The sequence below is a fragment of the Alteribacillus sp. HJP-4 genome (assembly GCF_042139015.1).
GTDB lineage: Bacteria > Bacillota > Bacilli > Bacillales > Marinococcaceae > JBHIKY01.
The window spans coordinates 172,841-229,333 of record NZ_JBHIKY010000003.1 but is presented as its reverse complement, the minus strand read 5'-3'; the positions used below and the strand labels follow the sequence as shown (position 1 = coordinate 229,333).

Here is a 56,493-nt window from a genome sequence, read left to right as displayed (position 1 = left end):
TGCGGCTAAAGTCGGAAGTGGGAAAAAAGAGGAGATTACCAGTCTTTACTTTCGTGGACTCCGCTATATGGCGCTGACGATCCTGCCGGTATCGATTTTTGTCATGCTGTATGCGGCAGACATTATCCGGGCAGTGTTTCAATACGGCAGTTTTGATGCACAATCCACTGCAATGGTATCTCCACTGCTGCAGATTTTAGTGATCGGGATGTTTTTTCACGCAGCGAATTTATACATCACCAGATTTTATTATGCTTATGAACGCACCTTTTTTCCCGTAGTGATGAGTTTGATTGCCGTACTCGGTATCAATGTTGGAATAAACTTTGCACTCGTCGAACGCTTCGGTGCAGAAGGACTCGCGTGGGGAACATCTATAAGCGCGGTCTGTAACTTTTGTATGCTCCTTGTTGGAAGTCATTTTATGTTAAACTTACAGAAGGATGGAAAAAATGACAAAGCATCAGGTCTTCCGAGACTCCTCCTGCTGCTCATTCTATTCGGCGCCGGCTTATTCAGCTTCCGCATGGTTTTTACCGTTGGAGGACCATACATATCCTTAGCGGCAGGGGGAACTGCCGCCTTGATTCTGATGCTCGTCTTAATGAAGTTCCTTCATATTGAAGAGATTGATGGATTCATAGAAAAAGTTAAAAAGAAGGTTGTGAAACAGTAATGAAGCTTGCCGTAGTTGGAACGGGCTATGTCGGCCTTGTCTCTGGAACATGCTTTGCGGAACTTGGAAATGATGTCATTTGTGTAGATAAATTAGAAGAAAAAGTGGAAAGACTTAATCGTTACGATATTCCGATTTATGAACCGGGACTTGAAGATCTGGTCAGAAAAAATAAAGAAGCAGGACGCCTTCGTTTTACAACAGATATTAAAGGTGCAGTCACTTCATCCGATATTATATTTATAGCCGTTGGTACTCCTGAAACACCAACCGGGGCGGCCGATTTGTCCTTCGTATATACCGTAGCGGAAGAAATCGGTGGAGCGCTCGACAGTACTTACAAAGTAATCGTCAACAAATCCACCGTCCCAGTCGGAACGGCAGAAGCGGTCGAAAGCATCGTGAAAAAACGACAGCCGGCTGCATCAATTGATGTGTGCTCCGTGCCGGAATTTCTGCGGGAGGGCTCGGCAGTAAAAGATACGTTTAATCCGGACCGCGTTGTAATCGGCACTTCTACAAAAAAGGCAGCCGATTTATTAACGCAGCTTCATCAAACACTAACGTCTAATATTGTCATCACTGACCCGCGCAGCTCGGAAATGATTAAATACGCCTCTAATGCGTTTTTGGCCACAAAGATCTCTTTTATTAACGAGATTGCCAATATTTGCGACCTTTACGATGCCGATGTCAACGCCGTGGCAAAAGGGATGGGGATGGACAACCGGATCGGTCCGAAGTTTTTACATGCCGGCATCGGCTATGGCGGTTCCTGCTTTCCTAAGGATGTAAAAGCCCTGAAATACTTAGCAGAGGAAAAAGGCTACAAAACAGACATGCTGCAGGCAGTAAATGATGTAAATGAAAAACAGAGCCGCAAAATGATAGATCACCTTGATCTTATTTACAACAATCAAATTAACGGTCTCACGATCGCGATACTCGGTCTCGCATTTAAACCGAACACGGATGATATGAGAGAAGCACCGTCGTTGAAAATCATTCACGAGCTCATCGGCCGCGGTGCAAAAATCCGTGCCTTTGATCCAATTTCCATGAATAACGCGAAAAGCTTGCTGCCGGATGATGTGTACTATGCAGGAAGCGCCGGTGAAGCTATAGAAGGAGCCGACGCTGCGTTCTTAGTAACAGAGTGGGATGAATGTAAAGAAATAGCACCGACCGATTACAAGAAAAAGATGAACCGGCCGGTTGTGCTTGACGGCAGAAACGCATTAGATGCCCAGGCCTTAAAGAATGAGGGCATTATCTATCACGGAATTGGTAGAAAATAAGAGAAGCAATGGGGGAGGAACAATTACATGAGCACGTATTGGAAGAAATTATTGCTGGGGGGCACGCTCCTGAGCGCTCTCGCTCTCATCGCAGCCGGTTGCTCCCAGGCTGCTGCCGATGATTCAGAAGAAGCAGCGAGTGCTGCCTGGACAGAAGAACAAATTAACGAGACAGAAGCGAAGGTGGCGGATGGGGAAGAAAGAGTAGATGATCTCGAAAAAGATATTGCTTCGATCAAGCGCGGCAATGTAAATATCCCTTCCGACCAGCTGTTTTCGGATGTGCCGGACACCCATGGAGCCTATGAAGAAATTCAATACTTAGCAGGCAGTGAAATTATTAGAGGGTACCCCGATGGCCGTTTCCAGCCGAATGTAAAAATTTCAAGAGGCCAGACGGCCAGAATGCTCGCGAACGCGTTGAAACTGGAAGCTCCGGATGGATATGAACTAAAAGTGGACGATGTAAGCACGAATAATGATTATTATGATGATTTTCGTGCCATGGAAGCAGAAGGGATCATGACGGGCAACAGTGGAAAAATGATGCCTAACTCAGAGCTGAAGCGTTCTCAGATGGCTGCTGTGCTGGTGCGTGCCTATGATTTACCAGAAGCATCGAAAGTACATACATTTACCGATATGAAATCTTCTGATTCTGGATTTGAAGAAATTAATATTATCGCCGATCTTGGGATTACTACAGAATCCGGCGAGGCATTTCGTCCAAATGAGACAACATCACGTGCTCAGTTCTCTCAGTTCCTCTCCCGCGCGCTGGACGATTATTTTATTCAGAAAAATAAATAAAGCATATTTTGTAAAGAGCGTCTCCGGGGGAGAGACGCTCTTTTTTTGCGGACGAGAAAAAAAGGGGGGCTGCTGTTTGGCGGGAAAGGTGAGCGCTGCGGTGGAAACGATGTTCGGAAGCGGGAAAGCGCATGCGACGGTTGAAAAAAGCGAGCAGCGGAAGAAAAGAAGTCGCACCCGGTGGAAATGAAGTTAGAAAAAGGGGAAATGGAGCCAGCTTAACGGGAAATGAAGCAGACAAACGGGAAACCGGCAGATGGAGCAGGAAAGCAGGCAGTCACGGTGGAAATAATAGCTTGCATGAGGCATAGCAAGCTGCTACGTGTACAGTTTCATCCTCCACTAAACTAAAAAAGTCCGGCTCAAAGGCCGGACTTCACTGCAGACATTACTGCTGGACAATTTGAATGCCTGTATAATAATGCTTCAATATTTCCTCATATGATTTTCCTTGATTGGCCATATTATAGGCACCCCACTGACTCATGCCGAGTCCGTGGCCCCAGCCTTTTCCGGTGAAGATAAAGGAGGAGGCGGCTGTGCTGATGTAATCGGTGCTTCCTCCGGCCTGACGAACAGCTAAGTTTTCGTAGTTAATTGTAGATTCTGAGCCATCCGGCTGCTTTAATTTCATCCCAAGTGCCTGATCATGAGTTTCTTCTGCGCCTCCGGCAGTTTTTACCTTCACGCTGCCGCCTTCTTTCTTCACATCAAACATGGTGCTTTTCAGAGTTTTACCGACGTTATTACGAATAGAGTCCGGTGAGGTTCCGTTGGGAACGATTCTTGTCTCACGTGCGCCGCTGCTTTTATTAACAGCAGATACTTCCAACTTTTGAACGCGGCCGGCATCACTTCTTTCAACGACTTTGACATCGACGACTATCCAGCTACTTTTAAATACAGCCTGTCCAAGCTGTTCTTTCGTAATATTCTCACTCCAGCTTGTGTTCGGGTTGGCACTGTGATTATCAAATGGATCCTCCACAGCCCGGGTGTATGGCAAGGCAGTGCTCCAGACGTTTTCACTATTTTCCGTGTATCCGCCCGAGCTTGCGTGATAATAAGCCGTAATCAATGAACCGTTATGCGTGGCAACTTTTCCTTTCGTCTCATCCACAGCCTGGTTACTGCGGGTATGTTCACCTGTTCGACCGGCATACACCTGGCTCTGTACGGTGTCATATAGAAAATTATTATTACTCATATTCACCTTGGCGTAGTTACGTGCAGCAACGGCCTGTGCTTTCAACGATTCCACAGGCCAGCCTGCAGAGATCTCCCGGGGGACGACGCCTTTTAAGTAGTCTTCCATGTTAAGAACATTATAAATTTCAGGGGCACTGCCGCCTGCCGGTTCAATTATGAGCGAGCCGCGGTATTGATTATTACTCGAAGTGGAGGCTCCTGCAGGAAACACTTTTGAAATGGTTAAGAAATTATTGGCAAAAGGACCGTTCTCCTGCAGGGAGTACCCTTCATCACTCGTGTATTTTTTGCTGCCGGAAACGACCGCAGTCACTTCATTGCTGTTATGTTCAAAGATAATATCATTGTCAATGTCAATCGTGTCGCCGGTATCAAGATCAATGAGTTCGTAGGACCCGGTTATTGTAACCGAGGGTTTTGCGGAAGGAACCAGCTTTACTGTCATTGGTTCCGTGTACAAATCCTGCGGCTCCGCAGCCTCAGCATGGTGGGAGAATAACAAGGGCAGCATGAAAAGAGCGCCTGCCATTTTTTTATACATAAAAGTTATGTCCTTTCCTTATGTAAAGATGAATTTAAAAGAAGGGTTAATTGCTGGACTGCTTTAATTCTTCTACTTCACTTTCAAGCTCAGTTATCCGGTCTTCGAGGCCTTCAATACGGTCATTTAAAGGATCAATTTGTTCAACGACCCAATCGACACTGGCAAGCACAGTTTCTGATTCTGCAATGGCTGGTGTAGAAATAACTGCAGCTAAGGCGATAATTGTACTGCCGACGCCGGCGAAAAACCATTTTTTCATAGAATGCTAGTCCTCCTTTTTATTTTGGAACAAATGAATGTTTCATGAAATTTAAAAATGGAAATATGTAGTGAAAAAAGTAATAATTATACTTCGGTCTATTATACCATCTTCTCGTGCGGTATAATAGATCTAAAGTTTCACAAATTAATTTCAAAAAAAGTGAAACCTTTCCATTAGCGCAATCGTCTAATAGGACAGTTGAAGAATTTTATAAAGAAATTTGTAAAATTTGTGAGAATAGGTACAACGCTTTACAACATGTGCTATAATTCGATAGTGGTTTCTATGAAACTATGAAAAGGAAAATATTGCGACAGCATTAACCATAAATAATATACGATTAATTCTAAAAAACACTAATAAAACATCAATGAAATGGAAACGGTAATCAAGGAGGGAAAAAATGATAACCTCACTGGCACTTATCACTTGTTTTTTATTATCGCTGTTCTTAACGCCGCTCATAAAAAAGCTGGCATTCCGTATAGGAGCAACAGATCAGCCTAATCACCGAAAAGTTCATAACGGAGCCATGGCAAGACTGGGCGGCTTATCCATTTATGCATCATTTTTAGCGGGGCTTCTTATTTTGCAGCCTGAAAGTTCATTCATGCCTTATATCGTAACTGCCGGTACGATAATTATCTTAACCGGCTTTCTCGATGATATGATTGAATTGTCGGCAAAATGGAAACTGCTTGGGCAGATAGCGGCCGCCGTCATTGTAATATTCGGCGGAGTGCAGGTCGAGTTTATCAACCTTCCTTTTGATGGTCGGCTTGAATTAGGATGGCTGAGTATTCCGATTACATTATTATGGATTATCGGTATTACAAATGCGATCAATCTGATTGATGGACTGGACGGACTCGCAGCAGGTGTATCATCAATTGTACTTGCAACGATTTCTGTATTGGCTATCATCCAGGGCGACATTTTTATTGTGGCGCTGGGGATTGCACTTCTCGGCGGAACATTAGGGTTTCTTGTTCATAACTTTAACCCGGCAAAGATTTTCATGGGAGATACCGGGGCACTTTTTCTCGGGTTTATGATCTCAGTCATATCTTTACTCGGATTTAAGAACGTAACAATATTTTCCCTTGTTGTTCCTGTAATTATTCTTGCAGTGCCAATTTCCGACACCTTTTTCGCGATTATCAGACGTGTCGTGAATAAGCAGCCACTGTCGGCTCCGGATAAATCCCATTTGCATCACTGCCTGCTCAGGCTTGGTTACAGCCATAAGCAGACTGTGCTGATCATTTATACTTTCAGCGCTTTCTTTGGACTATCGGCAGTTATTTTTACGATGTCTACGCTTTGGGTGTCGCTTTTCATCATGATGCTTCTCTTAATCGGGATAGAACTGGTAGCGGAAAGAATCGGCCTTGTCAGCAAGAAATACAGACCGATGATGAAACTGGTCCACCGCTTTGCCAACCCGCCGAAACGATCATAATAAAAAAGCTGTTTTCTGCTGGATACCCTGCAGAAGACAGCTTTTATTTATAATAAAACGGGAAATTTTCTGTGGATAAAATAATGTTAAAATTGAAAAAAAGGGGGTTTTGCTATGGGCTCAGCTTTGGAAATTGCAAGAGTTTTACTGCCAGTGATACTGGCGGGGGGTATTGCAGTATTTGTAGTTTTTAGAATGAAACAAAAATTTAAGAAAGGAACCCTGGGTAAGAAAGACTCCAGGATCGCTCAAAGTATATTAGACAGTTTAATACCTTTCGGAATGATAATTGGTTGTATTGCTGCTGTACTGATCAGTATATTTTTTCCAGTATCCTTACCATCCACCATTGGTTTGGGCGCTGGAATAGGCTTATTATTTGGATATTTTGCTTATGAAATTTACAGAAAAGAAGGCGGGAGCTATTCATAATCAACTGTATTCCGGGTCGTTGAGCTGAATATGAGAAATTAAAAAAAGGCCGCTGGAAGACCAGGGCCTTAATAAAGTTATTCTTCTGCATTTGCGCTGTCGTCACTGTTATCCGCAGTTTCTTCATCCATTTCTAAATGCTCATGCAGATTCGCAGCAATGTTTAAGCGGGATTGTTCTGCCGGCTGGTAATAATAAACGCCGCCAAGGTACGTATCTGAACCTTCAAGCTGCATTTGGTCAATATTATCAATAGAACCTGTGTAGCGGTGCAGTGAAATTAAATTACCGAACGTAAAGTTCATTTTCATATGCTTTTCTATACTTTGGAGCACATCATCGTAATTGCGGATGGACGAAATCGAAGCACTTCTGCGTATCAAAGCTTCTATAATTTCCTGCTGACGCTCGCCCCGTCCAAGATCACCGCGTGGATCCTGTTTCCTCATTCTTACAAATGCAAGAGCTTCTTCTCCATCCAGCATCTGCTCGCCTTCTTTTAAGGCAATTTGATCATGCTTGCCGGTGCTGTCCTGTTCCGTAAAATCAAACGGGACATTTACTTCGATTCCGTCAAGAGCATTTATTATTTCAATGAACGCATTAAAATTTAATTTTACATAATAATCTACAGGTACATCGAACATCTCTTCCACGGTTGAAACGGCAAGGTCGGTTCCGCCATATGCGTGGGAGTGTGTAATTTTATCTTCACCATGTCCAGGAATATTTACTAAAGTATCCCGCGGGATACTGACCATTTTTACGCTCTTATTATCTTTATTAAAGGTGGCGAGCACCATGGCATCGGTCCTGCCTTCGAGCGTTGAGTCGCGGTCATCCAGCCCCATGAAAAGCACTGAAAAATTATCCTGTTTCGGATCGACTGCTTCATCTCTAAGATCTGACTTTTTCCCTCGCTCAAGTGTTTCGTTTGTATCAGCTGCTACGTCACTGAGCTTCCAGGCGAAATAACCGGCAGCTCCGCCTAAGATGAGAAAAGAAAGTAATCCGATCACCATAAAAGCTCTAAATATACGGCGTGATCTTCTTCTGCGGCGCCGTACCCTCGTTTGAGGAATTTCATTTGCCATATTGCTGATCTCCTTAATATTCAAGTTTCTTGAAGTTCAAATCATTTTACATCACATGATTGTGAACGTAAATAACATTCTATTTCCATCCCCTTTTGTGTTAGACGCAGCTTGCTATCAAAAAGTTTCAAAAAAAGACAAGATTCCTGAAAATTATTATTTCCCCGGAAATAGTTCGAATCTTGTCGATAAAAAATAAAACAAGAAAAAAGGGGAAAATGGAATGACCACCGAATAATAAGTAAATGATTGTTGAAATTAAATATTTTTCTCTAAATAAGTTACACCATTATCCTGAAGAACAGCCTGACCATTAGTCATATTGGTGATCCAGTCTGTAAAAGACGTCCTATTTGCTTCCGGTACATACGTGAGTATACGAACATTATCTTCATATTTAATGTCTTTAATTAAATAAGCATTTTGCCGTAAATTATTTTCAAGCTTGCCAAGCCAGGTATAGTCTGCGGATATCTCCATTTCATGAACAAGCCGGCGTTCGACCATTCCAACGGCATTAATGCCCTCGGTTACAGCTGAACCATACGCCCGAATCAAACCGCCGGCACCAAGCTTGATGCCGCCGAAATAACGCGTTACCACGACCACGGTATCCTTCAGGCCGCGTTTTTTCAAGACTTCAAGCATCGGTACTCCGGCAGTGCCGCTCGGTTCTCCATCATCGTTAGCTTTCTGAATCAAATCCTGTTCTCCGATCAGGTAAGCAGAGCAATTATGATTAGCGTTCCAGTGCATTTTTTTGACAGAATCAATAAAATTTTGCGCTTCCTTTTCTGTTGTAACACGTTTGACATGTGTGATGAACCGGGACTTATTAATGACAATTTCGTTCGTGCCATAGGTTTTAATCGTGAAATAGGATTGCAGCATGACCACTAAACTCCTTCTCAGAATGTAATTATACTATAATAATATTGTAAAACTTGAAAAGTATCAGGCGTGGTATCCTGTAAGAGACGCAGAATTATTGCGTTTTTTTCAATAGATTGTGTAAATGTTTAACTATTACATTGATATCGGTGTGGGTAAATAAGAATATGATAAAATAATCATAACGAATCATGACAACCTGTCAAACAAACAGATTTAGAAGCGTGGTGACAATATTGTCGATTAAACCTACACTCGACGAAATTATCAATAAAATGCTGGGTACAGTCGAAAACAGTAAAGAACAAATTTTTGAGATAAGCGAGCAGGCTCGCGGGGAGTTTGAATCATTAGAACGCGAACTCCGGGAAATAAAGGATAAAGTCGGAAACGTTATTGATGAATCCGACAAAATGGAAGGGCATGCGCGTTATGCCAGAAACAGGCTTGCCGAGGTAAGTCGACATTTCGGCAGTTTCAGCAATACCGATGTACAAAAAGCGTACGAGCAGGCCAATGAACTTCAGGTCCAGCTAGTTGTGCTGCAGCAGGAGGAAAAACAACTGCGGAGCCGCCGCGACCAGATTGAACGAAGGCTCGTTCAACTCGAGGAAACGATCGACCGGGCAGAAGCGCTCGTCAGTCAGGTCTCAGTCGTCTACAATTTTCTGGCCGGCGATTTAAAGGAAGTCGGAGAGATGATGGAAGATGCCCGTGAAAAACAGCAGTTCGGGTTGAAAATTATCGAAGCGCAGGAAGAAGAACGCAAGCGGGTCGCCAGAGAAATTCATGACGGACCGGCACAGATGCTTGCGAACGTACTGCTCCGCTCTGAGCTTGTCGAACGAGTGCGGCAGGAAAAAGGCGTGGATGAAGCCATGAAGGAAATTAAGGACCTGCGCGTGATGATCCGCTCAAGCTTAGCTGAAGTAAGGCGCATTATATACGATCTGCGTCCCATGGCTCTTGATGATCTCGGTTTAATTCCGACATTAAATAAATATGTCAAGACGTTCGAGGAACACACCGGTATGTCCATCCGATTTACCAACATGGGAAAGGATCTGAGACTGCCGCAGAACCTTGAAGTCGCCTTATTCCGGCTGATACAGGAAGCGATTCAAAATGCATACAAGCATGCGTCACCCTCGCTGGTACAGGTGAAAATGGAAATGAAACAAAACCAGGTCTCTATCGTTATAAAGGATGACGGTAAAGGATTCGCCAGGGACGAAATCCGCGATAATTCCTTTGGTTTAATGGGGATGCGGGAAAGAATTAATGTGTTAAAGGGGAAGCTTTATATCGACTCCGCACCAAATAAGGGAACCGCGATTTACATTAAGGTCCCGGTCGATGATCGTCCTGAAAGAAATAAATAGAACAAAATATTAAACATCCTGCACGAACCAGGATGGAAAGGATGAGGAACATGAAGGAAAGATTACAGGAATCGATTAAGCTAGTACTAATAGATGACCATCAGCTTTTCCGGGAAGGCGTCAAACGCATCCTTGACATGGAGGATAAGTTTGATGTCGTTGCAGAAGGAGATGACGGCGAGGAAGCGCTGCGTCTTGTCGAAGAGAATGATCCGGATGTAGTTCTTATGGACATCAATATGCCCGGCGTGAACGGCGTTGAAGCAACAAGAACTCTTGTCGAGCATTACCCTGGAGTCAAGGTTTTGATCCTCTCCATTCATGATGATGAATCCTATGTGACCCACGTGCTGAAAACAGGTGCGGCGGGCTATCTATTAAAGGAAATGGATGCAGACGCGCTCATTGAAGCAGTGAAGGTGGTCGGCTCCGGCGGAGCATATATCCATCCGAAGGTAACGCACAATCTCATTAATGAGTACCGCCGTCTGGCAACCGGCGACGAAGCTGTCGACAGCAGTGCCGAAATCGGATACAAAGAGGTGGAATACAGAAAGCCTCTCCATATCCTGACACGACGCGAATGCGAGGTTCTTCAGCTTATGACAGATGGCTACAGCAACCGCATGATCGGTGAGAGCCTTTATATTAGTGAAAAAACAGTTAAAAACCATGTAAGTAATATTCTGCAGAAAATGAATGTAAATGACCGGACACAGGCAGTGGTAGAATCCATTAAAAAAGGCTGGGTCAAGGTAAGATAGCTTACAAAAACGGCTTTTCGCTTACGTGCGGAAGGCCGTTTTTTATAACTCTATAAATGCAGCAGGATCTCATGTAAGCGTGCCGGCACATGGATGGTAAACTTCTCCGAAGACGATATCTTGCTTTTTTAAAATGCCGTGATGAGTGCCGTCGTATTTCCAGGGAATTAAACGATTTAATTTCAATAATTGTCTTGCCGAAACGCCCCTGTCATTCTATGATGAATAAATAAGATGTGTTTATATGAAGAACGTTGATGAAGGAAGGGACCCGCTATGCCGAATATTGCGATCGTAACAGACAGCACCGCGTACCTGCCGCCGGAGCAAATAGAAACTTACGGCATCACCGTCGTTCCGTTGAGTGTTGTTTTTGAAGAAAGTGCATTTGAAGAAGAAATCGAGATGTCCACCGCCGATTTTTACGAAAAGATGAAGAAAGCTGACGAACACCCGACCACGTCTCAGCCATCTCCTGGAAAATTCCTCGCAACGTATGAACGATTAGCTGAAAATCATGATGCCATTATTTCCATTCATCTTTCCAGCGGTATCAGCGGCACGTATCAGACAGCGCTGGCTGTGGCTGAGGATATACATGGCGCGGAGGTGTATTGCTTTGATTCCGAAATCAGCTGTATGGTGCAGGGCTTTTACGTACTCGAAGCTGCCAGGCTTGCAATGGAGGAGGCGACAGTAGATGACATTCTCGATCGTCTCGAAGAAATGAAAAAAACGGTGCGAGCCTATTTTATGGTTGAAAATCTCAATCATCTCCACCGCGGCGGTCGTTTGAGCGGGGCACAGGCGATGGTTGGCAGCCTCCTGCAGATCAAGCCAGTGCTTCATTTTGAAAATAAACTAATTGTTCCATTCGAAAAAGTACGTACCGAAAAAAAAGCGGTGAACCGCATTCTTGAATTGTTTCATGAGGATGCCGGCAGCGGAGAAGCTGTGAAGGCCACTGTCATTCATGCCAACCGCCCGGAGAAAGCAGATAAGCTCCGTTCAGCTCTTATTGAAAAATACCCCCATGCAGAGGTAGATGTCAGCTATTTCGGCCCGGTTATCGGTACTCACCTGGGTGAGCGGAGTCTCGGCCTCGGCTGGTACAAGCCTTAAATCCCACTGATGTCCGGGAGCCGCCCCTCCCGGATCTTTAAAAGGAGATATGCCTATGCTGTACAACCTCGCTTTACCTTCCTCTCACGCACCACTGCGGTGTTTCCCCGCAGATCACCTCCCGCCAGGATGGCAGGTCGTCCACGGTCCTGCAAAAATCAGCTCCCTTCCAGAGCCCGGGCAGCAGCAGCCAGAACATCCACCTCCCGAGAAGCTGCTTTTGCATCCCCATTATTCTGAACTGCAGCACTTCCTCTCCGGCAGAGAACTTCTTCTTGAAGAAATCAACCTTGCTCCTTCTTTGTTAACACCATTTATTGAATCCGGTTTTGTAAAAATTCGGTCCGGGCTTGAACAGACCTTAAAGGGTTACGTATGCCGTCGATGCGGGGAAGATTCGCCACGCCGATTCGGAATTTTCCCTTGTGCCTGCTGTCAGACAAGCTGCACTTACTGCCGCAGCTGCCTGATGATGGGTAAAATCTCATCGTGTACGGCACTTTACAGCTGGAACGGGCCGTCTCCCCCACAGCCAATTTCTCACAATCTAGCCTGGGACGGAGTCTTTTCTGAAGGGCAAAAGCGGGCAGCGGATAAAATCAATTCAGCAATATCAAGGAAGGAAGAGCTTCTCATTTGGGCTGTATGCGGTGCCGGCAAGACAGAAATAGTGTTTCCTGCGGTGAGACAAGCCTTACAGGCAGGAAAGCGTATTCTGCTGGCGACGCCCCGCACCGATGTTGTACTCGAGCTTGTCCCGCGCTTTCAACTTGCTTTTCCAGACACATTAATTGCCGGGCTGTACGGCGGCAGTGAGGACCGCCACCGCTGTGCGCCGCTTACAATTGCCACCACCCACCAGACGATGAGATTCCGTGAAGCATTTGATGTCGTCATCATTGACGAGGTGGATGCGTTTCCTTATACTTACGACGCATCTCTTCAATATGCCGTGGAAAAAGCAAAAAAACATACCGCTGCTACTATCTATTTAACCGCCACACCAACAAAAGCCCTTAAAAGAAGAATCAGCCGCCGCAGCCTGCATGCTGTCAGGATTCCTAGGCGTTACCACGGCTATCCACTGCCGGTGCCGCGCTTTCAATGGACAGGGAAATGGAAAAAGCATTTAGAAAAAAAACGGCTTCCGGACCCGGTTCTTTCCTGGTGCCGCGAACGAATCGCAAGTAAGACCCCTGCGTTTCTCTTTGTGCCGTCGGTGCATGTGCTCGAGGAAGTCACAATCCTTCTCCAGAGCCTAGATGCTGCCGTGGAAGGCGTCCATGCAGAAGATGCGAACCGTCATGAAAAAGTCAATCGGTTTCGCGAAAAATCAACACCTCTGCTTGTGACGACAACCATTCTAGAAAGAGGGGTCACCATCCCGGGAGTGGATGTGGCAGTACTTGGAGCTGAAGCTGAGGTATTCGAAGAAAGCGCACTTGTTCAAATTGCCGGCCGTGCCGGCCGCAGCAAGGACGAGCCGGAGGGGGATGTCGTCTTTTTCCATTTCGGAAAAACTAATGCCATGGTGCATGCGCGTAATCACATCCTTGAAATGAACAGAGAGGGAGCTGAAACATGACCTTAATACTTCGACCAACACTAAGCCCCTCTGCAGAGCCGGCATGTCTTTATTGCGGAGCCGAGACAAATGAACCGTTAACGTGGGAGACGTTTTTAGCGCTCACGACCAAACAGGCACTGCTCTGTTCTTCCTGTCAAAGCAGATTTGTCCATATCTCGGGAGAAAGGTGCAGGGGGTGCTCACGGCCTCTGGCAGAGCTTTCGAAGGGGCTGGTGAAAGAATTCCGCTGCAGAGACTGTGACAGCTGGGAAAACCGCCACGAGACGCAGGGACTCCTTGAAAGAAATTTTTCTATTTACAGCTATAATGACATGATGAAAGACTTCATCGCCCGCTGGAAATACCGTGGAGATGCTGCAATGATCCTGGCATTTCGTGAGAAGCTCCGCACCGCTTTTCTTCACCAATTTGCTGGCTATATGCCAGTGCCGCTGCCGCTGCACCCGGAGCGGCTTCTGGAACGAAGCTTCAATCAATCAGCGCTGATCGCAGCACTAATAAGTCAGCCATTGACGATTACAGAACATATAAAGCGGCTGCCACGGCCACTGCCGGTTCAGGAGATTTTAGAAAGAACGGCACATGAACAAAAGCAAAGCAAAAAGTCGCGGGCTGAGCGGATTTCATTTAACGAACTGCCTTTTCGTATCCGGAAAAAGAAGGAAAGTTTATTGAAAAGTAAAGATATCGTGCTGATTGACGATATATATACCACAGGAACAACCGTGAGAAAAGCAGCAGCTGTATTGAAACAGGCCGGCGCAGGCCGCATCGCTTCGTTTACACTCGTAAGAGGTTAGAGCAACTGTGGATTTTATGCTGGTGGAAAGGAAAAGTTATGCAAAACTTAGAGAACTGTCCGCACTGCGGAGATTTATTTGTCAAATCATTACGCCCGGTCTGCAATCAATGCCATACGGACATGGAGAAAAAATTCGATGAAGTGTATCGTTTTATCCGTAAGCGTGAAAATCGGTCCGCATCAATGGCGGAAGTAGTGGAAGCAACTGATGTCACGGAAGAGGAAATTATTAGGTTTATAAAAGAAGGCAGACTGCGCCTGAATCAATTCCCGAACCTTGCATACCCTTGTGATTCCTGCGGAGCCTCCATCCGGGAGGGACGGCTCTGTTCAAGCTGTAAATCCTCCATCACGGGCGGGCTTCAGGCAGAAGCACGTGAAAAAGAGCGGAAGAAGCAGCAGGTGCAGGAGGAAAGAAAAAGGTATCAAACATATCATTCCATCAACGACCGCTTAAAATAAGCCTTAAGTATGTGTTAACGAACAGATAAACTATCCGATATAATAAATAACAAAGGAGTATAGCACTATTTTTATACAGAGAGACCGACTTTCTTAAGGAGGTGAACGGGATGAAAATCAATCCACTCGGCCCACTAAACAATCCATATCAAAAACAAGCAGATAAGCAGAGCGTAGAAAAATCCGGTTCTGCCCAGCAGGGACGGGATAAAGTAGAAATTTCAGAGCAGGCCAAACAGATGCAGCAGGGAACCTCTATCGATTCAGCCCGTCAGGAAAAAATCGACGCTCTGAAAGAACAGGTGGAAGCGGGCACGTATGAAATGAACCCACAAAAAACTGCACAGAAATTTTACGATTTCTGGACCGGAAAATAACGCAGACAGGCTGCCGAGGCAGCCTTCTTTTGGGTCAAGCTGATGATCGAATAACGGGGAAGGAGGAAATCGATGGCATTAAAAATGTTATTTCAGGCGATGGCGGAGCTGGTCAGGCTTCACAAGGAGCTGCGCGCTCTCTCACTCGAGAAGACGGAGCTATTGAAAAGCAATGACATGGAAGCTTTTTCATTACTTTTGAAAAAAGAGAGTAAGCTCGCGCGCCTGATTGAAAAAACGGAACAGGAGCGGCAGCAGGCAGCCCAGGAGTTTATGAATGCAGAGGGTGGAAGCGAAGAAAACGGCATGGTGACGATGAATGATGTGCTTGACAGGCTGACGGACTCATATAAAGAGCCGCTTCTGACCCTGCGCACGAGTCTATTACAGGAAATCACCAAGCTCCAGGAGCAGGAAACGCTGAACCGAACGATGATAAATGATTCTCTGCAGTTTGTGCAGCTCACACTCGACTTGATACAGCCGGATCCAGAGGCCGTCCATTACTCACGCCCCGGTGATCAGCCGAAAAAACAACGGAGCGAAGGCTTTTCCACCTTCGATTCGAAAGCATAAAGACGAAGGAGGAAATGCACGATGTACTCAACCTTTCACGGACTCGAAACCGCAAGGCGCGGCATGAGCACCCAGCAGGCTGCTTTACATACAACCGGCCACAATATCGCAAATGCTAATACCGAGGGCTACACCCGGCAGCGGGTAAACTTTTCGCAGACGGAATCTTTCCCGGGCCAGGGCCGCAACCGCCCCAGCGTACCGGGGCAGCTCGGCACCGGAGTGGAGGCTGATTTCATTCAGCGCATCCGTGATAACTATCTCGACGTACAATACCGCGGAGAAAATTCGAAGCTCGGGTATTGGGACACAAAGCATGCTTCCCTTGAGAAAATCGAGGACTTAATGAATGAACCGTCCGATGACGGCATCGCCAATACGATGGACGAATTTTGGACAGCACTGCAGGATTTGTCCACCAATCCCGAGGATTCCGGAGCTCGCTCTGTTGTACGCCAGCGTGGAATTGCCCTGGCGGAAACGTTTAATTATACGTCGGATTCTCTGCAGGCAAACAAAAAAGATCTTGGGGCGGAGATTACGACGACGCAGGATGAGGTTAATTCCATGCTTCGCCAGATTAATAATGTTAACTGCCAGATTTCCCGGGTAGAACCGCACGGGGATATGCCAAACGACCTGTACGATGAACGCGACCGCCTGCTCGATAATCTTTCCGGCATGATCAGTATTGAAACCGAGCGGGTCGAAAGCGGCGGTCAGCCGGAAGCGGCAGCAGAAGGCACGATGAACGTATATCTTATCGGGGATGATGGTGAGCGGATCAGTGCTCTCGTAGACGGCGAAAATCTTGATTACAAACAGCTTCAAGTGGAGACGGCAGCGGGCGGAAGTTATCATGAGTACGTAGAATCTGCTTCGTTTAGATGGGAAGGGGAGAGCGCAGACCACATAGAAGATCCGGATAATGCTCCGGAGATTACTTTTATAAACTCCCCTGGCAAGCTGCAGGGCCTGGTCGAATCCTTCGGCTATATGGACGATGGAGAAACATCTGGAATTTACCCAGAGCTGTTGAACAACCTTGATGAAATGGTTACCACCTTTTCTGCCCGTTTTAATGAAGTTCATAATGAGGGACAAGGCTTGAACGGCAGCAGTGATGTTGATTTTTTTACCTTTGATGAAAATACATTGAGTCAAAAAGGCGCCGCCGCTGCTCTCAGCATCAGTGATGAGATTAAGGAAGATCTCGACAACATAGCTGCCTCCACCAACGGTTACGCCGGTGACGGATCGAATGCCCAGGCCCTTTCCGATGTAAAGGATGAAGACCTCACTTTTGCCGGGACGACCACCGACGTACAGGGCTTCTATCAGGGAGTCATAGGTGATCTTGCCGTTGAAACGAGTGAAGCAGAGCGGATGGCAGGAAACACGGATAACCTGAGAAGCAGCGTCGACAGCCGCCGCCAGGAGGTCGGCAGTGTCTCCCTCGACGAAGAAATGACAAACATGATTCAGTTTCAGCATGCGTACAATGCCTCCGCCAGAAACATCACGATGGTAGATGAAATGCTCGACCGCATTATCAATAACATGGGCATTGTCGGCAGATAATGACGCAAGAACAGAAAGGGGCAAAAAACCATGCGTGTCACTCAATCAATGCTCGCACAGAACTCGCTGCGCCATCTGAGCCAAGGCTATTCCAAGCTCGGTAATCTACAGGACCAGCTTTCTACTGGTAAAAAAATCACGAGAGCCTCCCAGGATCCGGTCGTGGCCATGAATGGCATGCGCTACCGTTCTCAGACAGTGGAGGTCGGACAGTTTCAGCGCAATCTTTCCGAAGTATATAACTGGATGGACTCATCAGACGCAGCGCTCGATGAATCGACCCAGGCGCTCCAGCGGGTGCGCGAGCTGACCACTCAGGCCTCCAATGATACCTACGAAGAAGGCCAGCGCAGCAACATCGCTGAGGAGGTTGCCCAGCTGAAAGAACACCTCATTTCCATCGCAAACACAAAATCAAACAACAAATATATCTTTAACGGCCAGGATACAACCAACCCACCAGTCGACGAAAACGGCAGCACCTCCTCCGACGGCAAGGGCGATGTTGAAATTGAACTGCTGAAAGGCGTCACCATCCCAGTAAACAGCGACCCGCAGAACGTATTTAGTGATCAGCTGTTTCAGGACCTTGAGGATCTCGAATCCGCCCTGCTCGATGAAAACACAAGCGGAGAAGACCTCTCCGGCTTTATTGATACCATCGACGGCCACATCAACAACGCCGTAAACGAACGCGCCGAACTCGGCGCCCGCATGAACCGCGTTGAAATGATAGAGAGCCGCCTCGGGGAGCAGGAAGTCATAGCAGAGCGCATTATGTCTGAAAACGAAGACGCCGATATGGAAGAAGTCATCATCAAGCTGATGAGCCAGGAAAATGTCCACCGCGCCGCCCTTTCTGCCGGCGCCCGCATCATCCAGCCCTCCCTCATGGACTTCCTCAACTAACACGGGTGGATCTCCAAGTGATTCAGTGGAAACCGCTGCTGTACAGGGGAAAAATGGTCTGTCCACGGGAAAAAGCAAGCCGGCGGTGGAAAGCTCCAGCATTAGAGTGGAAACCGACTCCGCATCGGTGGAAATAGTAAAAACTAACGTGGAAAAACGCCCGCAGCGGTGGATAAGCGGTCACGAAAGTGGATATTCATTGATTCAGTGGAAACCACTGCTGTACAGAGGAAAAACGGTCTGCCCCCCGGGAAAAAGCAAGCCAGCGGTGGAAAGCGCACGCAGTAGAGTGGAAACTGAACCTGAATCGGTGGAAACGCTAAAAGCAGCAGGGGAAACGTACCCACATTGGTGGATAACGCACAACTAAAGTGGATAACTCTTCCAAACCAGTGAAATAAATTAGCGGAGGCGGAAAAGTTTTCGTCTCTATTGCCCGGCAGAACAGCAGCATGTATTCGCAGGAGGTCGAAATGGCCTATATGCCAAAAAGCGCCTCAAGTGTAAAATTTGATGTGGAGCCTCACAGTATTACAATCGATGCCCCTTACCGTCCGGTCCGGATAGAGGCGATAACCACGAGTCAATTATTGATGCACCACGCTGGGAAATCCAGCATTACATGAAACAAAAGCCAAGCATTCAATTCAACGTCACCGGTCTTCAGATCGATCAGACGTATTAAAAAGGTGGGACAAATATAGTGAAGCTGCAAACCAAACATAACGGAGAAATAGAAATTGACAGCCGCCGCGTGCTCACATTTGAACTGGGCCTTCCGGCATTCGAGAACGAAACCTCCTTCGTATTGCTGCCCTTCAGCAATGATGAAGTTTTTTTTATTTTACAATCCGCTAACACGCCGACCCTTGCCTTTGTGATCGCAAACCCGTTTCATTTTTTCCCGGATTATCAGGTGAAGCTTCCTGATGCTGTCATGGAACAGCTCGATATTGAAAAGGAAGAGGACGTCGGGATCTTTGCCATGCTGACGCTCCAGGAACCTTTCAAAAAAACAACGGCAAATCTGCAGGCGCCGATTATCCTGAACTTAAAAGCACAAAAAGGGAAGCAGCCGGTACTGAACGAGTCTGGCTATGAAAGGAAGCATTATCTCTTTCCGCAGAAGGACGAGGCGTCGGAACAGAAGGAGGAAGCCTGATGCTTGTACTGACCCGAAGAAAAGATGAATCGATACAAATTGGGGAAGATATCGAAATAAAGGTAATTGCGGTGGATGGGGACCAGATAAAGCTCGGCATTGATGCACCAAAGCACGTCGACATTCACCGAAAGGAAATATATTTAGCCATTCAAGAGGAAAATAACGAGGCATCCGAATCAAATTTATCGATCTTAGAAGAATTATCCAATCAATTCAAAAAAAATTAACATAAATTGTTCACTATAATGATGGGCATAAAGACTTACTTATTTTTACATAAAATTAGCAATTCCTCCAATTATTAATGACGATTTAAGAAAAACAGTAAAAAAGACTTGTATCTATACAAATGTATAACAAATACCCATGAAGCATGAGGGTACTCTCGTTCCTTTGCAAGTGAGCAAAAAAAAGGTAAAATTTTATTGTGTGAAAAAAGTATGGAAATATTCATACTATTTATAGAGAAAAAAGTATCATTACAGGGCAGCTTGGTGAAAGAGCAAAAACGATTCAAGCACTTTCACTTTTGACTTCAGGAGGAATACATAATGTCTAATAGGAAACCCCGCAGAGACCCAGGTCAGCGTCTCCCTCTATTATTTTTTGATGCCTCAGAAAATAATCGCCTAAAGGATGCTGGTGAGCGCCTGGGCAAAACCATCGTGGAGGCCCACACAGAGAACCTTCCAGTCTTATTTGAAGAAGGCTTAAAGAAGGATACCCTCTACTTTGCCCTGTGTGACAAGGACTCGCTCTGCACCAATATTGCAAAAACAGAAGCTATTCAGCGTTATTTCCGGCTCGGAATTAACATTCCGTCTTTTGAAAATATCGTCCTCGATGATCTTCTTCAAAAAGACGTCAACGTTCTGCTTGCGGCAGATCGTGAGGATCAGGACTGGTTCGTGCACTTCAAGCGGGCCCAGAACTTTCTTATGTATATTGACCCGTTATTTCAGCCCCAGCTCGTGTTGAATTATAGAAAACTTCATTCCGTTGTTCACGAAGAACCCCAGCAGGAGCTGGAATTGGATACAGAAAAAGCACGCATGACTCTGTCTGATGCAGAAGTGCGGATTCTTGAAAAAATTCTTGAAGGAAAAAGCAACCGACGCATCGCCGAGGAGTGCTTTCTCGCAGTTGCGACAGTTAACAACCATGTCAGCCATCTGACCAAAAAAATGCATGCAAACGACCGTACGCATACGATTAAACGTGCCATAGAAGAGGGCTGGGTAGAGATTTCTTAACCGCCAATTGGAAAAGACGAACCTACGAACTGGTTCGTCCCACTGCATTAAAATGTTTTATAGCGTTGAAAAACAGACTGGCAGTGTGCCGTCCGCAGCAATTGCTGCTGCACCGTATAATAGCTTACCGGCACTTTGAGCTGCTGCCCATCCATAAAAAAGATGTATGCACTGTTTTTCGTATGTACCTTTACGTCCCTCACGTGATGGTAAAACAACCAAATATTCTGAGGGTTTCGGATAGACTGAAGCGGAAATGCATAAATATCCTCGAGCCGGTCAACTGGAACCGGCCATTTCTGTTTAAAGCCAAGCCGTTTCTTCACCGCATCATGTCTTCCCTGCATTGTGGATCCCCGCTCCATACAGGCATAGGACATGATTTCGCGCGGTGTCATCGAGGTAAACACAACCCTTCCACCGAGCTCATACACGAGCGTCTGCGCTGTTTCCTCAAAAACAGGAACAAACGCCATTGTTTTCTCACTAACAAAATACCTCTCCTCTACCTTGCTGTTCATCCTGCTGCTCCTCTCGCGTTGGTGATGACTGACTTTAGTGGTAAGTTCTGACATAATTATAGGCATATTAGGCACAAATGACTACAACAATACTACTTTATGTTTGCTAAAAGTGAACATAAATTAGTGGAATAAACACCTGATATATGCGGGATATACAAGAGAGGTTGAATCATCCTTGCGCAAACTCGCTTGCACTTTAGAAAGATTAACTTTATTGATTAAAGTATAAGAAAAGCTAAGGCTTTCGCCATTCCTGGCGACAAGCCAAGTTTTTCTTTACCGCGGGCAACGCTTCAACTTCCTCGGCAGCTGATCGCTGCCTGCGGGATTTTCAGCTGTTGCTTTTCTCGCAGGCGTCTCGCTTGCTCCACTCTGATCAACCATCTCTTATGCGTGGTAGAGGAGAAATTATTCATATAGCTTATCCCACAAAACATAGGACGTGCTAGTGTCGAGGTTTGCCACAGGAGGTGGCCCGTTGTAGTCGACCTGCAGTCGTTGCCTTACGCTTCAATTTAATGTTCGCGTTAAATCAGAATAGCACTTATGAAATTGATTCAATTAAACATGAAAAAAGACTTAAACATTGTCCCGGTTTCTCCGATATAACGTGTGTAAGGATGAGAAAGCAATCCTGGCGGCCGACAGGAAAGCCGATCATCCCATGAATACGAACGTTTCTCCACATGGACGTGGAAGGAACGTAAAAACACACATTCAAGGAGGAATTTTTTGTTATGATTATCAACAACAATATTACCGCATTGAACACCCACCGCCAGCTCGGTATCAACCAGGACGCACAACAGGGCTCCATGGAAAAACTATCATCTGGTATGCGCATCAACAAAGCCGGAGATGACGCAGCAGGCCTGGCCATTTCCGAAAAAATGCGCGGCCAGATCCGCGGACTTGATCAAGCCAGCCGTAACGCACAGGATGGTATTTCGATGATCCAGACGGCAGAAGGCGCTCTTGGTGAAACTCAGAATATTCTTCAAAGAATGAGAGAGTTATCAGTACAATCTGCGAATGATACGAATACAGGTTCTGATAGGGAAGAACTACAAAAAGAAGTAGCTGAACTACAATCAGAAGTGGACAGAATTGCAGATAATACAGAGTTTAATGAACAAAAATTGCTGAATGGAAACTTAGGTGGAAAAGTAAATTCGGATTCAGATACTACTACTGCATTTGATGTTACTGGAGTATCCGATATAAGTACTTCTGGGGCTAAAGAGGATACTTACACTCTTACTGCTGATAATACTGGGAAACTAACGTTGGAAAATAGTGCCGAAGATAAATCTCAAACTATTTCTAACGATGAAGGAGAGCAGACATTAAACTTTTCCGATTTTGGAATTTCTATAAAAACTAACGATGCTTATGAGATAGATAGTCTTGCAGATAAAGATATTGATATTACTGCCGGATCAGCCTCGTTTCATATTGGGGCAAATGAAGACCAATCTATAGATCTGAGTATTAACGATATGTCTCAAGAAGGGTTAGGAATTGAAGACCTAGATATTAGCGACCAAGAAGGAGCAAACGAAGCAATAGCAACAATTAGTCAAGCGCTTAAAGATGTCTCCGCTGAAAGATCTAAACTTGGGGCAAATCAAAATAGACTTGATCACACGATTTCGAACCTGGACAATTCTTCTGAAAATCTAAGTGCAGCAGAATCTAGAATTCGCGATGTAGACATGGCAAAAGAAATGATGGAGAATACTCGTGCTAACACTCTTGCACAGGCCTCTCAATCCATGCTCGCTCAGGCTAACCAGCAGCCACAGTCTGTACTTCAACTACTTGGTGGTTAATACAAATAAATCGATTAAGACTCCGTCGCTGCGGGGTCTTTTTCTATTATATTTTACTGCTTGATAATAAATTGATAATCTGGTCTTGCTTATCCATGCGTTTTAGTACCGTTTTCATGTTATCGTTCATTTCGTGCACTTTTTTCTTCATTTGCTGCTGCTCTATTTCTTAGTTAGTAACTCGACCGTCTATACGTCCCATATTCTCATCTTGACTCATATTTTCATCCTTTCGTATTTTTCTGTTGGTTTAGATAACCTATTTATTTAATAGAGTCACGATTATTGTAGATGTCTACAAACGTTAATTTCTACATTATACAATATTTATTAAAATTGATTAAACATCTATCAATTACTTCCGATAATAATAATAGATAAGAAAGATAGAAGCGCGCCAAAGGATTGGCGGCTTTGATAGATTTAAAACTTCATGCATGTATCGGCTCAAGGATGAGCAGATAAACTTCTTTTACCATGAAAAAAGCGGGGATCCGCAGTTGTTTATTTGCTCATCTTTTTTGCGTCGATATATGTAAAATTATTACAATTAAATAAAAGCTCGAGGAGGAAGCAGGATGCTTGTATTAGGTAGGAAGCCTGGTGAGTATGTTGTGATTAATGATCAGATTAAGGTACAGGTAGTAAAAAGTGAGAACGGCCATCTGCGGCTGGCCATCGATGCGCCGCGTGAAATTCCGATAGTTCGCGGTGAGGTATTCGAAGAACAGCAGGTGGGGCGAAAAGATATCGTTTCACCGAAAAAAGCTGCCAACAAAACGTCAACAAAAGACATTTCATAATTGAGATCAGCTCAAGGAAGAGCCGGTGTATTGGCAGGATTCGCAGGAAGCGTTGTCCATGCCTTATATCGGCTCTTTTTATTCTTTTCGGGGGTGATGCGGATAAAGCCACAGCCAAAAGCGTTGAAATGATTAGTCACTTGGTTCTTTTGTAAAAGATGGCATAAGGACGTGCCATCAAAAATCCATTAATATAACACGGAGGTAATGTAAAAATGATTATTAACAATAATATTCCAGCACTTAACACACACCGTCAATTGGGCGTTAACCAGGGCAACATGCAGAATTCAATGGAAAAGCTTTCTTCTGGTCTTCGTATTAATCGTGCTGGTGATGACGCAGCGGGTCTGGCAATATCTGAAAAAATGCGCGGTCAGATTCGCGGCCTTGATCAGGCTTCTCGTAACGCTCAAGATGGAATTTCTATGATTCAGACAGCGGAAGGTGCATTAAGCGAAACACATGATATTCTTCAAAGAATGCGTGAATTATCTGTTCAATCAGCGAATGATACTAATACTGATGATGATCGTGATGAACTACAAAAAGAAGTTGAACAATTACAATCCGAAATAGACCGGATTTCAGAAAATACGGAGTTTAACGATCAAAAACTTCTAAATGGAGGTTTAGGAGGCACAGTAGATCAAGATATAACTAGTACGACAGTGCTTGATGTTAATGGAATTGCGGAAGTAACCACTTCAGGCGCTAAAGCTGGAACGTACACAATTTCGGCAGAAAATACTGGCAAGTTAACCATGTCTTATACTGATAATGAAAGTAATGTGCATACCCAGGAAATCGATAATACTGATGGTGCTCAAACTTTAAACTTTTCAAAATTTGGTATAACTATTGAAACTAATGCAGGTTATACCGAAGACAATGGTGTTGGGAATGTAGAAATTACTTCAGGCTCAGCAAATTTTCAAATTGGTGCCAATAAAGACCAAAATATTCAGTTAAGTATCAATGATATGGGGCAAAATAATCTAGGTATAAACAATATCGATATTAGCTCCCAAGAAGGAGCAAATGCTGCTATCGAGAGTCTCGATTCAGCTATAAAAGACGTTTCGGCAGAACGCTCTAAGTTAGGAGCAGTACAGAATAGGTTGGATCACACCATTTCCAATCTAGATAACTCATCAGAAAATCTTTCCGCAGCGGAATCCCGTATCCGTGACGTAGACATGGCCAAAGAAATGATGGAAATGACACGCGCCAACATCCTTTCTCAGGCTTCACAATCCATGCTTGCGCAGGCAAATCAACAGCCACAATCTGTACTTCAGTTGCTTGGTTAATTTTATATACCACAAGACTCCAGCACAGGCTGGGGTCTTTTTTTCTTTTCTATCATCCTCTCGTATATGATACGATGCAGAAAAGGAGGCTGTTATTTTATGTCTAACCAAATAGAAAACAAATCCTTCGACATTCCATTGGAAGATGATTTATACCTGCGTGGCAATGTCCATGCCCCAAAGGAACGTTCCAACAAGCCGGTCATCATTATCTGCCACGGCTTCAAGGGCTTTAAGGATTGGAGCTTTTTTCCTCATGTCGCAGATGAGCTGGCGAATGAGGGTTTTTATGCGGTTCGGTTTAATTTTTCCTGCAATGGTGTGAATGAAAGTGATTTTGATGAGCTTGAGAAGTTTGCGGTGAATACATATTCGCGCGAGCTGGAGGATCTGGCGGTGCTGTTTGATCATATGAAGGAGGAGCGGCTCCCTTTCGCAGAGGAGTTCGACCTGGAGCGCATTGGTATGATCGGCCACAGCCGCGGCGGGGCGATCAGCATTTTGTTTGCGGCGGAGCATCCAGAGATTAAGACAGTTGTGACGTGGAATGGTGTTTCTGAAGTTGATTTTCTAAGCAACGAGCTGAAAGATCAAATCCGCAGCAATGGCGTCGGCTACATTCCGAACAAGCGTACAAACCAGGATATGCCAATTAAAGCTGAGCTGCTTGATGATATTGGACAAAATAGAGAACGATTCAACATTATCGCTTCCCTGCAGTCGATGCAGACCCCGGTGCATATTGTTCAGGGGGACCAGGACAGCGAATGGCTTGTCGAGGGCGCGGAGAAAATGAAGGATGCAGCATCCCAGCATTCGCTTGCCGTGATAACAGAGGCAGATCATACCTTCAATTCAGTTCATCCGTTCGAGGACGCATCTCCAGAGCTGCGCAAGGCATTAACTGAAACGACGAGCTTCTTTAAACAGAATTTTTAACTACCCTGCATACTTTTTCTGGAAAAACTCTTCAGTTCCCCGTCAACTAACCGATGTTATCCATAGAACCTATGCAATGGGGGTGGAAGCATGGATATTGCGGCGATGTCGATGGCGATGAGCCAGGGCAAGGTGAAGCAGCAGGCAAGCCTGTCGGTGATGAAAAAGGCGATGGACACAGGGGAACAGCAGAGTGAGTTTATGAATAAGATGCTGGCTTCGTCCGGCACGCAGGCTGTTCAGCAGGCGGCTGAACCTCATAAAGGGGCGTCGTTCGATATTTCTATCTGAACATGCCTTAGCCTTCCCAATTATCGGGGAGGCTTATTTTATGAAATTAATTAAGACTGTTACATAGGGTTTCTGCCACAGCTTTTCGATAAAAATATAAAGAACCTCCTTCAATTGCCGATATAAAAAAAAAACCTATTGGGGATGGAGGAAGGGACATGGGTTTACACGTATCAGGGGCTGGGCAGTCAAAAGAGATGTTTGTCACAAAGCAGGCAGGCGGGAGCGAAGAGCCGCCAAAGGAAAGGACGGTGGCTGAAGAAATTCAGCGGGCCGCGATGGATACTCACACGAAAACAAAGTATCCGACGGATCTTCAGTCGCAGGTGGATGGGATGAACAAGCTGCTGGAAGCTGAATACACGTCGTTGAAATTTAATGTGCATGAGGATCTTGACCGCATTTATGTGCAGGTGCTGAACCGTGATACCGATGAAATTGTCCGTGAGATTCCTCCGGAGAAGTTTCTGGACATGATTGCTTCATTTATGGATCAGCTCGGCCTGCTTGTTGATGAAAAAATATAATAGGAGAAAAGGCGGCTTTTCTACAGAAAGCTGTCTTTTTTCTAAAGGACCTGAAAGCATTGCCGATACATATGAATAGAACAAAATCAATAGAGAGCGTGCGTACTGCTCTCTTTTTCTTTTTAAAAGGAGGAGCGAAGCATGGATAATCGGGTGACCGGATTTGCGTCCGGAATCGATATTGACAGTCAGGTGCGGCAGCTCATGCAGGTGGAGCGCGAGCCGCTGAACAAAATGCAGCAGGAGCAGCTGAAGCTGCAGTATGAAATGGAGAATTACCGGGAAGTGAACCGGGAAATGCAGTCGTTCAGTGATTCCATCTTTGACGATGGCATTATTCGTTCGCAGAGCATGGGAGCGAAGGAAGCGACAAGCTCGAATGAAAGTCTGGTCGGCGTGAATGCTTCATCGGAAGCGGGCGAGGGCAGCTACACGATCTCTGAAGTCAGTCAGCTTGCGTCTGCGGCTCAAAATAAAAGTACCTCTGACATACTAAACAGCTCTGGTGAACAGCTGTCAGCCACAAACGCGCTGGCGGACGAACTTGACAGCATTGACGGCGAGTTTTCGTTTGATATCGCTACAGTAAATGCAGACGGGGAAGAAGTGACTGAAACGTTTACGTTTGAAGGCTCTGATTCCCTGCAGGATGTCATTGGTGCGATCAATCAATCGGATGTCGGCGTAAATGCGTTTTATGATGAATTTTCCGGACAGATGTCTCTCACCCGCTCAGAAACCGGGGAATTCAGTGAAGACGGCGCTCCGGAAATGTCCTTCAATGGCAGCTTTTTAACTGATGTTTTAAACCTCGATGAGGCAGAGGAACAGGGCGGGCAAAACGCGCAATTCACGATGAACGGCATTGAAACGGAACGCCGCTCGAATACGTTTACTGAAAACGGCGTCGAATTTACACTTAAGGATACGTTTGCGGATACGCCAGTGCAGGCAAATATCAGCACGGATACCGATAGGATTGTTGAGACTATCACCGACTTTGTCGGCAAATACAATGAGATGATTGAATTGATTGACGGCAAACTGACTGAAGAGGTGTACCGCGACTATCCTCCGCTTACCGATGAACAGCGTGAGGAAATGTCTGAATCTGAACAGGAAAAATGGGACGAACGCTCCCAAAGCGGGCTGCTTGCTAGAGACAGTCTATTATCCGGTGCGCTGGATACGATGCGCCAGGATATGTATGGTTCAGTCGAAACCGGGGACGGTGCTGCATTTTCACAGCTGACTGAAATAGGTATTACGACCACTAACAACTATCGGGACCGCGGTAAGCTTGAGGTGGATGAAGATAAATTGCGCGCTGCCGTAGAACAGGATCCGCAGGCGGTGCACCAGTTGTTTGCCGCGGATGGCGACAGCTATGAAGAACAGGGCATCGCCCAGCGCGTCCGCGATTCCGTGGACAGTGCCATTGAACAAGTATCCACCCGCGCCGGCGGGCCGACCACTGTCTCGCAGGAGCAATTCACGATCGGCCGTGAAATGTCCCAGCTCGATGACCAAATGTCCAACTTCGAACGGCGTCTTGCCCAAACGGAAGAACGCTACTGGAACCAATTCACACAAATGGAACAGGCCATCGCTCAGGCAAACAACCAGTCTCAAATGCTGATGTCGCAGATGGGCGGCATGGGAATGGGCGGAGGAATGTAAGACAGGCAGACCGGGGTGCAGCGCGCACCCTGGTTTTTTTTATTAATAAAGTAAAATGTATGTCTGAAGAATATTGTATATTTATTAATATAGAAAAGGAGATGATATTACATGGCAAAGCTCCATTTAATGGTCGGTCTCCCCTGCAGCGGCAAAACTACCCTTGCTAGGAAACTTGAAAAAAAATATTCCGCTCTGCGGCTTACTCCCGATGAATGGCATACGCGATTAGGCCATGATTTCGGGTATAATATGACCGATTCGGACATGACCATACATAATGCTAGACACGAAGCAGTGGAATCTATGATGTGGGATGTTGCGGCTAGAATATTAACTCTTGGCGTTGATGTAATACTGGATTTTGGATTCTGGAGCAGAAGTGAGCGAGATGATTTTCGTTCCCGTGCCAAGGAACTGGGAGCTGATTTTAAAATCCATTATAACGATATTTCTGAAGAGGAGTTAATTAAACGTCTAAAGACTAGAAATGCTGAGAAACCAGATTCTACTTTTGTTATCCCCGAAGCTACACTGAAAGAGTGGATACAAATCTTCGAACCCCCTTCACCAGAAGAGCTTGAATAACAAAACTTGAGAAAATATAATCACAATTTAACTGAATAATTAAGGAGGATATTTCATGAAAAAACATCGAATTTATACAATGAGTGTCGCGAGTGTCTATCCCCATTATATTACGAAGGCGGAAAAAAAGGGGCGCACGAAATCAGAAGTCGATGAAATTATCTGTTGGTTGACAGGATACAGCCAGGAAGACTTAGAAATAGAACTGGAAAAAAAGACAGACTTTGAGACCTTCTTTGCACAAGCCCCTCAAATGAATCCTTCACGGGATCTGATCAAAGGTGTCATCTGCGGCATCCGAGTAGAAAATATCGAAGAACCATTGATGCAGGAAATTCGCTATTTGGATAAGCTGATTGATGAGTTAGCAAAAGGAAAAGCGATGGAGAAAATACTGCGGAAATAATAAAAAACGTAGAATCACTGATTCTAGTTGTAGATAAAATAAACACAAAATTAAAAAAGAAGGTGATGTTTTTGCTTAATATTGGAGCTATTGTTTGGGGAGTTAGGGATCTGCATGCAGCGATACAGTTTTGGAGTGAGGCACTTGACTACCGGCTGAAATATGAACCGGATGAAGATTGGGCTATTCTGATACCCAAAAAAGGTACTGGCATCCAACTTTCGATTTCTGTTGTTACATCTGATTCGCAGAAGCATCAACGTCACCATCTAGATCTATTTACAGACAGTCAAGAAACCGAAGTAGAGAGGCTTCTTCAAATAGGAGCTTCAAAGGTTGATTGGGAATATGAAATCGACGCAGACTATATTGTCCTGGCGGATCCGGACGGCAACAAGTTTTGCGTGGTTCAGGATGATAATCAAAATCCGTAGTTTGTCACAAGAATAGTGAAGACCATGAACAGACAAAACTTCTATAAAAAGGGAGAGAATAATGGAAATTAGACTTTTAAATCCAGTAGATGCTGGGAACGCTCTTCAACTAAGGTTTGAAGCCTTACAAAACAGCCCTGAAGCATTTTCTTCCAGCTATGAGGAGGAGAAAGATCATTCCGTTGAAAAGTATGAGGAGAGGTTTCAATCTCAGGATTTGTTTACCTTCGGTGCCTTTGAAAATAAAGAGCTTATCGGGACGGTTACTTTAGTGAAAGAAAAAAAGCTTAAACTAAAACATAGAACGAATATTTTCGCCATGTACGTTTCTCCTGACAAGCGTGGGAATGGTGCTGGAAAGTCTTTATTACTCGAAGCAATTAAGAAGGCAGAAGAATTAGAAGAAATTGAACAGATCTATTTAACGGTGGTTTCTACAAATGATCCAGCCAAAAGGCTTTATTCCTCGTTGGGGTTCAAAATATATGGAAAAGATAAAAGATCAATAAAATTAGATGATACATATTTTGATGAAGACTTAATGGTTTTGATTCTTTAGAAGAAGTTTTTAGAACTAGCAATAGAGTTAAACAGATAGTGGTGAAACTAAAATATTTCGACCGTCAGATTTCAATCAACTAATCAATTGGATTGACTCTCCTAATCTTTTCGAAACAACTGACCTAATGGTTGTATATCGGTAGAAGTACCAATCATTTAAAATCACTATCTAACCAACTATAAGTATAAATCTACTTATTATAATTAGGGTGTTAAAAGTAAAAAATGGCAAGGATTTTCTCTTACCTGGAAAATAAACCAGAACCGCTTTCCCCGTTCCTGAGAAAAAGCGGCCATGCTTTGTTTTAATCTGGATTTCTTGCAATAAAAACGAATTCCAAGCCCGGACGATCCGGCGCATCCCGGACATCCTCCACAATCAGGTGTGCCTCGGACAAAGAATCAATAACCTCTGTTTTGCTGCGAAACCTTAATGTCGATTCAGAAGTAATCACGGTACCATCGCTGTGAAACACAAAGGTGTTGCGAAAGGAAACGAGAGGGTATTGCACATCAAGAAGTTCACTCCACGTCTCAATTTTCCCCTTTTCAGGAACGTCGATTACATCAGAGGAAGACTCCCGCTGCCAGCTCTTCCATGCTTCTTTTTCAGGGTTACGGACTTCGAAAACCAAACGGCCACCCCGAACCAGGTGACTGCGGCACTTTCTGAGAGTTGAAAGCCACTCCTCATCCGTCAGAAAGACTTGGGCGGCATTTCCTGTCACCGTGATGAGATCGGTTTTTACATCATCTGGGAGTTCGGCTATTGTTCCATTAACCCACTTCACCATGTCTGCATATGTTTTTCGTTTGGCTGCATGAAGAGAAGCAGCGGCAGGATCTACTCCAATGACTTCCTTCCCGCGTGCAGCAAGTTTGCACGCGAGGTTGCCGGTACCGCAGCCAAGGTCAATGACGGTCTGGACATTGAAGTCTTCTGCTAGTTTCAAGTAAGGGTCAAGATCCGGACGTTCAGATGAATCAAAATAATCATAAACATCTGCGAGTCGTTGATCAGCAAATATTTTGTCAGGCAAGTATTAAAACCTCCTTCAATTCGGTTTATCACAATGCTTCATTCTTAAGCCGGTTTCATTATTCGAAATCATCATAGTTTTCATAATAATCATCCCCTCATTTAATAATTATAGTATATAGTAAGTAAGGTGGCTGGTTAAATCTCAACCTTTTTTATACAAGAAAATTACCTCATAATCATCGAAGGTATGGAAGGAATGCCACCGGAAAAAGGAGCTTTCAGATAAGCACCTGGCAAAACAGGTAGTGTACAAAGAGATTATTCAAAAACTAAAATAAGAAGTTAAACAGAAGCGAGGAACTCATATTATGACCAATTTACATAGAGAATTACATCCGTTGAAAGGGAAAAAGGTGTTCATTACAGGTGTGAGCCGCAGACAGGGCATAGGCTACGCAGCTGCCCGCCAGGCTGCAGCGTGGGGAGCCAGTCTTGTGGTTCATCATTTTCAGTCTCATGATCATGAACAGGAGTGGGGTGCCGATGATTTGAATGCTGTGTTCAAGGGGATTAAAGAACAGCTTATTGATGGTGCTTCCTTGCATGAGGTAACAGGAGATTTCCAGGATCCGGAAGCTCCTCAGCAAGTAATGGAGTCAGTAAGAAATAAATCCGGCCGCATTGATGCGTTAGTCTGTAACCATGCTCTCAGTGGCAGTGATGGAGCGATCGGCGAGCTGAGCGTAGAAATGCTGGACAAGCATTGGGCGGTGAACACCAGATCGTCGATACTTTTAGCGCAGGCCTTTGCCAAACAGCATGAAGCACAATCGGGAAGAGGACGGATTATTTTTATGACATCGGGACAAAGGCTTGGGCCGATGCCCGGTGAGGTTGCTTATGCTTCTGCCAAAGGGGCACTTGCGGATATTACGATGACGATTGCCGATCAGCTGGCCGATCAAAATATTGCGGTAAATACTGTAAATCCTGGTCCTGTAGACACGGGTTATCTGGATAAGGAAACATGGGAGAAGATTGAACCGAAGTTTCCTTTCGGAAGATTCGGACGCCCTGAAGATCCAGCCCGCCTGATTGCCTGGTTATTAACGGAGGAGGCTTCGTGGATTACCGGCCAGATCATAAATTCAGAAGGTGGATTCGGAAGGTGGCGCTCCAGCTCAGAGTAATATTCTTAAACTTACTGGCTTCGTCGTCCAAAGAATCAGCTCTTGCAATCACATTCTTATTCTTTGATTCCAATGACACGAATGCGTTTATAATCAGCTGTCCAGCTTCCTTTTTGATACAACTCAGCTTTTAGATTATGTTCTACTCTGCTTATGAGCGTGTCTTTTTTAGAATCATTGACTCCTTCCAGCATGCTGCCGGCAAACATGTTGATCCAATTTCTTAATCCATTCTCCCCTTCTAAGGGAGTAGGTCTGTCAAAGTGCTCGGCAAAGGTCACTCTAAACCCTGTCTGCTCCATAAGTGACGAGTATTCGCCAATACTTGGATAATACCATGGAAAGCGATCCATATGTTCATTAATAGACAGGTTATTACACTGCTTTGTGATTTCATCAGTTATGGTCTGCACATTTCCTTTTCCGCCCAATTCTGCAACGAAGCGCCCGCTTTCTTTTAAACTGGCAAAAATACATTGTAACGCTTTTTCAGGTGGCTTGACCCAATGGAGGGCAGCGTTGGAAAAAACCGCATCAAATTCACGATGGTATTCAAAGTCTATGGCATCCCGGACATCAAACGTAAGGGCCGGGTACTTCCTCTTTGCTTGAGCAATCATCGTTGGGGAGTTATCTATACCTAACACGTCGCAACTAAAATCTGCTATTTTTCTCGTCAAATCGCCGGTGCCGCATCCCAGGTCAAGAATTTTCTCACCAGGTGCCGGAGCTAATATATCAATCAGACTGTCCCCGTAATTAGAAACAAATGAGTGCTTCCTATCATATAGCTCAGCATTCCACCTATCCTTCATAGCAAAGCTGCCTCCTGTTTTTATATTCTCTATTATATTCGGAAAATAAACCAGCAATTCTATTAGATGTAAGTTTAGTACAGTAAAAGCACATTAGCCACCATGAAGTACCACTGGTGTGAAATTAGAATGTTTCAAATATTTATGCGGAGTATCATCCAGAGGGAGGCACTGATGGACAAGCTGAAAAAAATAATGAGGCGTCATTATGGTATTGAAACGGATAATGTCGTGGAACAGCAGGGCGGATGGGCGGCCCTTGCTTACAAAATGTCCAGCCATACTGACAGCTACTTCTTAAAGATGTATGAAAAAAGCAGAACCTCCACACCGAAATGGACTGCCCTGATCGATAAATATGTTCCCATCATGAAATGGCTGATAGAAAATAGTCATTTGAAGGGGAGGATACCTGTTCCTCTTTCCACCACGTACGGAGAAAATAAATGTGAAGACAGCGCTGGAATTTATTTGCTGTATGAATATATAGACGGGGAAACCATTGGGGGAAAAGAGTTATCAGATGAGCAGGTCCGCGAACTTGCGGAAATAATCGCTGAACTTCATATGTATGGAGAAACTATCCCTGTCGAAACGAATGCAATAAAAGAAGATTTTGAAGTTCCATTATTGACATTGCTGCAGGACATATTGGGAAATGACAGTTTGCTGGCAGAAGAGATAAGAACCATGCTTCAGGCTTACCGTAAGCCGCTGCAGGAATTAGTAGATTCCGTTGAAACGCTTTCGTTCCAGATGAAGGATAGGGAATGGAAAATGTCATTATGCCATACGGATATACATCATTGGAACCTGATGCAGAGCCACCGGCAGCTGATGTTGATTGACTGGGAAGGATTGAAATTAGCTCCAATAGAGGCAGATTTCATGTGTATCACCGGCCAGCCATATTATGAACGTTTTTTATATTACTATAAAAAAATCCATAAAAAAGTGGAAATCGATTCGGAAGCTCTCCAATTTTATCAAAAAAGGCGAAAAGTAGAAGACATAGGGGAGTTTATTGAACAACTGCTATTTGATGAACAAAGCGAACAAGAAAGATCCGTTACAACAAACCACTTACTGGAAGAACTGCAATCGATAGAAAAGAAATAATCATTTGTGAAATGAATCAATTTCATAAGTGCTATTCTGAATATAAAAACGAACATTCGATTGTAGCGAAAGGCGAAGACTCCAGATCGATTAATACTGCCGCGGACACTGGTTCCGTTATTTGCTCCAAACAGCCAGTTTTTTGGTTTTGCCGGACCTGGGTTCCGTTATCGGCCAAAAACAAGGCTATATTTCCCGTCATGGAGGCAAATAACGTACCTGATGTCCGCCACCACCTCCAAAATAGCCCATGCTGATAAAATAGCGGATCTCATGTCCGGCACCCCTCCGCCACCCGCTCACGACATACGTTTCACTATCGTCAAACAGTTCAGTGGAGGGAAAAGGATGCAGAACTTATGAAATTTATTCAACTAAACGGTTGAATATTAATTGTTAATAAATTATACTTAACTATATGGTTAACTATAATCAAGAAGATTTAAATGAAATTTTTCACGCCCTGGCTGATTCCACACGAAGAGAAATGGTTCAAATGATGGCACAAAAGGAAAGGACGGTTTCTGAACTGGCGCAGCCATTTGACATATCTTTAGCAGGCATTTCAAAGCATATTAAAGTATTGGAACGAGCTAAGCTGGTAGAAAGAACGGTACGTGGCAGAACTCATCTCTGCAGGTTAAATACGGATGCGTTATCACAGGTGAAGGAATGGCTGCTTTTTTATGAGAAATTTTGGAGCAGACGCTTTGATATTCTTGAAGATGAACTGATGAAAGAGAAGAAGAAAGAACATTAAGTAAATGAAGGAGTGCTTACATGGCCAACTCATCCACAACAACGTTAACGATGACAAGAAGTTTTGACGTAGCACCGGAAAGAGTTTACGACGCATGGATTAATCCGGAAATGATGAGAAGATGGCTTTTCACGCTGGAAGGAACAAACAAAGTCGCAAAAAATGACCCTCAGGTGGGAGGGACCTGGGAAATTGTTGATCATCGTAATGGCCAGGATTACCGGGCGATAGGGGAATACCTAGAAATGGATCCTCCCAAAACTCTTGTATTTACATTTCAAATGCCGCAGTTCAGTGACTTAGCGGACACGATTACTGTAAAATTAAAAGAAGTAACACAGGGCTGTGAAATGACCTTTATTCAAAACATCACCGTGCCTCATGAGGAAAACTGGACACAGGCTGACATCGAAAAAGCACTGGGAGAACACCACGACGGCACCGAGCATGGTTGGAATTTGATGTTTATGGGATTGAAGGAATTAGTGGAGACAGGACAAGTGAGCTATAAAGGGTAATGAAGACATCAAACAGCCGCCGACTGGAGTGGCGGCTGTTTTGTTTTCTGTGCAGGTGCAGGAAGCTGACTAATTTTGAAAGGAGAACAAATCATGAGTAATTATGGAACCCTGCAAAAGAAAAACAGCCGCTGTGCATTGAGGTTTGAACGGTTTTTTTCTCAAAATAGAGAAGAGATCTTTCATGCGATAATAAATCCTGCTTCCTTTACGCAGTGGTACCCTTTTGCGACGGGGGAAATGGACGTCAAACCGGGTGGAAAAATCCATTTCGATGATGGAGAAGGTTCAGTATATGAAGGAGTAATTACGGAAATAGAGGAACCTTACATATTCAGCTTCCGCGAGCTGGAGGATATGGTTGAGATGACTGTAACTGAAGTTGAAGAAGGCTGCTGCATGGTTTTTACCCACACATTTGACGATGAAGACATGGCAGTATATATAGCAGCAGGCTGGCATCGATGTCTCGATGTATTTGAACAGATCGTCAATGATCAGCCGATCAAGTGGCCAGTTAATGCCGAGGTGCTGCGGGAATATTATAGAGCTGCATTTGAGTCGAATTAAATACAACGATGGCGTTTATCTTTCAGAGATAAGCGTCTTTTTTTTGCAGAGATGTATTGGATGCTTTGTTTTGAAACCATGTGTATCATTTGGTATGAAAATCAATAAATAGTAAAATGAGAGACACAGAAGATCCATCTTTAGGAAATATTCTTCTAATTTTGTAGAATAATAACTGTGAATAAAATAATGACAAACAAGCAAAGGAGATAGAATGACACAACAAGGATGGAATTTTGATAACAGTTATGCCCGTCTGCCGGAATCGTTTTTTAGGCGTATTGAGCCTGTTCCTGTAAAGTCTCCGGAGCTGGTTATTCTCAACAAACCCCTGGCGGAAACGTTAGGGCTTGACAGCACGGAGCTGCAGAGTGAAGAAGGGGTACAGGTTCTTGCAGGAAATGAGCTCCCCGCTGGTTCTCAGCCGATTGCGCAGGCCTATGGCGGGCATCAATTCGGACATTTTACGATGCTGGGCGACGGCCGGGCGGTGCTGCTTGGAGAGCAGGTTAATCCTGCAGGAAACCGATTTGATATTCAGCTGAAGGGCTCCGGGCGAACACCATTTTCTCGAGGCGGAGACGGCCGGGCGGCACTCGGGCCAATGCTCCGTGAATATATCATTAGTGAAGCGATCCACGCCCTCGGTATTCCTACCAACCGGAGTCTTGCGGTGGTGACAACAGGTGAATCGGTTTTTCGTGAAACGAAGCTGCCTGGTTCAATTTTAACAAGGGTGGCAGCGAGTCATCTCCGCATTGGGACATTTGAATATGCTGCAAGAAAAGGTAACATTGAAGAGCTTAAGTTGTTTGCTGATTACGCGATCAAGCGTCATTATCCTGAAATAGAAATGAAAGACAACCGGTATTTAGCGTTGTTCGAGGAGGTTATTAAACGTCAGGCCGAGCTCATTGCCCGTTGGCAGCACGTGGGATTTATCCATGGCGTGATGAACACGGACAACATGACAATCAGCGGAGAAACCATCGATTATGGACCATGTGCTTTTATGGACGAATATCACCCGGAAACAGTATTCAGTTCCATTGATGTACAAGGACGCTATGCCTATCAAAATCAAGCAGCGATTGGGCAGTGGAATCTTGCCCGTTTCGCTGAAACCCTTGTGCCGCTCATGCATGAAAAGCAGGAGCAGGCGATTGAGCTGGCAAACGAGGCACTCTCCAAGTATGGAAATTTGTATCATCAGCATTGGCTGTCGGGCATGAGAGCAAAGCTCGGTCTTCAGAACGAAGAAGAGCAGGATGAATCATTGATCGAAGAGCTTCTTGAGATGATGAAAGAACATCGTGCTGACTATACAAATACGTTCCGCGCCCTTACATTAGACAAGCCAGCGGAAACAGCCATGAATGGGTCAGACGAATTTGCGCAGTGGCACGCGCGCTGGCAGGAGCGCTTGTCGCGGCAGGAAAACTCAAGAGAATCCTCCCTTCAATTGATGAAGATTTCGAATCCTGCAGTTATCCCCCGCAATCACCGGGTGGAAGAAGCTTTGGAGGCGGCAGTAAAGGAAGGGGACTACAGTGTAATGGAGCGGCTGCTTGAAGTACTGTCGCGTCCCTATGCGTACACTTCAGACCAGGAGAAGTATGCCAGGCTGCCTGAGTCGTCTCATTACCCTTATCAAACCTATTGCGGAACGTGATTCGAAGCAAGAAAAGCAGTGTGAAGAGCCCGTCAGGTATCACCAAAGCCCCCATTGAGACTAGATATCCCAATGGGAGCTTATTTATTATAATGCCGCGTTAATGACTTTTTTGTAATAAAGAACCGACAAAAGCGCGAAGATCGAGTATAGAGCTGTGTAGATACCCATAACGATAAACATCGGCGTCCACAGCTCTGTCCCGAAAAAGAACCAGCCGGAGCGTACGGCAAAGTAGCTGTGAAAAAGACCGACCGCAAGCGTGAATCAGAGTTTCTCTGGTGACGATCTGGTTTTTCTTCTCTAGAAGAAGGCTTAAAATGAACATTTCATTTTTCGTCTCGGTGGTGCTGTCTTTGTAGGTCACCTGATTTCGTTCTAAGTCCACCGCAGCTCCTGCCCATGTTTTCAGGGAAGGCGTCTCCCTGCTGTAGTTGTAAACGCGGCGCAAAAGCGCATGCACCTTAGCAGTCAGCACTTCAAAATGAAATGGTTTCTGTATGTAGTCATCTGCCCCGAGGTTCATCGACATCACCATGTCGGTAGGATGATCCCGTGACGAAAGAAAAATAATAGGTAAATTGGAGTGCTCACGGATGAGCCGGCACCAGTGAAAGCAATCAAATTTCGGGAGCTGAATATCGATGATAACCAAATCAGGCTCCAGCTCCGCATACGTCTTCATTACATTTTGAAAATCGGGCTGAAAAACTTTACATTCCCAGGAGGCCAGCACTTCCTTTATTTCACGAAACAACGCAGCATCGTCTTCCATTAATAAAACCCGAAACATAAGGTGCCCCTTTACTTGAATTTAGATAACCATATTATATCAAAATAAAGCTGCTTTTCATTGCAGGCAGGCAGATCTCTTTCCTTTCCTAATGGAATTTGTAACAATACTAATGGCAGTAAGGAAAAGGAGGACATAACCGTGAGTAAAACAAATATATCTACAGCGCCATTATTTGAAACATTTACGAGTAAAAATCTAACATTGGAAAATCGTACAGTGATGGCGCCGATGACACGCGGCTTTTCACCGGATGGTGTGCCGGGAGAGAATGTGGCAGCCTATTACCGGCGCCGTGCAGAAAATGGAGTAGGTTTAATCATCACAGAAGGAACAGGGGTAAATCATCCAGCTTCAGTATCCGGGGTAAGCATCCCCGTGTTTTACGGCGAAAAAGCATTGGACGGCTGGGCCAATGTAGTAAAAGAAGTTCACCAAGCCGGAGGGAAAATTGTACCTCAGCTTTGGCATGTGGGGATGACCCGAAAAGACGGGGATCTCCCTAATAAAGAAGCACAGCCCGTCGGACCGTCAGGCCTCAGCCTCGACGGCGAACAACTAACAGAACCACTGACGGAGAATGAAATTGCCGAATTAGTAGAAGCTTATGCCCAGGCTGCAGCTGATGCAAAACGCCTTGGATTTGACGGTATTGAACTCCACGGTGCGCACGGCTATTTAATCGATCAATTCTCCTGGGAAAAAACAAACCAGCGGACCGACCGCTATGGCGGTGATATTATCAGCCGCACTCGCTTTGCAGTTGAGATAATAGAAGCATGCCGCAGCGCGGTTGGACCTGATTTTCCGATTATCTTTCGGTTTTCGCAATGGAAAATGAGTGACTACCAGGCGAAATTAGCCACAACACCGTTTGAATTAGAAAGCTTCCTGCAGCCACTTCTAAAAGCAGGTGTAGATATATTCCACTGCTCCACCCGCCGCTTCTGGGAACCCGAATTCGAGGGATCTGACTTAAATCTAGCCGGGTGGACAAAGAAACTGACAGGCAGACCGGTTATAGCTGTTGGATCGGTCGGACTCGACGGAGAATTCACAAGCTTCTCCGGTGCCAACACCACAAGCCTGGACGGCCTCATCCAAAAGCTTGATGAGGACGAATTTGATCTTGTAGCCATTGGCCGCTCTTTATTAATGGACCCGGAATGGGTGAAAAAGGTCCGTGACGGCAAGATCCAGGATCTACTGCCATTTAATAAAGAAGCCCTTCAAACATTGCATTAATATAGCCGAAGAAACACAATTCCCTGCTCAGGGCAGGAATTGTGTTTCTTTTTTTTCAGGGGAGGGGGGACCTAATCAACAGGGGAATCACTCAGAAAACATAAGAGTATTCAATATTCACAGCATGATAAAAGTTCCGGTGAATTGACTCTTGATAACTAGTTCTTTTTTACTATTGTCAGATTTTTATCAAATTTTGGAAGGAGCTATTTGTCTTTTATTGAAGGGGAATATTAAAACTAAGGAGTGAATAATATGAGGAAAAGGGAGGCCAAAGCAGTGGTTGCTTTTGTTGCTTTGGCTGCGATCATGTTGAGTACTGCTGCTGGGACTGTATCGGCTGCTGGACCTTTCAAGTTTACGACAGGAAACGACGAATGGGACGCTGGAAGCTTTACAGCCACTAATGGTGCTGATGTCACGGTCTTTATCAATAATTGGGGAACATCGGATACGCTGAAAGTGCGTTTGAGCAGTTTTTCAGCATGCACAAACACCAAACCTGTAACGTATGAGAAGAACTACACAACTTTTACCAACTTGGCAGATGGTACGTATTATGGTTGGGTTGAAAAAGTAAGTAATCCGAGTAGGGACGTGACAGGATATATAACGTATCGAGTAGAATAAGTGTAAGAGTATAATACTCTTGGCCCCTTCCGTTATGGAAGGGTTTTAGTTTGACGTCAAAAGATATTTCTACATTTTTAAAAGGGTGGCAGTTGGAGATTTAGCTTTCACAGTAAATGAAGTAAGTGAACAATCTGAAATAGAGCATGAATTTTTTGACACTCTTACAACAGAAGGTAAATTTGTAGTTATTGATATAACAGTTAACAATAATGATTCTGAAGCGAGAATTATAGATGGGGAAATGTTCCGTCTGCTTGGCTCCGAAGAAACTGAATATAAGTCTAGTACTGATGCTGATATGAATTTGAATGATGATACTGGCTTCTTTTTAGAGGAAGTTAATCCAAATATGTCTACTACCGGCAAAATTGCTTTTGAAATACCTGAAGATGAAAATTTCACATTACAAGTGAGTTCCGGTCTTGGCTGGTCTGGCGGAGAGTATAGTGAAATAGAAGTACAAGAATAGTAGGAAAAGGATCAGGATAACTCCTGTTCCTTTTTTTATCCAAAAAGCAGAAGTTGGTTATTTTTTGTCATAGACAAATTAATAGGAAATCCCACAGCAACCGCTATTATTTTTTATATGACAATTTCGTATAAAAGGAGGCGTGAATTCATTAATGTGGAGACAGCGTGAAAAAAGTACATATCATATGCTGAAACTACGAAAGGAAACTCAAATCCATATGGAAAGGGGAGATCACTTAGGTGTGTCCGGGCCTATAGTGCAGTGGCATAAGGGAGGAAGAATTAGCTCCGTCATTTATCAGAATAATCAATCTTTTAAACTAAAAATGTAAGCGGTTACTTTTTAGCCTGAAGGAATGATCCTATATTGGGGAGATGATATCCAGTGATGAAATCGGTATCGAAGTCATTATCAATTATGATGCTGTTCGCTTTTCTTTTAGTGGCAGCTGCGTGTACACCGAATCAAGAAGGCGGTCCTGAAGGCGGGCCGGAGGATGCTGAGGGCGATGCAGGCGGTGAAGAAGGTGGCGGCGAGGAGGCTGAGCTGGAGGAAGGACAGATGGAACTCCGTGTAGCTTGGTGGGGCTCGCAAACCAGACATGACCGCACGTTAGAGGTGATTGATCTATTTGAAGAAGAATATCCCGATATAGCTGTTTCGACGGAATATACCGGCTGGGACGGATATTGGGAGCGCTTAGCTACACAGGCAGCGAGTGAAAATCTGCCCGATGTTATTCAAATGGACTTACAGTATCTGGCGGAATATCAATCGAGAGATTTAATAGAAAACCTGGATCCGTTTATAGAAGAAGGGACATTAGACTTTGAAGATGTGGATGATATTTATTTGGAAGGTGGAGAAGTAGAGGACGAGCTGTATGCTGTCAATTTAGGTGCAAATTCACTGACCATTGTTTATGATCCTGCAATGTTTGAAGAAGCCGGTGTACCTGAGTTTGAGCCAGGATATACTTGGGAGGATTATATCGATGCGGCCCATCAAATAAGGAATCACTTTGGCGAAGAAGTGTATATGGCAACCCCAAAGGATCTTCATGGATTTAAGCATTACTTAAGGCAGCGTGATATGTGGCTTTATAACGAAGACAATAATGGACTCGGATATGACGATGACCAGTTATTTATTGATTATTACAACATGTGGGATGATCTCCTTAAAGAGGGGATTGCACCAGGACCTCAGATTACTACAGAAATAGAGGGACTGGAGGATGAGTTAATTGTTCATGAAAAATCTCCGGTGTTAATGCCGCACAGCAATCAGATCGTCGGACTTCAGAGTGCCGCAGACCGCCCGCTTGAATTAGCACTCCTGCCTTCTGAACCTGGAGGAACCGATGGGCATTTTGTAAAGCCAAGTATGTTTTTCTCGGCATCTTCTCAATCAAATGCAGAGGAGCAGGAAGCGGCAGCTCTCTTTATTGATTTTTTCACCAATAACAAAGAAGCCAATGAAATATTGGCAGCCGAGCGGGGCGTGCCTATTTCTAAAGAAGTGCAGGATCATCTGTACCCTCAGCTTGAAGAATATGAACAGAAACAGTTCGATTACATGGAAGTAGTAGAAGAGAACTCCAGCCCTATTCATCCGCCGGAGCCATCTGGTGTAGGGGAAATTCAAGGCATCTTCGAGCGGGGACTCGAGGAAGTAGAATATGGCGAGATCACGGTAGAAGAATTTGCTGAGCAATTCAGAGAGGAAGCAGAGCAGGTACTAGCTGATTAATAGATGTAATTCAGCCTCTGGAATTTTCACAGAGGCTGATCATCTTCACTTAAAACGAGGTGTAGGTACGTATGGCTTTAAAGCGGTTAAAACAAACGTCAATCCCAGCACAATCTACTTATCAAAAGAAAAAATCCTTAAAGAATAATCTAATCGCATATTCATTTTTATCTCCCTGGTTAATTGGCTTTATAGGCTTTGTGATAGGGCCGATGATCATGTCCCTTTATTTATCCTTCACCGACTACGATATGCTGTCTAGTCCAAGCTGGATTGGTTTTTCTAATTATATCCATATGTTTACCAATGATGAACGCTTTTGGACAGCGATACAGGTGACATTAGTTTTTGTGTTTATATCTACTCCTCTGAAATTGGCATTTGCCTTATTTATTGCGATGTTGTTTAACACAGGACACCGCGGTTCCGGCATCTATACAACCGTTTATTACATTCCTTCCATTATTGGCGGGAGTGTGGCTGTAGCTGTGATGTGGCGCCAGTTGTTCGGATCTGATGGAGCGGTCAATGATTTTCTATCATTTTTAGGTATACAGGGTCAGAATTGGATCGCCAGCCCGGACCACGCTTTATCCGTCATTATTTTACTGGTCATCTGGCAGTTTGGCTCTCCCATGATTATATTTCTAGCCGGTCTGCGTCAGATTCCGCAGGAATTGTATGATGCGGCCTCTGTTGATGGGGCTAATACTATCGCACAATTTCTTAGAATTACAATTCCCATGCTTACACCGGTGATATTCTTTAATCTAGTTATGCAGACCATTGGAGGGTTTTTAACATTTACGCAGGCTTATCTCATTACAGACGGTGGACCGCTTGACCGCACCTTATTTTTTGCGCTGTATCTTTATGAGAGGGCTTTTCAAAACTTCCAAATGGGATATGCTTCTGCAATGGCGTGGATTTTGTTAGTGATTATTGCAATATTTACTGCTCTGATTTTTAAATCATCAAAGTCGTGGGTTTACTACGAGTCAGGTGGTGACAATTAACGATGAAGAAGCATTCAACCATTAATAGTGTCGTTTATCATTCCTTTGTCATTGCGTTCGGATTCGTGATGATCTACCCCATCATTTGGATGATTGCCAGCTCGTTGAAGCCGGAAGCAGAAATCTTTCAAAATGCGGCTTCCTTAATTCCATCCGTTCTGCGTTGGGAAAATTATGCGACAGGCTGGGAAGGGTTCGGCAGAGTAGGATTTGAAGTTTTCTTTACGAATTCTTTATTAATTACGGGCATGGTAGTGATTGGCTCGTTATTTTCCTCCTCCCTGGTGGCTTTTGCTTTTGCCAGGCTTAATTTTAAATTTAAAAAATCATTATTTGCATGCCTGCTGGCGACTGTAATGCTGCCGATGCAGGTAACTCTGATTCCTCAATATATCATTTTTTATAATTTAGGGTGGGTGAACACCTTTTACCCGCTGATCGTGCCGGCATTTATCGGAGGAATCCCATTTTTCATCTTTTTGATGATCCAGTTTATCAGGGGTATCCCAAAAGAACTGGATGAAGCCGCGGTAATTGATGGTTGTACCACCTACGGAATATTTTGGAGAATTATTCTGCCATTAACGAAGCCGGCGCTTGTCACGGTTGCTATTTTTTCCTTCATGTGGAGCTGGGATGACTTCTTTTCCGCTCTGATTTATTTAAACAGTCCGGAATTATATACAGTCGCTCTGGCGCTGGCAAACTTTTTAGATTCAAGTGATGCGACTGCCTGGGGACCATTGCTCGCTATGTCCTCCCTGTCGCTGCTTCCGCAGTTTCTCCTGTTTATGTTTTTCCAAAAATACCTTGTGCAGGGCGTGGCAACGACCGGCTTAAAGTAGAGCCTGAAAAAGAAGGGAAGCTGAAAGGCTTCCCTCTATCAAAGGAGGATTTTTCTAATGAACATTCGCGGTATGAGGGATGGGGCAGCTTCGTTTTTTGAATGGTTGATGCACCTGTCCTATATTAATTTACTATGGATGGTTTTTACAATCGCCGGCCTTGGTATATTTGGATGGGCTCCTGCCACGGCTGCTTCCTTCTCCGTTCTACGAAAATTATTTATGGCTGAGGAAGAAGTGGACTCCATATTTAGGACGTTTACTCACCACTATAAAAAAGAGTTTGTACCTGCAAACCTCATTGGAATAGTGCTGGTGTTCAGCGCGGGAACGATTTATCTCAGCGGTGTATCCATGGTTCTTGCCGAAAGCACGATCGTACCAAAAGTTATCCTTGGGATGGTAGCTTGTCTCACCGGTATTATTGCACTATTTATATTTCCCGTGTTCTGCCATTTTCAAGGTTCATTTCACCTTTACATCCGTCACTCGCTGACGATCGGAATCGCCCACCTTCATTATGCTGCGTTACTGCTGTTCTTATTATTCGCTGTGTATTATATGTATAGTTTATTTCCTGTCGTGATGGTGTTTTATTTCATGAGCCTCCCAGCTTCGATTATCATGTATGTTAGTTTGAAAATATTTAAAAAAATACATGCCGGACAGCGGGAAGAAACCAGCGGGAAGAAGGAAGTCGCCTTTTACTGAGAGTATAATGCTGGATACCAGTGTTGCTTTTTTGGAGACCGCTCGAAGGCTGCCTGGGCAGGGGGGGCAGGGTAGTCTGATTATCAATAAATTATGAAATGTCGAACTTTCCAATATATTTCATCTTCGCGTTTTAATTATTATTTTCCAGTTTATTTCTTGACGAGCCCTTTCTAGCTTCCAGACTCTTTTTGTATTCCTGCGGGGTAAGCCCAGTAATACTCTTAAATACCTTGCTGAAGTGGGATGGATATTTAAACCCCAGCTTATAGCACACCTCTGTCATCGAAATATCTTCCGAAATGAGAAATTCAACTCTGGCCTGGTTAATCCTTTTTTGGTAGAGATAGTTGAAGATAGTGAGGCCTGTAACTTCTCTAAATATTTTAGATAAATAAAATTTACTTAAATGAAGCTCCTGCGCTATATATTCAAGCGTTAGTTCCTCCTGGTATCTTCTTTCAATGAACGATATTACTTTTTGTACATTCTTCTCTTTTTCTGAAAGGACTTCTTTATTATCTTCAAGAGGCTTGCGGCAGAATGAGTATAAATGTGCTAACAAATCCAAGAAGGCAATCTGCATCCGGTATCCGGAGATGGGATCTTTTTGTGTGTTATAGTAATGCATTTTCTCAAAAAATTGCTCTATCGCTTTTTTCTCTTTTCCGCGAAGGCGGAACCGGTAAAATTGAAGTGAAGAAAAAGGTTCAAGAAGAAAATCTTTTCCCATCGTACGCAGAACCTCACGAAAGTACCCCTGGTCAAAATGAATCACCGTACGTATATAATCTTCACTGTCAAATAAGTGAGGTGAATGAAGGGTTAATCCATTCATCAAAATTAAATCCCCAGGAGCTAAATTAAAGATTCGGTCTCCAATCAAGTAGTTGCATTTACTTCCATGAAAATAAAAAATTTCGTAATCTTCATGAGAGTGAAAATCTGTTTCCTGTTTTGAATTTTGAAAATATAGCAGTTCCAGCGGATCAGGGAAATTTCCTGCAATAGCCATGAATCCTCCTCCTGTTCATTCAATAGTTGTTCATACTACTTCTGTTTTCACACCACCTGCACCTTCTTACTACCCGGTACCAAGTTTTTCTTTATTATACCAGCAGGTCCAATGGCCGGTTTTTATAGGGAGTTTCCTGGGAGCGGGCCATAATGTCGAATCGAAAGTCTCAGCCTCTCTGCCTGTATTGACGGGGGGTTAACTGTGTATGCTTTTTAAACGTCCGGTAAAAGTGAGGCATACTGTAAAATCCGCAATTCTCGGCGATCGTCTCGATATTTTCACTCGTTTGGCAGAGCATGTCCTTGGCAAGCTTTAAACGCTTTGTAGTGATATATTCACTTAAGGTCATTCCGAGAGTCTGTTTAAATACTTTACTGAGATAGGCAGGGGTGACAGAGACATGCTGAGCCAATTCCTCGAGGCTCAACGACTGAGAAGTTCGTTCGTCAATATAGGTAAGAATCGGATAGATCCATTCAGACTTCCTGTTGGCGTTCTGCGTATGCGAATAGGTACAGCAGCGGTTGATGAACAAAAGAAGCGAATGCAGCTGAACCAGCAGATATTCATAGCGGTCGTCCTTTCCGCCTTCATATTCCTCATGTATTTCCTCAAGTAGTTTTTCAAACTCCAGCAAATGATTCAATTCCATGCGGTACCGATATTCTCTTTCTGCTCTGGCCTGATTAAATAAATTAAGAAATGTATTCTCGCTTGTGGGCAGCCACTGTGTGATGATTTTTGGAGAAAAGAACATCACAGTCGTTACGATGAATTCGTTTTTTTTCAGGATCGCCCGGTGAATGGTATTTGGCGGGACAAGCAGAATATCACCGGGCTGAAAATGATAAAAATTCTGATCGATAAAAAACCATTTATCTCCCTCATTTATATAAATTAATTCATACCAGTCATGGATATGATTCGGGAGCTCCTCGTGGTTTCCTTTTTTTCCTTTATAAACAAACGTTAACGGAGAATTGTTATCGTTCGTTCCTTTTTTGACAAATCTCATAGGCAGCTGCAATCCTTTCGCCAATAAATATAGTGCAAGAAAAGCAATAAATTAAACAAGAAAAGCAATTTTTATACCTAATAAAGAGTGTTAGGCTTATCATATCATAAAAGAATCCGCTTTCATGGAAAGAGGTGCTGCAGATGAAGCTGCATGAAAAGGTTGCTGTTATTACTGGAGGAGGTTCAGGTATAGGGCAAAGTACGTCGAGATTATTTGCAGATGAAGGAGCACAGGTTGTGATAGTTGATATCGATGAGGAAGCAGGAAGCCACACGGCCGGGCAAATAAACGAAAATGGTGGCAGGGCTTTTTTCTTTTCAGCTGATGTGACCAATGAAGAGAGCATAATAAGCACGGTAAGCCTGATCATTCAGAAGCTGGGAAAAATTGATATATTATTTAACAATGCCGGAATCAGCGGGGTAGGACCGTTACACGAAGTGAAAACTGAAAATTGGGATAAAATCTTTGCTGTTAACGTAAAGGGCGTGTTTCTAACGAGTAAACATGTGATTCCTTCGATGATAGAGAACAGAAGTGGTTCCATCATTAATATGTCTTCATGTATTGCAGAAATGGGCCTTGCAGACCGGGCGGCGTATGCCGCGACAAAAGGGGCGATTCTTTCCTTAACCAAATCGATGCAAGTTGATTATGCATCCCATCACATTCGTGTGAATGCCCTGCTGCCGGGAACTATTTTTACTCCATTTGTAGAAAAATACTTAAAGGAATCCTACGAAAATCCAGAGGAAGCCATTGAAAAAATAAAAAAGAGACAGCTGAGTGAAGAATTAGGTTCTCCGGAGGACGTGGCCAGAGCAGCTTTATTTCTGGCTTCGGACGACTCTCAATTTGTGATGGGTTCTCCTTTTTATGTCGACGGCGGCGTCGTTTTCGGTAAAAATGTTTAAAAATAATAGATTAAGAGGTGGTAGGAATGAAGGTTTGTACGTTTGAAAGAAATGGACAAAAACGGCTCGGCGCGGTTGTGGAACAAGGGATAATTGATGTTATGGAAGCGCTGGAAACAACTCCGGCTAAAGATGTTCCGAAAACTATGGATGAGCTCTATCAGAATAATAAAACGGCAATTAAGAAGCTGGAAAATTACATTACCTCCTTATCTATTACTGAGAACGCCTCATTCTTAGCTGAAGAAGAATCGCTTGATTTTAAAGCGCCGATCACCAATCCAGGGAAGATCATTTGTGTTGGCTTAAATTATAAGCAGCATGCGGATGAAACCGGGGCTCCCTATCCAGAAACACCGATTTTGTTCAGTAAGTTTAACAATACACTGACAGGCCATAAGCACGTGGTAGAAATTCCAGTGGAAACAGAACAAGTGGACTATGAAGTGGAGCTCGCTATCATCGTCGGAGAAAAAATGAAGGCTGTTTCTAAGGAAGAGGCGATTAACGGTGTGTTTGGCTACTGCACCGCTAATGACTTATCGGCGAGGGATCTTCAATTTAAGACGCCGCAGTGGCTGCTCGGAAAAACATGTGACGGCTTCAGTCCCATGGGACCGTATGTGGTGACAGCCGATGAAGTAGAAGATCCACAGAAGCTTCACGTGAAAACGATCGTGAACGGAAAAATAAGGCAGAACTCCAGCACGTCCGATATGATCTTTTCCTGCGACACGATTCTAAGTTATATTTCCCGCCATATGACACTGGAGCCTGGTGATATTATCTTAACCGGTACACCGGAAGGCGTTATCTTAGGAGACCCTGAGCCGGAAAGAGTGTATTTAAAAGCAGGAGATACTGTCACAGTCGAAATAGAGCAGCTTGGAAGCTTAACGAATACTTTTATCGAAGAGAAGGTGTAATAGAAATGAAAATTACTAATGTAGAAACCTACCTATTAGATGTGCCGCTTCAACAAAAAGCGATTACCGATGCCCAGTCAAGACTAGATTCTGTAGAATTTATTGCCGTACGCCTTGATACGGATGAAGGAGTGACGGGCTGGGGCTTTAACTGGAATTACACGAAAGGAACAAGAGCTGTTAAAACGATTATTGATGAGACCTACGCTCCTGTATTAATAGGAAAGGATCCACTTTTCTATAAAAATATAGTAAACGACCTGCATTACACGAACCATTTTATCGGCCAGGTCGGAATCACCCGCGTCGGTCTATGTGCTGTTAATTTAGCTCTCTGGGATATTAAATTAAAAAATGCAGGCCAGCCGCTGTGGAAATATTTAGGGCCGGTAAAGGAAAAGGTAAAAGCCTACAATACAGATGGCGGGTGGCTGCAGACGTCTGTTGAAGAGCTCATAACTGATATGGAAAACCTGATAGACCGTGGCTTTGATGCGGTGAAAATGAAGCTCGGGCTGCCTGATCCACGCGAGGACTATGAGCGGGTAAAGGCTGTCAGAAAGAGACTGCCGGATTCAGTGAAATTAATGGTTGATGTGAATACGGTATGGGATTTAAAAACGGCCAGGTTCTGGGGTAATAAGCTGGAAGAGTTTGATATTCATTGGTTAGAGGAGCCTATGAATCCATTTAACAAAAAAGATCATGCCTCTCTCGCAAAATCAATTAATATACCAATCGCAGTAGGAGAGACCATTTATACCCGTTATGATTTCCGGGATTATATTGAAATGGGGGCTGTGGATGTGGTGCAGGCGGATGTGACAAAGCTATCCGGGATTGATGAATGGCTTGATGTTGCAGCTCTTGCACGCAGCTATGATTTAGAGGTCATCCCTCACACCAATGTGCAGCATATCCTTCATGCCCAGCTTGCCGCCGCTTCTCCAAACGTTCCGATGGTGGAATGCTGTTATGAATCTATTATGGATATTTGGGAAGTCCCGATGGAAGTGAAAAATGGATACTATATCCTGCCGGAAGCCCCTGGACTCGGCTGTAAATTCAGTGATCAAGTGTTAAAAGAAAATCGAATTGGCTAAAACGTGATGATATGTACGAGCTAATATGGTGTTTCTGGCATCTGCCATGTTAGCTCTTTTTCAGTAGAGAATGTGTAAGCGTATTCTCACAGCAGGTAAGGAGTGACATGATGAACAAGAGCTTTTTTCTTATGATAGTAGGAGTTTTAGCTTTATTAACGGGCTGTCAGGAGGCTTCCGAAACTGTTGCGGAAACAAGTTTTGAAGCAGACAAGCATGTTGTCAATATTGCCTATGGAAATCAGCCGGGCGAACCGATCGATTTACAGGCGGAAAAATGGAAAGAGCTGGCCGAAGAACGCAGCGATGGGCGCCTGCAGCTCAATTTGTATCCAAGCTCGCAGCTTGGGGACGAGGCGGACATGATTGAGCTTGCTATAAATGGAAACAACCTTATCGTCTTTACTGCCTTTGATTTTCTCATGGACTATGTTCCCGACCTTGGAATTCTGAGTGCTCCTTATATCGCAGAGAATGAAGAAGAACTGTTTTATTTAACAAAAACAGATTGGTTTAAAGGTTTAGAAGCGGATTTAAAGGAGGAAGCCAATCTTGAAATTATTTCCTCCAACACGCTATATGGGGACCGCCATATAATGTCGAACAAACCTGTGGAAACTCCTGAGGACTTAGAGGGCCTGCGCATCAGAGTGCCTGACAATAATTTATATATCCGTTCCTTCGCTGCCATGGGTGCATCGCCCGCACCGCTTCCGCTTGGTGATTTATACAGTTCACTGCAGCAGGGAGTCATCGATGGAGCGGAAAACCCGCTTCCTGTGTTAACCGGATCGAGGACTCACGAAGTAACCAATCATCTTTCTTTAACAGGCCACATGACCATCATCAGCCCATGGGTCATAGGGTCCGATGTCCTGAATAACCTGCCCGAAGATCTACAGGAAATACTTATTGAATCTTCAGAAGAAGCCGGCGATTACGGGATTGAGCTTTCTAAGAAAGCAGAGGAAGATACAATGAAGGAGCTGGAAGAGCAAGGCATGAACATCCATGAAGTGGACCAGGAGCCCTTCGAAGCAGAAGCGGAAAAGGTATATGAATCGATGCCGACGTGGAGTGACGGCCTTTACGAAAAAGTACAAAAGCTCCTGGAGGAACGGGAGTAATGGAAAGGAGTGGTGAATGTTGAAAAAAATGATGAAAATCATAGATTCTTTAGATGAAGTGATCAGCCTGCTTGCGTTAGCCGGCATTATTGTTATGGTCAGTGCGAACGTCGTATTCCGTTTTATTTTAAATAGTCCGATAGCCTGGACAGAAGAAGTGAGCCTCGGTTTGTTCGTTTGGCTGACATTTGTCGGGATGAGTGTCGTGATGAAAACAAATGAACATGTCAGTATCGATTACTTTGTCCGTAAATTCCCCTCCATGCTCTATAAATACAATCAGCTGTTTGCGTTAGTTATTGTGATGCTGGTGTGCTTTGTTGTATTTTTCGTGTGGGGAATTATACTGACTTATAAGTCTGTCGGAAATATCACTCCAGTGCTGTCCATTGACTACCTGTGGATATACCTTGCCGCTCCTGTCGGCGGGCTCCTCTCTATTTGGCATATCACGAAAAAGATCATACTGAAGGATGAAAAGTTCCTTATAAAAGGGGAGGAGGAGCAGTAGTCATGTTACTTACCATCGTTGTCGTTATCTTAGTTCTTCTTTTATTAAACGTACCCGTTGCCTTTGCCATGATGTTTGGATCCGGCCTGTATTTTCTCGTAAATGACAGCTTTAAGGCAGAAACCATGACGCAGCGGGCTCTCAGCGGGGTTGAATCGTTTCCGCTGCTTGGTATTGTTTTCTTTATTACAGCAGGTATCCTGATGAACTACACCGGAATCACCAAACGAATTCTGCGCTTTGCCCAGGTGATAACCGGCCATATGACAGGCGGCCTCGGAAAAGTCAATGTACTGTTGAGTGTACTGATGGGCGGTCTCTCCGGTTCCAACGTAGCAGATGCCGCGATGCAGTCCAAAATTCTTGTGCCTGAGATGGTTAATAAAGGATATAATAAAGCATTTGCTGCCACCGTTACCGCCGCCAGCTCATTAATAACGCCAATTATTCCTCCGGGTATCGCGCTGATTATGTACGGATACATAGGTGATGTGTCGATTGGGGACTTGTTTGTGGCAGGGATTATTCCAGGTCTGCTGCTATGTGTGCTTATGTTCATTTTCGTCCATTTTTCTGCTAAAAAGCGAGGCTTTGAAGTGGAGCCCATCCCAAGAGCAACTCTGAAAGAAACAGTGGCTGCTTCAAAGGACGCCCTACTGGCAATTCTGCTACCTGTCATTATTATTGGCGGTATTCGGCTCGGAGCCTTCAGCCCTACAGAGGCAGGAGCCATCGCTGTGCTGTATGCACTGTTTTTAGGGTTTGTCGTGTACCGGGAGATGAAAGTGAAGGATTTCATTGCCGCACTCAAAGAATCGATACATATTATCGCGGTCGTTATGATTATCATTGCTGCCGGCACTGCTTTTGGCTGGATTTTAACACTGGAGCAGGTACCGCAGGCATTGACGGATATGACCACCTCTTCTGTGAATAATCCGTATCTCTTCTTATTTGCAGTGATGATTTTCCTATTAATTATCGGTATGTTTGTAGAAGGCAATGTATTGCTGATTATACTTACTCCGATCTTTATTCCAATGCTCGAGGCATACAATATCGATCCCGTTCATTTCGGAATCTTTTTCATCCTGTGTCTAAGCGTTGGAACCATCACACCGCCAATAGGTACCATCATGTTTACGGTATGTGCTATTACGAAAGTGAAGATAGAACACTTTATCAAAGAACTGTGGCCGCTCTGGATTGTGTTTGTCGTCGCGATTCTTCTCGTAGCATACATTCCTTCCATTTCTATGCTGCTTCCTAATGTACTGGAATAAAACACAGATTGGCACTCCCGCTGCGGGGGTGCCTTATTCTTCAAAATTTTATTCAAATTATGGAACCAGTGTCCGCTGAAAATGGCATTAATCTGAAAAGGGATTTAATTATTTTTAGAATTGTAGTACTTACTAATGTAATTTATAATGTATTTGTAGTTTGAGCTGAGTTTAGTTAGGAAGAGATGAGAAAAGGAGAGATGAGTATGAGTAAAACGAAATATTATGAGCAAATCGGTGTCGCAATGACATGTCGGTCCTTTCAGGAGTATAAAGAGATGTTTATGCTCGAGAAAGATCTATTGGAAAAAGGGCGGATCCTGGATGTAGCATCAGGCGCATCTTCTTTTGTCACTGAATTAAACGCAAATGGTTTTGACGCCACCGCTGTCGATCCGCTGTACCGACTGACTCACGAAGAAATGAAAAATCATGGAAAAAGAGAAGTGGAAACAGCAGCGCAGAAAATTGAAATGGTGAAGCATCAGTTTGTATGGAATTCCTATAAAAATATTGAAGCCCATCACGAAATAAGAAAGAATTCACTTGAGAAATTTTTAGCCGGCTACCAGAACAAAGAAAACTATATTCCGGCAGCTCTGCCGGACCTGCCATTTGAGAACGATACATTTTCTTTAGTAGTATGCAATCACTTCTTATTTTTATATCAGGAGCAATTTGGTTATGATTTTCACCTTCAGGCTGTAAATGAATTAATTCGGGTCACGAAACCGGGAGGGATCATCCGAATCTACCCGTTGGTCGGGTTCAAAAACGAACCATACCCGTTCATGGATGAGCTGATGAATGAACTGGAAATTATTAATGTAACAGCGGAATTATTATCAACGAGTTTTCGCTTTCTGCCTGCTGCCACCCAGTTTTTGAACATTTATAAATAATATTAGATTAAGAGTCAGGTTCTTTCATGAATCTGGCTTTTTTACGTTTTATGGGAAAAATCAAGTGTACTGGGATAGTGGAAATTTATTTGAAGACAATACAGCAAATTTAATTATGGAATAAATACACAATAGTAAGACTATTGAAAAAAATGTCGAATTCTATATAGTATTTTTGGAAAAAGCTCACTACCACATCGGAGAGATCAGAGGCAAATTAAATAAAAGGAAGTTACATGAAACTAAAGAAGCTATAATGGGACTGCCCTGCGTTTTTAAAAAATACTAATCGAGGGAGAGATTTTAATGAATATTAGACTTCCAAAGGAAAACAAGGACCAAATCATAAGCCTGGTTAAAGAATATTTTTATAATGAACGCTCTGAAGAAATAGGGGACCTGGCAGCGGAGAATATGCTTGATTTTGTCATAAAAGAAATCGGGCCGTACATCTATAATCAGGGTATTAAGGATGCGAGGGAAATGCTTGAACAAAAGATGATGAGTTTAGAAGAGGATATTCAATCGCTGGAAAAGCCCACTTTACATAATAGACGGTAGCGAAAAGTTTTTACTGAATTAAACCGCAATAATTGAGAGGAATTCATGAAACCTTACATGCTATTTTAAATGTAGTGAAGTGAGGTGAAGGCATGGACAATCAATCTATTGGTTTATTTCAGGGAGTTGCCTTATATATCGCGGCTGTATTAGGGTCAGGTGTTCTATTTCTGTCCGGTGTAACTGCATCGATTGCGGGGCCGGCCTCTATTTTATCCTGGCTGATTGTTATTTTAATCAGCTTTCCTTTAGCTTATTCATTTGCCAGCCTGGCAAGAAAATATCCAGATGCTGGGGGAATCTCAACTTTTGTGAGGTTCTCTTTTGGGCATCATCCAGGTAATATTATTGGATGGTTTTATTTTGTTACGGCGGCTGTTGGCCAGACAATCGTTTCGTTAACAGGGGCCTTTTATTTAGGAAAGGCATTTGGTTTTTCACAAATGGAAATATCCCTTTCTGCACTAATAATTTTGCTCATTGCAGGAGGCACGAATTATTATGGAGTACGAGTAAGTGGTATTGTTGCTTTCATCTTAAGCGGCTGTTTATTCATCCTTTTATTAGTAACGATTTTGTTTTCCATTTCGAGTGTCCAAATTAGCAATTTTTCTCCTTTTTTCCTTGGAGGAAGAAGTTCTATTGGTACGGCACTTACAGTTATATTTTGGTCATTTTTTGGATGGGAGGCGATCTGCAGCTTATCTAGAAATTTTAAAGAACCTGATAAAAATATTGTCGGAAGTACAATTATTAGTGTGATAATTATAGGCGGGCTGTTTCTAGCACTCAGTTTTATAACGATTGGAACGGGGACATATGGGAGTGAGGAAAGCAGCCTTTCTCCTATTGCTGTAATAATGGATGATATATTTGGATGGAACGCCAAAATCGCAACCGGTATACTAGCTTTTATTATTTGTACAGGGACAGCTAATGCATTTGTAGCGAGTCTAACCCAGCTTGGGTATTCATTAAGCAGAGATCAGGCATTGCCGGCGTATTTTTCTGTGCTTCATCCCAGAAAACAAATTTCAAGGCGTGTAGTTGTATTTGTCGTTTTGTTTGCAGGGAGCGGCGTAATTATTACGAGTGCGCTATCCATGTCGTTTAATGAAATATTATTTATTCCCACTTCTCTAGGCATACTTGTGTATGTTTTCTCAATGGCAGCAGGTGTAAAGCTGTTTGAACGGGGGAGCCTGCCATGGCTGAGTTCTTTATCTGCTTGTATATTCTGTACGCTTGTACTGCCTTTTTTTCAATCGTATCTTCTTGTTCCATTGATTGTGACAGCGTTATATGCAATTTATATTCTCTTTTTAAAGAGAAGAGAGTTCAACTATAATAATTGAGATGGAGGTGAGAAGGAATGTTTAAAAATCTTACATTCTCTGAAATGATGAAAATAACAGCTTCCTCAGATTCCAGCTATGACGGCATGTTCTTTTATGCAGTGAAAACGACAGGTATTTTTTGC

Annotated in this window: 65 protein-coding genes (2 of these 65 only partly in view); 55 read left to right on the top strand and 10 right to left on the bottom strand. The window is 44.0% G+C overall.

Annotated elements, in window-relative coordinates; translation table 11 throughout:
• From murJ to ACE4RR_RS04195, 4 genes are all read left to right on the top strand, one after another.
• Positions 1-676, top strand: the final stretch of a protein-coding gene (gene murJ / locus ACE4RR_RS04210; protein WP_375534145.1) for a murein biosynthesis integral membrane protein MurJ. Its footprint begins 857 nt before the window's first position; 676 of the gene's 1,533 nt are visible here — the last part of the coding sequence; the start codon falls outside the window, past its left edge; the stop codon is at positions 674-676.
• Positions 676-1,974 carry a UDP-glucose dehydrogenase family protein gene (locus ACE4RR_RS04205; protein WP_375534144.1) on the top strand — a complete coding sequence of 433 codons (1,299 nt, stop codon included), beginning with the start codon at positions 676-678 and terminating at the stop codon, positions 1,972-1,974. The genes murJ and ACE4RR_RS04205 overlap by 1 nt, the downstream gene beginning before the upstream one ends.
• 27 nt (positions 1,975-2,001) lie before the next feature.
• The gene (locus tag ACE4RR_RS04200; RefSeq protein ID WP_375534143.1) at positions 2,002-2,784 is read left to right on the top strand and encodes an S-layer homology domain-containing protein; all 783 of its coding nucleotides are present in this window, start codon (positions 2,002-2,004) and stop codon (positions 2,782-2,784) included.
• Positions 2,785-2,915: 131 nt separating this feature from the next.
• Positions 2,916-3,095 carry a hypothetical protein gene (locus ACE4RR_RS04195; protein WP_375534142.1) on the top strand — a complete coding sequence of 60 codons (180 nt, stop codon included), beginning with the start codon at positions 2,916-2,918 and terminating at the stop codon, positions 3,093-3,095.
• A 77-nt stretch (positions 3,096-3,172) separates the two neighbouring features.
• Here the strand turns inward: ACE4RR_RS04195 and ACE4RR_RS04190 are convergent, their stop codons facing one another.
• Together ACE4RR_RS04190 and ACE4RR_RS04185 are read right to left on the bottom strand one after the other, a co-directional pair.
• The gene (locus tag ACE4RR_RS04190) at positions 3,173-4,534 is read right to left on the bottom strand and encodes a SpoIID/LytB domain-containing protein (protein WP_375534141.1); all 1,362 of its coding nucleotides are present in this window, start codon (positions 4,532-4,534) and stop codon (positions 3,173-3,175) included.
• Between the two features lie 46 nt (positions 4,535-4,580).
• Positions 4,581-4,796, bottom strand: coding sequence for a hypothetical protein (locus ACE4RR_RS04185; protein WP_375534140.1), 216 nt, complete (start codon positions 4,794-4,796; stop codon positions 4,581-4,583).
• Between the two features lie 406 nt (positions 4,797-5,202).
• On the opposite strand from ACE4RR_RS04185, the gene ACE4RR_RS04180 reads away from it, so the two are divergent.
• Together ACE4RR_RS04180 and ACE4RR_RS04175 are read left to right on the top strand one after the other, a co-directional pair.
• Positions 5,203-6,261: a glycosyltransferase family 4 protein gene (locus ACE4RR_RS04180; protein WP_375534139.1), complete on the top strand. Its 1,059-nt coding sequence runs from the start codon at positions 5,203-5,205 to the stop codon at positions 6,259-6,261.
• Between the two features lie 114 nt (positions 6,262-6,375).
• On the top strand, positions 6,376-6,693 hold the full coding sequence (locus ACE4RR_RS04175; RefSeq protein ID WP_375534138.1) for a hypothetical protein: 318 nt from the start codon (positions 6,376-6,378) through the stop codon (positions 6,691-6,693).
• A 77-nt stretch (positions 6,694-6,770) separates the two neighbouring features.
• Here ACE4RR_RS04175 and ACE4RR_RS04170 read toward each other — a convergent pair whose 3' ends face one another.
• Together ACE4RR_RS04170 and ACE4RR_RS04165 are read right to left on the bottom strand one after the other, a co-directional pair.
• A complete protein-coding gene (locus ACE4RR_RS04170; protein ID WP_375534137.1) occupies positions 6,771-7,787 on the bottom strand; it encodes an LCP family protein in 1,017 nt (338 codons plus the stop codon).
• Positions 7,788-8,045: 258 nt separating this feature from the next.
• Complete coding sequence (locus ACE4RR_RS04165) at positions 8,046-8,678, bottom strand: YigZ family protein (RefSeq protein ID WP_375534136.1); 633 nt, start codon at positions 8,676-8,678, stop codon at positions 8,046-8,048.
• 236 nt (positions 8,679-8,914) lie between these two features.
• On the opposite strand from ACE4RR_RS04165, the gene ACE4RR_RS04160 reads away from it, so the two are divergent.
• The 15 genes from ACE4RR_RS04160 to ACE4RR_RS04090 all read left to right on the top strand — a co-directional run bounded on the left by ACE4RR_RS04160 (position 8,915) and on the right by ACE4RR_RS04090 (position 20,659).
• Positions 8,915-10,060: a sensor histidine kinase gene (locus tag ACE4RR_RS04160; RefSeq protein WP_375534135.1), complete on the top strand. Its 1,146-nt coding sequence runs from the start codon at positions 8,915-8,917 to the stop codon at positions 10,058-10,060.
• A 50-nt stretch (positions 10,061-10,110) separates the two neighbouring features.
• Positions 10,111-10,824 (top strand): response regulator, encoded by a 714-nt coding sequence (locus tag ACE4RR_RS04155; protein WP_375534134.1) that lies wholly within the window; start codon positions 10,111-10,113, stop codon positions 10,822-10,824.
• A 276-nt stretch (positions 10,825-11,100) separates the two neighbouring features.
• Positions 11,101-11,946, top strand: a complete 846-nt coding sequence (locus ACE4RR_RS04150; protein ID WP_375534133.1) for a DegV family protein — start codon at positions 11,101-11,103, stop codon at positions 11,944-11,946.
• A gap of 55 nt (positions 11,947-12,001) precedes the next feature.
• A complete protein-coding gene (locus ACE4RR_RS04145; RefSeq protein ID WP_375534132.1) occupies positions 12,002-13,531 on the top strand; it encodes an ATP-dependent helicase ComFA in 1,530 nt (509 codons plus the stop codon).
• On the top strand, positions 13,528-14,334 hold the full coding sequence (locus ACE4RR_RS04140; RefSeq protein ID WP_375534131.1) for a ComFC family protein: 807 nt from the start codon (positions 13,528-13,530) through the stop codon (positions 14,332-14,334). The genes ACE4RR_RS04145 and ACE4RR_RS04140 overlap by 4 nt, the downstream gene beginning before the upstream one ends.
• Positions 14,335-14,372: 38 nt before the next feature.
• Positions 14,373-14,798 (top strand): TIGR03826 family flagellar region protein, encoded by a 426-nt coding sequence (locus tag ACE4RR_RS04135; protein ID WP_375534130.1) that lies wholly within the window; start codon positions 14,373-14,375, stop codon positions 14,796-14,798.
• Between the two features lie 110 nt (positions 14,799-14,908).
• Complete coding sequence (gene flgM / locus ACE4RR_RS04130; protein WP_375534129.1) at positions 14,909-15,175, top strand: flagellar biosynthesis anti-sigma factor FlgM; 267 nt, start codon at positions 14,909-14,911, stop codon at positions 15,173-15,175.
• Positions 15,176-15,247: 72 nt separating this feature from the next.
• On the top strand, positions 15,248-15,751 hold the full coding sequence (locus ACE4RR_RS04125) for a flagellar protein FlgN (RefSeq protein ID WP_375534128.1): 504 nt from the start codon (positions 15,248-15,250) through the stop codon (positions 15,749-15,751).
• Between the two features lie 21 nt (positions 15,752-15,772).
• Positions 15,773-17,332, top strand: a complete 1,560-nt coding sequence (gene flgK, locus ACE4RR_RS04120) for a flagellar hook-associated protein FlgK (RefSeq protein WP_375534127.1) — start codon at positions 15,773-15,775, stop codon at positions 17,330-17,332.
• 30 nt (positions 17,333-17,362) lie between these two features.
• Positions 17,363-18,241: a flagellar hook-associated protein FlgL gene (gene flgL / locus ACE4RR_RS04115; protein WP_375534126.1), complete on the top strand. Its 879-nt coding sequence runs from the start codon at positions 17,363-17,365 to the stop codon at positions 18,239-18,241.
• Between the two features lie 25 nt (positions 18,242-18,266).
• Entirely contained in the window at positions 18,267-18,611 is a 345-nt protein-coding gene (locus ACE4RR_RS04110; protein WP_375534125.1) for a hypothetical protein, read from the top strand.
• Positions 18,612-18,642: 31 nt separating this feature from the next.
• Positions 18,643-18,867, top strand: a complete 225-nt coding sequence (locus ACE4RR_RS04105) for a DUF6470 family protein (RefSeq protein ID WP_375534211.1) — start codon at positions 18,643-18,645, stop codon at positions 18,865-18,867.
• Between the two features lie 77 nt (positions 18,868-18,944).
• Positions 18,945-19,403, top strand: coding sequence for a flagellar assembly protein FliW (fliW, locus tag ACE4RR_RS04100; protein WP_375534124.1), 459 nt, complete (start codon positions 18,945-18,947; stop codon positions 19,401-19,403).
• The gene (csrA, locus tag ACE4RR_RS04095) at positions 19,403-19,633 is read left to right on the top strand and encodes a carbon storage regulator CsrA (RefSeq protein ID WP_375534123.1); all 231 of its coding nucleotides are present in this window, start codon (positions 19,403-19,405) and stop codon (positions 19,631-19,633) included. Before fliW ends, csrA begins: the two co-directional genes overlap by 1 nt.
• Positions 19,634-19,957: 324 nt before the next feature.
• Positions 19,958-20,659 (top strand): response regulator transcription factor, encoded by a 702-nt coding sequence (locus tag ACE4RR_RS04090; protein ID WP_375534122.1) that lies wholly within the window; start codon positions 19,958-19,960, stop codon positions 20,657-20,659.
• A 47-nt stretch (positions 20,660-20,706) separates the two neighbouring features.
• On the opposite strand, the gene ACE4RR_RS04085 is transcribed toward ACE4RR_RS04090, so the two are convergent.
• On the bottom strand, positions 20,707-21,180 hold the full coding sequence (locus ACE4RR_RS04085) for a competence protein ComK (RefSeq protein ID WP_375534121.1): 474 nt from the start codon (positions 21,178-21,180) through the stop codon (positions 20,707-20,709).
• Between the two features lie 740 nt (positions 21,181-21,920).
• On the opposite strand from ACE4RR_RS04085, the gene ACE4RR_RS04080 reads away from it, so the two are divergent.
• The 11 genes from ACE4RR_RS04080 (at position 21,921) to ACE4RR_RS04030 (ending at position 30,555) form a co-directional block, all read left to right on the top strand.
• On the top strand, positions 21,921-23,015 hold the full coding sequence (locus ACE4RR_RS04080; RefSeq protein WP_375534120.1) for a flagellin N-terminal helical domain-containing protein: 1,095 nt from the start codon (positions 21,921-21,923) through the stop codon (positions 23,013-23,015).
• Between the two features lie 578 nt (positions 23,016-23,593).
• On the top strand, positions 23,594-23,818 hold the full coding sequence (locus ACE4RR_RS04075; protein WP_375534119.1) for a carbon storage regulator: 225 nt from the start codon (positions 23,594-23,596) through the stop codon (positions 23,816-23,818).
• Between the two features lie 215 nt (positions 23,819-24,033).
• Positions 24,034-25,131 carry a flagellin N-terminal helical domain-containing protein gene (locus tag ACE4RR_RS04070; protein WP_375534118.1) on the top strand — a complete coding sequence of 366 codons (1,098 nt, stop codon included), beginning with the start codon at positions 24,034-24,036 and terminating at the stop codon, positions 25,129-25,131.
• A gap of 99 nt (positions 25,132-25,230) precedes the next feature.
• The gene (locus tag ACE4RR_RS04065) at positions 25,231-26,070 is read left to right on the top strand and encodes an alpha/beta hydrolase family protein (RefSeq protein WP_375534117.1); all 840 of its coding nucleotides are present in this window, start codon (positions 25,231-25,233) and stop codon (positions 26,068-26,070) included.
• Positions 26,071-26,160: 90 nt separating this feature from the next.
• Positions 26,161-26,361: a YjfB family protein gene (locus tag ACE4RR_RS04060; protein ID WP_375534116.1), complete on the top strand. Its 201-nt coding sequence runs from the start codon at positions 26,161-26,163 to the stop codon at positions 26,359-26,361.
• A 158-nt stretch (positions 26,362-26,519) separates the two neighbouring features.
• A complete protein-coding gene (locus tag ACE4RR_RS04055) occupies positions 26,520-26,888 on the top strand; it encodes a flagellar protein FlaG (RefSeq protein WP_375534115.1) in 369 nt (122 codons plus the stop codon).
• A gap of 141 nt (positions 26,889-27,029) precedes the next feature.
• Complete coding sequence (locus tag ACE4RR_RS04050; protein ID WP_375534114.1) at positions 27,030-28,568, top strand: flagellar hook-associated protein 2; 1,539 nt, start codon at positions 27,030-27,032, stop codon at positions 28,566-28,568.
• A 111-nt stretch (positions 28,569-28,679) separates the two neighbouring features.
• Positions 28,680-29,156 carry a P-loop nucleotide/nucleoside kinase family protein gene (locus ACE4RR_RS04045; protein ID WP_375534113.1) on the top strand — a complete coding sequence of 159 codons (477 nt, stop codon included), beginning with the start codon at positions 28,680-28,682 and terminating at the stop codon, positions 29,154-29,156.
• Positions 29,157-29,211: 55 nt separating this feature from the next.
• Positions 29,212-29,562: a DUF2200 domain-containing protein gene (locus tag ACE4RR_RS04040; RefSeq protein WP_375534112.1), complete on the top strand. Its 351-nt coding sequence runs from the start codon at positions 29,212-29,214 to the stop codon at positions 29,560-29,562.
• Positions 29,563-29,633: 71 nt separating this feature from the next.
• Positions 29,634-29,996 carry a VOC family protein gene (locus ACE4RR_RS04035; protein WP_375534111.1) on the top strand — a complete coding sequence of 121 codons (363 nt, stop codon included), beginning with the start codon at positions 29,634-29,636 and terminating at the stop codon, positions 29,994-29,996.
• 61 nt (positions 29,997-30,057) lie between these two features.
• Positions 30,058-30,555, top strand: a complete 498-nt coding sequence (locus ACE4RR_RS04030) for a GNAT family N-acetyltransferase (RefSeq protein ID WP_375534110.1) — start codon at positions 30,058-30,060, stop codon at positions 30,553-30,555.
• Positions 30,556-30,862: 307 nt separating this feature from the next.
• Here ACE4RR_RS04030 and ACE4RR_RS04025 read toward each other — a convergent pair whose 3' ends face one another.
• On the bottom strand, positions 30,863-31,597 hold the full coding sequence (locus ACE4RR_RS04025; protein ID WP_375534109.1) for a class I SAM-dependent methyltransferase: 735 nt from the start codon (positions 31,595-31,597) through the stop codon (positions 30,863-30,865).
• 310 nt (positions 31,598-31,907) lie between these two features.
• Here ACE4RR_RS04025 and ACE4RR_RS04020 point away from each other — a divergent pair, with 310 nt between their 5' ends.
• Positions 31,908-32,729 (top strand): SDR family oxidoreductase, encoded by an 822-nt coding sequence (locus tag ACE4RR_RS04020; protein WP_375534108.1) that lies wholly within the window; start codon positions 31,908-31,910, stop codon positions 32,727-32,729.
• Positions 32,730-32,785: 56 nt separating this feature from the next.
• Here the strand turns inward: ACE4RR_RS04020 and ACE4RR_RS04015 are convergent, their stop codons facing one another.
• Entirely contained in the window at positions 32,786-33,544 is a 759-nt protein-coding gene (locus tag ACE4RR_RS04015) for a class I SAM-dependent methyltransferase (RefSeq protein WP_375534107.1), read from the bottom strand.
• Between the two features lie 174 nt (positions 33,545-33,718).
• Here ACE4RR_RS04015 and ACE4RR_RS04010 point away from each other — a divergent pair, with 174 nt between their 5' ends.
• From ACE4RR_RS04010 to ACE4RR_RS03990, 5 genes are all read left to right on the top strand, one after another.
• Entirely contained in the window at positions 33,719-34,663 is a 945-nt protein-coding gene (locus tag ACE4RR_RS04010; RefSeq protein WP_375534106.1) for an aminoglycoside phosphotransferase family protein, read from the top strand.
• A gap of 418 nt (positions 34,664-35,081) precedes the next feature.
• Entirely contained in the window at positions 35,082-35,423 is a 342-nt protein-coding gene (locus ACE4RR_RS04005) for an ArsR/SmtB family transcription factor (RefSeq protein WP_375534105.1), read from the top strand.
• A 20-nt stretch (positions 35,424-35,443) separates the two neighbouring features.
• Entirely contained in the window at positions 35,444-35,941 is a 498-nt protein-coding gene (locus tag ACE4RR_RS04000) for an SRPBCC family protein (protein ID WP_375534104.1), read from the top strand.
• Between the two features lie 93 nt (positions 35,942-36,034).
• Positions 36,035-36,511 carry an SRPBCC domain-containing protein gene (locus ACE4RR_RS03995; protein ID WP_375534103.1) on the top strand — a complete coding sequence of 159 codons (477 nt, stop codon included), beginning with the start codon at positions 36,035-36,037 and terminating at the stop codon, positions 36,509-36,511.
• Between the two features lie 214 nt (positions 36,512-36,725).
• Positions 36,726-38,183, top strand: coding sequence for a protein adenylyltransferase SelO (locus ACE4RR_RS03990; RefSeq protein WP_375534102.1), 1,458 nt, complete (start codon positions 36,726-36,728; stop codon positions 38,181-38,183).
• Positions 38,184-38,283: 100 nt separating this feature from the next.
• Here ACE4RR_RS03990 and ACE4RR_RS03985 read toward each other — a convergent pair whose 3' ends face one another.
• Positions 38,284-38,976, bottom strand: a complete 693-nt coding sequence (locus ACE4RR_RS03985) for a response regulator (protein WP_375534101.1) — start codon at positions 38,974-38,976, stop codon at positions 38,284-38,286.
• 141 nt (positions 38,977-39,117) lie between these two features.
• Here ACE4RR_RS03985 and ACE4RR_RS03980 point away from each other — a divergent pair, with 141 nt between their 5' ends.
• The 7 genes from ACE4RR_RS03980 to ACE4RR_RS03950 all read left to right on the top strand — a co-directional run bounded on the left by ACE4RR_RS03980 (position 39,118) and on the right by ACE4RR_RS03950 (position 45,650).
• Positions 39,118-40,221: an NADH:flavin oxidoreductase gene (locus ACE4RR_RS03980; RefSeq protein ID WP_375534100.1), complete on the top strand. Its 1,104-nt coding sequence runs from the start codon at positions 39,118-39,120 to the stop codon at positions 40,219-40,221.
• 279 nt (positions 40,222-40,500) lie between these two features.
• Positions 40,501-40,851 (top strand): hypothetical protein, encoded by a 351-nt coding sequence (locus ACE4RR_RS03975; protein WP_375534099.1) that lies wholly within the window; start codon positions 40,501-40,503, stop codon positions 40,849-40,851.
• A gap of 85 nt (positions 40,852-40,936) precedes the next feature.
• Positions 40,937-41,323, top strand: a complete 387-nt coding sequence (locus ACE4RR_RS03970) for a DUF4352 domain-containing protein (RefSeq protein ID WP_375534098.1) — start codon at positions 40,937-40,939, stop codon at positions 41,321-41,323.
• Between the two features lie 390 nt (positions 41,324-41,713).
• Positions 41,714-43,078, top strand: coding sequence for an ABC transporter substrate-binding protein (locus ACE4RR_RS03965; RefSeq protein WP_375534210.1), 1,365 nt, complete (start codon positions 41,714-41,716; stop codon positions 43,076-43,078).
• A 71-nt stretch (positions 43,079-43,149) separates the two neighbouring features.
• Positions 43,150-44,094: a carbohydrate ABC transporter permease gene (locus ACE4RR_RS03960; protein WP_375534097.1), complete on the top strand. Its 945-nt coding sequence runs from the start codon at positions 43,150-43,152 to the stop codon at positions 44,092-44,094.
• Positions 44,095-44,096: 2 nt separating this feature from the next.
• Positions 44,097-44,939: a carbohydrate ABC transporter permease gene (locus ACE4RR_RS03955; RefSeq protein WP_375534096.1), complete on the top strand. Its 843-nt coding sequence runs from the start codon at positions 44,097-44,099 to the stop codon at positions 44,937-44,939.
• A gap of 57 nt (positions 44,940-44,996) precedes the next feature.
• The gene (locus ACE4RR_RS03950) at positions 44,997-45,650 is read left to right on the top strand and encodes a YesL family protein (RefSeq protein ID WP_375534095.1); all 654 of its coding nucleotides are present in this window, start codon (positions 44,997-44,999) and stop codon (positions 45,648-45,650) included.
• Between the two features lie 133 nt (positions 45,651-45,783).
• Here ACE4RR_RS03950 and ACE4RR_RS03945 read toward each other — a convergent pair whose 3' ends face one another.
• Positions 45,784-46,665: a helix-turn-helix domain-containing protein gene (locus tag ACE4RR_RS03945; RefSeq protein WP_375534094.1), complete on the bottom strand. Its 882-nt coding sequence runs from the start codon at positions 46,663-46,665 to the stop codon at positions 45,784-45,786.
• 169 nt (positions 46,666-46,834) lie between these two features.
• Positions 46,835-47,683, bottom strand: a complete 849-nt coding sequence (locus ACE4RR_RS03940; RefSeq protein ID WP_375534093.1) for an AraC family transcriptional regulator — start codon at positions 47,681-47,683, stop codon at positions 46,835-46,837.
• Positions 47,684-47,826: 143 nt separating this feature from the next.
• On the opposite strand from ACE4RR_RS03940, the gene ACE4RR_RS03935 reads away from it, so the two are divergent.
• From ACE4RR_RS03935 to ACE4RR_RS03890, 10 genes are all read left to right on the top strand, one after another.
• Positions 47,827-48,600, top strand: a complete 774-nt coding sequence (locus ACE4RR_RS03935) for an SDR family NAD(P)-dependent oxidoreductase (protein WP_375534092.1) — start codon at positions 47,827-47,829, stop codon at positions 48,598-48,600.
• A gap of 26 nt (positions 48,601-48,626) precedes the next feature.
• Complete coding sequence (locus tag ACE4RR_RS03930) at positions 48,627-49,526, top strand: fumarylacetoacetate hydrolase family protein (RefSeq protein ID WP_375534091.1); 900 nt, start codon at positions 48,627-48,629, stop codon at positions 49,524-49,526.
• A 5-nt stretch (positions 49,527-49,531) separates the two neighbouring features.
• Positions 49,532-50,629, top strand: coding sequence for a mandelate racemase/muconate lactonizing enzyme family protein (locus ACE4RR_RS03925; RefSeq protein WP_375534090.1), 1,098 nt, complete (start codon positions 49,532-49,534; stop codon positions 50,627-50,629).
• Positions 50,630-50,739: 110 nt separating this feature from the next.
• Positions 50,740-51,756: a C4-dicarboxylate TRAP transporter substrate-binding protein gene (locus tag ACE4RR_RS03920; protein WP_375534089.1), complete on the top strand. Its 1,017-nt coding sequence runs from the start codon at positions 50,740-50,742 to the stop codon at positions 51,754-51,756.
• A gap of 16 nt (positions 51,757-51,772) precedes the next feature.
• A complete protein-coding gene (locus tag ACE4RR_RS03915) occupies positions 51,773-52,267 on the top strand; it encodes a TRAP transporter small permease (protein WP_375534088.1) in 495 nt (164 codons plus the stop codon).
• Between the two features lie 2 nt (positions 52,268-52,269).
• Positions 52,270-53,550 (top strand): TRAP transporter large permease, encoded by a 1,281-nt coding sequence (locus ACE4RR_RS03910; RefSeq protein ID WP_375534087.1) that lies wholly within the window; start codon positions 52,270-52,272, stop codon positions 53,548-53,550.
• 206 nt (positions 53,551-53,756) lie between these two features.
• Complete coding sequence (locus ACE4RR_RS03905; protein ID WP_375534086.1) at positions 53,757-54,452, top strand: class I SAM-dependent methyltransferase; 696 nt, start codon at positions 53,757-53,759, stop codon at positions 54,450-54,452.
• 306 nt (positions 54,453-54,758) lie between these two features.
• Positions 54,759-55,013, top strand: a complete 255-nt coding sequence (locus ACE4RR_RS03900; RefSeq protein ID WP_375534085.1) for a DUF2164 domain-containing protein — start codon at positions 54,759-54,761, stop codon at positions 55,011-55,013.
• A gap of 92 nt (positions 55,014-55,105) precedes the next feature.
• Positions 55,106-56,368, top strand: coding sequence for an APC family permease (locus tag ACE4RR_RS03895; protein WP_375534084.1), 1,263 nt, complete (start codon positions 55,106-55,108; stop codon positions 56,366-56,368).
• A 17-nt stretch (positions 56,369-56,385) separates the two neighbouring features.
• Positions 56,386-56,493: the 5' portion of a bifunctional transcriptional activator/DNA repair enzyme AdaA gene (locus ACE4RR_RS03890; protein WP_375534083.1), read on the top strand. Its footprint extends 459 nt past the window's final position; the window shows 108 of its 567 coding nt (coding positions 1-108); it begins with the start codon at positions 56,386-56,388; the stop codon falls past the right edge of the window.

Bases quoted from the DNA above. Each gene is read 5' to 3' on its own strand.
- ACE4RR_RS04205 (WP_375534144.1), top strand. From the start codon at position 676: ATGAAGCTTGCCGTAGTTGGAACGGGCTATGTCGGCCTTGTCTCTGGA.
- ACE4RR_RS04200 (WP_375534143.1), top strand. From the start codon at position 2,002: ATGAGCACGTATTGGAAGAAATTATTGCTGGGGGGCACGCTCCTGAGC.
- ACE4RR_RS04195 (WP_375534142.1), top strand. From the start codon at position 2,916: ATGCGACGGTTGAAAAAAGCGAGCAGCGGAAGAAAAGAAGTCGCACCC.
- ACE4RR_RS04190 (WP_375534141.1), bottom strand. From the start codon at position 4,534: ATGTATAAAAAAATGGCAGGCGCTCTTTTCATGCTGCCCTTGTTATTC.
- ACE4RR_RS04185 (WP_375534140.1), bottom strand. From the start codon at position 4,796: ATGAAAAAATGGTTTTTCGCCGGCGTCGGCAGTACAATTATCGCCTTA.
- ACE4RR_RS04180 (WP_375534139.1), top strand. From the start codon at position 5,203: ATGATAACCTCACTGGCACTTATCACTTGTTTTTTATTATCGCTGTTC.
- ACE4RR_RS04175 (WP_375534138.1), top strand. From the start codon at position 6,376: ATGGGCTCAGCTTTGGAAATTGCAAGAGTTTTACTGCCAGTGATACTG.
- ACE4RR_RS04170 (WP_375534137.1), bottom strand. From the start codon at position 7,787: ATGGCAAATGAAATTCCTCAAACGAGGGTACGGCGCCGCAGAAGAAGA.
- ACE4RR_RS04165 (WP_375534136.1), bottom strand. From the start codon at position 8,678: ATGCTGCAATCCTATTTCACGATTAAAACCTATGGCACGAACGAAATT.
- ACE4RR_RS04155 (WP_375534134.1), top strand. From the start codon at position 10,111: ATGAAGGAAAGATTACAGGAATCGATTAAGCTAGTACTAATAGATGAC.
- ACE4RR_RS04150 (WP_375534133.1), top strand. From the start codon at position 11,101: ATGCCGAATATTGCGATCGTAACAGACAGCACCGCGTACCTGCCGCCG.
- ACE4RR_RS04145 (WP_375534132.1), top strand. From the start codon at position 12,002: ATGCTGTACAACCTCGCTTTACCTTCCTCTCACGCACCACTGCGGTGT.
- ACE4RR_RS04140 (WP_375534131.1), top strand. From the start codon at position 13,528: ATGACCTTAATACTTCGACCAACACTAAGCCCCTCTGCAGAGCCGGCA.
- ACE4RR_RS04135 (WP_375534130.1), top strand. From the start codon at position 14,373: ATGCAAAACTTAGAGAACTGTCCGCACTGCGGAGATTTATTTGTCAAA.
- flgM (WP_375534129.1), top strand. From the start codon at position 14,909: ATGAAAATCAATCCACTCGGCCCACTAAACAATCCATATCAAAAACAA.
- ACE4RR_RS04125 (WP_375534128.1), top strand. From the start codon at position 15,248: ATGGCATTAAAAATGTTATTTCAGGCGATGGCGGAGCTGGTCAGGCTT.
- flgK (WP_375534127.1), top strand. From the start codon at position 15,773: ATGTACTCAACCTTTCACGGACTCGAAACCGCAAGGCGCGGCATGAGC.
- flgL (WP_375534126.1), top strand. From the start codon at position 17,363: ATGCGTGTCACTCAATCAATGCTCGCACAGAACTCGCTGCGCCATCTG.
- csrA (WP_375534123.1), top strand. From the start codon at position 19,403: ATGCTTGTACTGACCCGAAGAAAAGATGAATCGATACAAATTGGGGAA.
- ACE4RR_RS04090 (WP_375534122.1), top strand. From the start codon at position 19,958: ATGTCTAATAGGAAACCCCGCAGAGACCCAGGTCAGCGTCTCCCTCTA.
- ACE4RR_RS04085 (WP_375534121.1), bottom strand. From the start codon at position 21,180: ATGAACAGCAAGGTAGAGGAGAGGTATTTTGTTAGTGAGAAAACAATG.
- ACE4RR_RS04080 (WP_375534120.1), top strand. From the start codon at position 21,921: ATGATTATCAACAACAATATTACCGCATTGAACACCCACCGCCAGCTC.
- ACE4RR_RS04075 (WP_375534119.1), top strand. From the start codon at position 23,594: ATGCTTGTATTAGGTAGGAAGCCTGGTGAGTATGTTGTGATTAATGAT.
- ACE4RR_RS04070 (WP_375534118.1), top strand. From the start codon at position 24,034: ATGATTATTAACAATAATATTCCAGCACTTAACACACACCGTCAATTG.
- ACE4RR_RS04065 (WP_375534117.1), top strand. From the start codon at position 25,231: ATGTCTAACCAAATAGAAAACAAATCCTTCGACATTCCATTGGAAGAT.
- ACE4RR_RS04060 (WP_375534116.1), top strand. From the start codon at position 26,161: ATGGATATTGCGGCGATGTCGATGGCGATGAGCCAGGGCAAGGTGAAG.
- ACE4RR_RS04055 (WP_375534115.1), top strand. From the start codon at position 26,520: ATGGGTTTACACGTATCAGGGGCTGGGCAGTCAAAAGAGATGTTTGTC.
- ACE4RR_RS04050 (WP_375534114.1), top strand. From the start codon at position 27,030: ATGGATAATCGGGTGACCGGATTTGCGTCCGGAATCGATATTGACAGT.
- ACE4RR_RS04045 (WP_375534113.1), top strand. From the start codon at position 28,680: ATGGCAAAGCTCCATTTAATGGTCGGTCTCCCCTGCAGCGGCAAAACT.
- ACE4RR_RS04040 (WP_375534112.1), top strand. From the start codon at position 29,212: ATGAAAAAACATCGAATTTATACAATGAGTGTCGCGAGTGTCTATCCC.
- ACE4RR_RS04030 (WP_375534110.1), top strand. From the start codon at position 30,058: ATGGAAATTAGACTTTTAAATCCAGTAGATGCTGGGAACGCTCTTCAA.
- ACE4RR_RS04020 (WP_375534108.1), top strand. From the start codon at position 31,908: ATGACCAATTTACATAGAGAATTACATCCGTTGAAAGGGAAAAAGGTG.
- ACE4RR_RS04015 (WP_375534107.1), bottom strand. From the start codon at position 33,544: ATGAAGGATAGGTGGAATGCTGAGCTATATGATAGGAAGCACTCATTT.
- ACE4RR_RS04010 (WP_375534106.1), top strand. From the start codon at position 33,719: ATGGACAAGCTGAAAAAAATAATGAGGCGTCATTATGGTATTGAAACG.
- ACE4RR_RS04005 (WP_375534105.1), top strand. From the start codon at position 35,082: ATGGTTAACTATAATCAAGAAGATTTAAATGAAATTTTTCACGCCCTG.
- ACE4RR_RS04000 (WP_375534104.1), top strand. From the start codon at position 35,444: ATGGCCAACTCATCCACAACAACGTTAACGATGACAAGAAGTTTTGAC.
- ACE4RR_RS03995 (WP_375534103.1), top strand. From the start codon at position 36,035: ATGAGTAATTATGGAACCCTGCAAAAGAAAAACAGCCGCTGTGCATTG.
- ACE4RR_RS03990 (WP_375534102.1), top strand. From the start codon at position 36,726: ATGACACAACAAGGATGGAATTTTGATAACAGTTATGCCCGTCTGCCG.
- ACE4RR_RS03985 (WP_375534101.1), bottom strand. From the start codon at position 38,976: ATGTTTCGGGTTTTATTAATGGAAGACGATGCTGCGTTGTTTCGTGAA.
- ACE4RR_RS03965 (WP_375534210.1), top strand. From the start codon at position 41,714: ATGAAATCGGTATCGAAGTCATTATCAATTATGATGCTGTTCGCTTTT.
- ACE4RR_RS03960 (WP_375534097.1), top strand. From the start codon at position 43,150: ATGGCTTTAAAGCGGTTAAAACAAACGTCAATCCCAGCACAATCTACT.
- ACE4RR_RS03955 (WP_375534096.1), top strand. From the start codon at position 44,097: ATGAAGAAGCATTCAACCATTAATAGTGTCGTTTATCATTCCTTTGTC.
- ACE4RR_RS03950 (WP_375534095.1), top strand. From the start codon at position 44,997: ATGAACATTCGCGGTATGAGGGATGGGGCAGCTTCGTTTTTTGAATGG.
- ACE4RR_RS03945 (WP_375534094.1), bottom strand. From the start codon at position 46,665: ATGGCTATTGCAGGAAATTTCCCTGATCCGCTGGAACTGCTATATTTT.
- ACE4RR_RS03940 (WP_375534093.1), bottom strand. From the start codon at position 47,683: ATGAGATTTGTCAAAAAAGGAACGAACGATAACAATTCTCCGTTAACG.
- ACE4RR_RS03935 (WP_375534092.1), top strand. From the start codon at position 47,827: ATGAAGCTGCATGAAAAGGTTGCTGTTATTACTGGAGGAGGTTCAGGT.
- ACE4RR_RS03930 (WP_375534091.1), top strand. From the start codon at position 48,627: ATGAAGGTTTGTACGTTTGAAAGAAATGGACAAAAACGGCTCGGCGCG.
- ACE4RR_RS03925 (WP_375534090.1), top strand. From the start codon at position 49,532: ATGAAAATTACTAATGTAGAAACCTACCTATTAGATGTGCCGCTTCAA.
- ACE4RR_RS03920 (WP_375534089.1), top strand. From the start codon at position 50,740: ATGAACAAGAGCTTTTTTCTTATGATAGTAGGAGTTTTAGCTTTATTA.
- ACE4RR_RS03915 (WP_375534088.1), top strand. From the start codon at position 51,773: ATGTTGAAAAAAATGATGAAAATCATAGATTCTTTAGATGAAGTGATC.
- ACE4RR_RS03910 (WP_375534087.1), top strand. From the start codon at position 52,270: ATGTTACTTACCATCGTTGTCGTTATCTTAGTTCTTCTTTTATTAAAC.
- ACE4RR_RS03905 (WP_375534086.1), top strand. From the start codon at position 53,757: ATGAGTAAAACGAAATATTATGAGCAAATCGGTGTCGCAATGACATGT.
- ACE4RR_RS03900 (WP_375534085.1), top strand. From the start codon at position 54,759: ATGAATATTAGACTTCCAAAGGAAAACAAGGACCAAATCATAAGCCTG.
- ACE4RR_RS03895 (WP_375534084.1), top strand. From the start codon at position 55,106: ATGGACAATCAATCTATTGGTTTATTTCAGGGAGTTGCCTTATATATC.